Consider the following 57,671-nt stretch of genomic DNA (forward strand, 5'->3'; position numbering starts at 1 on the left):
CTTCAGGCACTTATTCAATATAGCGAACCCAACTCTTTGTGTCAACTCTTTTTCCAAAAATCTTTTGGAGCGCTTCTGAGTCTCTATGAAAGCCTTAGCGAGTAAGGGTTATAGGATATAGTATTCCTGGAAGTCACTAAGGAAGCACTAAAGTTGTGAGTAATTCTGCTGTTTTACCACCCTGGCTGGTTTTAGATCCACTGTTGCGTGGCTGGTTGTTGGAGGATATTGGCAGGGGCGATCGCACAACAAATACAATACTAGTAGAAGATGTGACGCTAGGCTCGGCTAAATGGGTAGCTAAAGCTCCAGGGATAATTGCTGGTTTACCAGTTGCTGCTAGGGTTTTCCAGATTCTGAACGAAAAAGTCAGCTTTGTGGCGGTTGTGGCTGAAGGTACATGGTGTGAACCGGGACAGGTAGTAGGCGAAATTCATGGTTCGCTGGATGCGCTGTTAATGGGGGAACGAGTTGCGCTCAATTTGGCTATGCGGTTGAGTGGGATTGCTACCCTGACTAATATATATGTAGATAAAATTGCTGATTTACCTGCTCAGTTGGTGGATACGCGTAAAACTACACCAGGGTTGAGACTTTTGGAAAAGTATGCAACTGCTTTGGGTGGAGCAATTAATCACCGTATGGGGTTGGATGATGCGGTGATGATTAAGGATAATCACATTGCGGCGGCTGGAGGAATTGGAGAAGCTGTTACCCGTGTTCGTTCTCAGATACCTTATCCCTTGACTATAGAGGTAGAAACGGAAAGTGTAGAGCAGGTGAAAGAAGCTTTGCAGCATAAGGCTGACATTATTATGTTGGACAATATGCCCTTGGATATGATGCGTGACGCAGTACAGTTGATTCGCCAGCAGGATAGCTGGGTGAAAATTGAAGCTTCTGGAAATGTGACTTTGGAAACTATTCGCGGTGTAGCAGAGACGGGTGTTGACTATATTTCTAGCAGTGCGCCGATTACTCAGTCGAAGTGGTTGGATTTGAGTATGAGGATTGTACTTTAAAATAAATAAGCTGAATAATCCAATTGCAAAATCGGTGTAATGTTGCATTTCAGCAAGATCAAAGTCTAAAAAAACGCAAGTAAAGCCGCTAGACTTTTTCTGTAGGTCTGATTCAATCTATTTAAATTGGAATTTCAATCCAGAATTCTGTGCCTTTTCCAGGTTCTGATAGACAAGTTAAATTTCCACCATGTTTTTCTACTACAATTTGGTAGCTAATTGATAGTCCTAGCCCTGTTCCTTTACCCACAGGTTTTGTTGTGAAAAAGGGATCAAATAAGCGTTTTCTAATGTCTTCCTCTATCCCTAATCCGTTGTCAGCAATTCGGATGACAACAAATTTACTGTCCAAAATTTCAGTCCGAATTATAATTTGCGGTTTATCATTTGTTTTTAACTTTATCATTGACTCTTCTAAAGCATCGATCGCATTATTCAAAATATTCATAAATACTTGATTAAGCTGTCCAGGATAGCAATCAACTAATGGCAAACTTCCATATTCCTTAACAATAGATATATCCAACCCAATTCCATTATCTTTCCAGCGATGATGCAAGATTAATAGTGTATTTTCAATTCCTTCATGAATGTCAACTAGTTTTTTATCTGCTTCATCATGACGAGAAAAATTTCGTAACCCTAGAACAATTTCACGAATACGATTAGTACCCATATTCATTGATGACAGGAGTTTAGAAAGGTCATCGGTAATAAATTCCAAATCAATTTTTTCAGTGAGATCGGAAATTTCTATCTGAGGATTGGGATAGTGTTGCTGATAAAGGTGCAATAGAGTTAACATCTCTTGAAAGTATTCATTTGCATAGGTTAAGTTACCGTGAATAAAGTTAACTGGATTGTTGATTTCATGGGCAACTCCAGCTACTAACTGTCCTAAGCTAGACATTTTTTCATTTTGGATCAGCTGAGATTGAGTTTGCTGCAATTTATGCAAAGTTTCAGTGAGTTTTTCGGCTTGAGTTTGAGCAGCTAAAGTAGCAGAGCGACTTTGGGTATAAAGTTGTGCATGATCGATGGCGATCGCTAGTTGATCACAAACTGCTTGTAGCAGGCTAATTTCACTGTTAGTCCAAATGCGATCGCCACTGCAATGACTACAAACAATTGCTCCAATCTCACCAGAATTACTTTTAACTGGTAGCATTAATTGAGATGTGATGCCAAATTCGGTTAAAAGTTCTTGCAAATCATCATCAAGATATGAATTACTCTTAATATCGTCTATGCAAATTAACTCTTGGGAGATAAGTATTTTTGTTAGCAAAGCGCTTTTTTGGAGTGAAATATTGCCTAATATGCTTGGTAAGTTAGGGTTTCGCGCTTCATAGGTAATAGTTAGGCTTGGTTGCGATGGGTGCGGTAAGTAACAAAGAAAGTAGCAACGATCAATTTGTAATAAGCTACGAATTTCATTGACCGCAGTTTGTAAAATCATATTTAGGTCAAGAGAACTGCGGATTTGACTAGCTAGACGCAGTAATAAAGCTTCCCTACGGCTGAGGAGTTCTTCTCGCGCCAAGATTCGATCAATAGCCACAGCAATACTATTAGCAATCCAATTTAATAGGTTATGAGTTGCTTCGGTAAATAATTGCTTACTAACTAAAGCCATTATACCGATTAATTGCTGCTCTACTATTAAGGGATAAGCAGAAAGTCTCAAAATTGAAAATGTAGAATCGAGAAATTTTTCGGAATTATTAATTGATAGTTCTTCGTTAAAAATAGATTGATGGTTTTGAGCCATTAAGCCAATAATGTTATCCGCTAAAACCATGTGATTTGGGAAATCTTGGCTAGCGTTCAAAGCACTACAAGTAACATCTGTGCAATGAACACCAGCCTGCAATTGTAGCTGGTTTGTTTGTCCTTCAAATGTCCAGATACAAGCAAAGTCGATATCAAGGTATTGCGAAATAGGATTTGTACAGTTTTGCAGAATTTCTGGAAGTGTACCACTTTGAGATAAAGCTAAACTGACTTCTGCACTCAAAAGTGACAAGCGCGATCGCTCCAATAAAGCTAACTCTGAAACCTTGCGCTGTGTAATATCTGTACGAATGGATACATATTGATAGGGGTTTCCATCTGAGTTTAACATTGGGGCGATCAAAGTATCCACCCAATAAAAACTACCATCCTTGGCTTTATTTTTAATTTCTCCCTTCCATATTTTTCCTTTAACAATAGTTTTCCATAAATTGGCAAAAAATGCCTTTGTATGATGTCCAGAATTAATAATACGATGATCTTGCCCTAAAAGTTCTTCTCTAGAATATTTAGAAATTTGACAAAATAGATCATTAACATAGGTTATTCTTCCGGTTTTATCAGTAATGGCTACAAGGGAATGGGCGTTTAAAGCATATTTAAAAGCTTCTAGTTCTCTGATAGAGTTTTGTAATTCTATTTCATTCTGTTTATTAAGGGTAATGTCACGAGCTACTGCATAAATCAAGTTTTCTTCACCAAAGCCAGTCGCATTCCATGACAGCCATTTGTAAGAACCATCCTGACAAAGATAGCGGTTTTCAAAGCTGATTGCATCTACAGATTGTATAATTTTTTGGGCTGCGGCAATAGTGGATTCACGGTCTTCAGGGTGAACGAATTCGATAAAGGGTTTGCTAATAAGTTCTTGTTCAGACCAACCTAGCGTTTTTTTCCATTTTGGGTTTAAATACTTAAAATAACCATCAAAATTAGCAATACATAATAAATCTATAGAAAGTGAGAAAAATCGAGAGTATTTTTCTTCAGATTGTTTGTATTCAGCTTTAACTAGTTTCATAAATTGTTTAGGTATAAATCTTTTTGTAAGTAAAATAAATGAATACGTTTTTCGTAAATTTGATAATGATCTTAATGAGATATTATTAAGTTAGACACTACTTAATATGAGTTCCCACAAAGACTATTTGATTTCCGAATAAATACGTAATAATCAGAGCAAACGCAATAGTTATCTCCTAGTTTTTACTGAGTAAACTCGCTATTTATTTGACTTAATTTTCTACTAAATAAAGGTTTCCCTAAAAAGCTGTAAAGTAAACATTTATATTTTGGATTAAAGATAAGAAGTGTTAAGTAAGGGCAGCACCTTTTGCTTAACAGCATGAATTCCTTAATCTGCTTAAGATTGTTTGCCAGGGTATTGTGCCTGTTTTATTATCTCTAGCTTGGCTGATGTGTCAGTTTTAATAACGGGAAGAAATGTAAACATCATAAATTCGGATGCCTGCGATCGCCAATTTCAAGACCCGTATATTCAAACGATTACTGGATGTTAAATAGATTATTTTAGAAGTTCCTAAGCAATACTGCCGCGCTTTCTGGCTTCTTTGTAGGAAGTTCCGACATTTTTCAAACCAGCTTTAATCATTTGTTGTTCGAGGAGGGCAAAGAAACGCGTTCTATCGCCACCTTTGACTACTGCTTGATTATGGGCTTCTGCGATCGCTACTGGGTAGCCATATCCTTTTTGGACTTGTGCTAGCATTAGCCCTAATGCTTGGTCTAGTATGGTTACATTCTCTGCTACCCATGCTGGAACTTCAATCCGGGCAATTTCGGTGCCAACGTGGACATAGCAAAAGTAAATGATTTGATCCCCGTAGAGTTCGATAATGGGGGAATTACTGCGCCACAGAGTACTGCGTTGTCCTGGTTTGAGTCGGGTTGCCCAAACAGAAGTATCTCGCAACTGTTCAAAAATTTTACAAGCTACTTTTTCTAGCTGATTTGGGCAATAAGTTTTACAGTCTGGCACTTGATGAGGACAAGCTAACAACCGTAAAAAGTTCATTGTTTCGATGCTGCGAGAGGCGCTAAGATAGCCCATCAACGGAATTTGAGCATCACGCATCTGCTGCCAAGCTTCCAGAATTGGGGGTAAAATGCGATCGCGGGCATCCATTGGTAATTGTTCTAAAAACCAGTAAATTAAGGAGCCATCTACCATCGCCAATGCTGGTGCTTCCCCTTTGGCTGCACATGCAAGTTCGGCTAATACCGTTGTTTCTGAAGCAGTACGGCGAAAACTCATCCATTCCTCGGTTCTAATTCCCCACTGCCGAGACATATATAAATCTTCAGGGCGGTAAAATACTTCTGGCAAACTATCAAGTATCGGATGGCGATTTTGTCCGTAGTGTAAAACTACTCTGCCGATATTCAGCAGATAACAATAAGCAATTTCGTGATGATTAGGGGCAATTTGCGAACCATCGGTAGCAATGACAGTATGTACCTTTGGGGGAACTGGGATATCGATGCAGGTTTCTAATGGCTCAATTGGGGTAGCATTAGCAAAGAGAATGCGATCACGCCATTTTTCCTGGCGATCAATTAAATCTTGTTGAGACTCGTAAGCATTTTTTAAATGTTGTTGCGCCAATTCTAAACGCTGACGACTGGCAACAGCTTCTAAAGTAAGATGCTGGCTTAAACCCTGCATTTGCCTTGCCAGTTTTGTAAGGTCAAGCATAAAAGTAAGTGCTAAGTGAGGAGTGAATAGTTATGAGTTATTATTTCACCTAAATCGAAAAACGTAAGCTTCTGGTTTATAATCTTTGCTATGTATCCCACTTCGTTACAATTTCGCGTTGGAATAAATTCCGAGACTAAATAAAAATGATTTCAGTTCACTTGAGTGAACTTGGGTTATAAGCCAGGAACTTAAGTTCCTGGCGGAATATCGGTAAACGCAGCAATTTGACTATTACATAAATCTGAACAATGACAAGCCCTTTTAGGGTAAAGGTATCAAGAGATTATTGCAACGTATTTCATATATTTAAAGCCAAGCAGAGAAATCTTTAGAAAAGTGGGACAGTGATAACAGATGAATTCGCGGATCATTTTGGGCAGCTTCACGTTCTGCTTGGGTATTATAACCCCAGTCTGCGAGGAAGAGTTTCACATCTTCAAGGTCTGTTTGCTGTTGGACTAACTGCAAAGTCTTGAGTCTATCTTCTACAAACCAGAGACTAACTGCCTTATTTTCTGCTTCCTGCTTTAAATTTTGCAGAATTTCATATTTAGGACGTTTGACTTCTTTGCCAATAATTGATTCTGCTGGTAAATTCACTCCTTCTCGTTGCAACAATTGCTGGACAAAACGCCCTTCTTTAGTTGTTACAATGTACACTTTAACTCCACTGTCAAGAGTTAATTTGATTTTTTCTATTACACCTGGATAAAATCTATGCAGACTTAGCCAACCATCTAAATCTGTGGTAATCCATTCATCTCTTTGCTGATCTAGTTTCGCGCCAATTTCTTTTGCTTGCAGCTTGTCGTCTAACAATAGTTTTGGAGCGATACTTGCCCATTCATGAAGAATTTTATCATCAAGAATTCCATCTATCAAGGCTTTGATTAAAACGGGCATTTCCCAACCTGTTTCAATTACAGGTCGTAGACGATAGAACCGTAAAGCTAAATCATCTGGTGGTGTGTCGTTAGCAAAAGACCAAATTTCACAGTAGGTACGCCATGCTACCTCAAAATATTCAATTAGTCCATCGCATATGACTCCATCAAAGTCTAGGGCTAAAATTGTGGGACTACTTGCTGTCATTGTTTTGAGGATGAAACTGCTGTTGCCAGCTTAACTGAACTAGCAATGATTTGTTGTATCACAACTGTAGGCAAGAAAAATAGTCTGGATGATTGTAGGCGATCGCTTTAGCACTTCCAAGCAAGTAACTCTTCATTTCCTTAAAACTGTGACTGCAAAGGGGACAGTAAATAGCATCCTCAGCGACGGGCTGAAATTCTACTATCCCCGGCATGGAAATCTTTTCATTCTTCTAGAATTTTCAGTTGCAGCTTACCGTTTTGGACACAGTACGGTGCAGGCTGCTTATGATTACAACCGTAATTTTACAAACAAACCGGAAACAACAAGGCTGATGGACGCAACGTTCAATTTACTTTTTGCTTTTACGGGAAGACGCGATCTAGGTGGCCTGCCAGTCCCGTATGAATCTAGGTGTAGAGACGTTGCAATGCAACGTCTCTACAAAAGTTTTGAAATCACGCAAAATCATTTTTATACCTGTATTCTCTACCCAGAGATAACAGCAGAGTTGCTCTCATGAAACTCGGATTTCTTAGTTTGCAAGTAATGATAAAGACGATTCAGGGCGTTGAGATGAGCGTAAGCTGCGGCTACCACGATATCAGTATCAGATGCTTGTCCAGAAAATATCTGCTCTTGATGCTTCAAGCGAACTGTGACGGTTCCCAGTGCATCAATTCCTCCAGTCACAGATTGGACGGAAAATTCAATTAGTTGATTGGGAATCTGTACCAATTGATTGATTGCTTGATACACCGCATCCACTGGGCCAGTACCTACACTCGCATCTGTAAGGATTTTGCCTTCAGGTGTGACAATTGTAATAGTTGCAGTTGGGCAAGTACAGTCACCGCAGATTACCTGAACATGTTCGATTTGGAAGCCACTTTCTACTTGAATCTGCATTTCATCTCGAACGATCGCTTCTAAATCCCAATCTGAGATTTCTTTTTTCTTATCGGCGATATCTTTGAATCGATTGAAGGCTTTATTTAAGTCTGTCTCGTTCAATTCAAACCCCAATTCCTTGAGCCTGGTACGGAACGCATTTCTTCCAGAGTGCTTGCCCAAAACAATGCGATTTTCTGGCAAACCGATGGCAGCAGCTTCCATAATTTCATAAGTCTGGCGATGTTTGATAATTCCATCTTGGTGAATACCAGACTCATGGGCAAAAGCGTTTGCTCCCACGATCGCTTTATTGGGCTGAATCAGCATCCCTGTTAATTGGGAAACCAAGGATGAGGTTTTATAAATCTCCTGAGTCTTAATATTAGTCAGGGGTGTATCGGCATCAACCGGACGACCAAAGTAAGGATTGAAAAATGATTTGCGAACTTGCAACGCCATCACAATTTCTTCCAATGCTGCATTTCCAGCTCGTTCCCCAATGCCATTGATGGTACACTCCACCTGACGCACACCGTATTCAATTGCTGCCAATGCGTTAGCTGTCGCCAAACCTAAATCATTTTGAGTGTGAATGGAAAGAATCACCCCATCGATATTAGAAACATGTTCTCGAATTCCTTGAATCAGATTTCCGATTTCTTTGGGTGTGCAGTAACCAACGGTATCAGGAATATTGATTGTAGTTGCACCTGCTGCGATCGCCATCTCCAAAACTTCATAAAGAAACTCCGGCTCGGTGCGGCTAGCATCCATTGGTGAAAATTCTACATCGTCTACAAACGACTTAGCATAGGCAATCATTTCTGATGCGATCGCTAATACTTGGCTACGAGACTTTTTCAACTGATATTTCAAATGAATATCAGAGGTAGAAATCATTGTGTGGATTCTAGGACGAGCCGCTCCCTTCAAGGCTTCGGCGGCTGCATGAATATCTTGGCGAATGGCTCTAGCTAAACTGCAAATAATTGGCCCACCGGGTATTCCAACTTGTTCAGCAATGCTTTTGACAGCTTGAAAATCTCCCGGACTCGCAACGGCAAAACCTGCTTCAATCACATCAACACCAAGGAGAGCTAGTTGATGAGCGATCGCCAGCTTTTCTTCTACATTGAGGGTTGCGCCCGGTGACTGTTCGCCATCCCGTAGCGTGGTGTCGAAGATGATAACTTGGTCTGGTTGAGATGCGATGCTCATAATTGTCTCCCGTGGTATTGAAGGGATGTTTCAAAAACTTACTTTGGATATTGTATACAATCTTTCGTATTTTGTATACAATATAAAATATGAACTTAAATGACTTGGCAGCGAATGTGCTGCAACAACAACGCAGTACCCCAGATTTAATTGCCGATGCTTTGCGGGAAGCGATTCTGCGCGGCATTTTTCAGGAAGGACAATCTTTGAGACAGGATGAAATTGCTACTCAGTTTGGTGTTAGTCGTATTCCCGTGCGTGAAGCGCTCAAGCAGTTAGAAGCAGAAGGATTGGTGACACTGCATTTAAATCGTGGTGCGATCGTATCGGTATTGACAGCACAAGAGGCGCAAGAAATTTGTGAAATTCGTAGCGCCTTGGAAGTGAAAGCGATGCAATTGGCAATACCCAAGTTCCGGGAAACAGATATAGAAAAAGCTGCTGTAATTTTAGAAGCGACAGATCAAGCAACTGATGCAGGTGTGTTGGCAAAACTCAACTGGGAATTTCACGCTACGCTGTATGCCACTGCTGAACGTCCCCGGTTGTTGGGGATGATTAAAACTTTACACATTAATTGCGATCGCTATGTCCGGGTACAATTAGCGCAGATGGATTACCAAGAGCGATCGCAAAAAGAACACTATCAACTCTTAGATGCTTGTCGCCAGCAAGATACAAAAGCTGCTGTCAGGTTACTGAAACGACATATTGACACCGCAGGAGAACAGCTAATTGCATACTTGCAGCAAATTGCTCAGAAGCGCTGATTATTAATAAACATCTGGTGAAATTAAATATGCCTTATCTATAACCCTTGTAGAGACTTAGCAATGTTACATCAAAACAATTCTTTTCACCAGCTAATGATCTACCAGAACAGACTAAACAGGAAAATTACACTATCCTGTTCAACAAACCTCTCCCTTCCTTAAACTAAAGTTTAACTCTATCCCTCTCCGAGGCGGAGAGGGACGGTTTTATGTAGTAAAACCAGGGAAAGGTCTTTTTAAGTTGTTCAGAAAAATAGGTAGGGATCGTCCATGAAAAAACTGATCCAGCGTATTAAAAGATTGCTGCAACGTATCTTCAAAAGATTTGTATCAAATTCTCAGCAGACATCGCCCTTAATAAATTCTCGCCCCTTAGAAACTTCTATTCCTAGTGTTTCTCCCCAATGGGAATCTGGTTTAGTACTTGTATGTTCACAATGTGCAAACGAGCGCTCAAATAGTTTTCATCCAACTAGCAAAAGCTCAACAGCTTCTGAAGACTTAGAAAATTGGTTAAAATCTCGTTTAAAATTTGAGGGATTATGGGGAGAATTTCGGGTTGTTAGCACCAGTTGTTTAGGGATTTGTCCAAAATCCGGTATTACTGTTGTTATTGTAAGTAATAGAAGTGGCGGAAATAGTCCATGCTTAATTGTAAATGCTCAAAGTGATGTCGACGACGGGCTACGCCTACGTGAACTTCTTTACTCATACATCAAACAGAATAAAAAGTAAAAAGTACTCTCTACTTTTTACTTTTTACTTATATGGTGTGAAAGATTAATGATTGAAACCAGACATTTTTGGTTTTACAAAGTTAGTTGAGGAATTACTGCTTCGGGCATTAGCATTTGAGGAATCAACCGTCGGTGAACTGAGATTCAAGAAATCGATGAGTTTAAGAGTCCGTTTACGAATTTTCCAGCGCCCATTTATATTGACAACTTGATCTTCATAAGTGCCATTTGCAACATCAATGCTAGTTTCTGAGCGTTTGTGAGTTGCATGGAGATAAGAAGTCATTACTGCTTGATTATTCTCAATTGAAATGTTTATTGTACCCATCAAGTGTTGGGTAGCTGTATAACCATTTCCTTGAAATACTGAATAGACAAAATCTGCCCAAGAATCTGTCCCATAATTTGTTTGAGTTGTCCCATCAGGAAAAATAGCAGTGAGGACTGCATCTTGAGTAAAACAATTTCGATAAATATTCTTTCCTTCTAAGAGATTTCCTCTACCAATAGCATCAGTTCCCAGCGAATAACAGGATGTTAATTTTTGAATTTCTAATTCCGCGTTAGGTTGAGTTGCACTTGCTATTTCAAATCTACCTCCAATAAACAGCACAAGAGTCACTGCAAGCACAATCAAAGTTATACGATTTAACACAAACGAGATAGCCTTTGAAACTATTCGCCCATTTTCTCTTCTTTTTTCCACAGTATAAGCACCTTAATGTTTACGATTTTCATATCTTGTAACTTGCTGCAAACTCAAGTTTACACTGAACTTTTTAGCTCATAAAAACTTGGCTAAATCCTTGCAGATTTAGTTAAAGCTTATTTTTCATTTATTAGTAAATGAGCCAGATAATACAAGATTTGATGTATATTATCATTTATAACAGGTACTATATAGATTTTAAAGTGTTAATTATAACTAAATTTGTGTTGATTTTATTAAGTAATTAACTTACTACTTACATACATTTATTAAGAGAAAAATAACCTTTATTTTTACAGATTTTAAAAATTAAGTATAATTACTAGAGTAATTATACTTAATTTTTTGTGATAAAGAAGCTATCCAACTTATTAAAAAAGTCGGTGAACTATGCCTCTAATAGTGCGTCAAGTTTAAATTAATAGATAAGCAAGTTCATAGTAAGGACTTTAGTCCTGATATCATAAGCTACTAAAGTGCTTACTAAAGACTCTCAAAACTAACCTAGAAATTGTACTACAGTGAGAGCTTATTCTCCAGATATAGGAATAGAAATTATAAATTCTGTTCCTTGTCCCAAGACTGATTCACAAATTAAACTTCCACCATGATTTTCTACTATAATTTGACGACTAATAGATAATCCTAATCCTGTACCTTTTCCTACAGATTTAGTAGTAAATAGATTTTCAAAAATACAGGCTTTAACTTCTTCTGTCATTCCTTTTGCATTATCTTGAATCTTAATTACCAGCTTATTATCTTCTTTAGCCTTAGTTAAGATAGTAATAACGTTAGGATAATTTTCTTGAATGTCCATGAAACTACGACCAATATTTGCTTCTTCTAAAGCATCAATTGCATTTGCCATAATATTCATAAACACCTGATTCAATTGTCCTAAATAGCATTTCACTAATGGAATATTTCCATACTGCTTGACGATTTGAATGGCTGGACGATTATGATCAGCTTTCAGACGATGCTGTAAAATTAACAAAGTACTATCAATACCTTCATGGATATTAGCTAATACTTTAGAAGAAGTATCAGCGCGTGAAAAAGTACGGAGAGAAGTACTAATGTTACGAATGCGCTGTGTCCCTACTGTCATACCATCAATCATTTTGGGTAAATCTTCTAGCAGGAAATCTATATCTATCTCTTCGGCTTTTTCTTCAATTTCAGCACCTGGATTAGGGAATTCTTTTCGGTACAGTTGCAGATATTCTATTAAATCACTTATACTATCTTTTGCTTGGGCGATACTACCTGTAATAAAACCGACTGGGTTATTTATTTCGTGTGCTACACCTGCAACTAAATTTCCCAGAGAAGACATTTTCTCACTTTGGATAAGTTGTAGCTGTGCCTCTTGTAAATTTTTTATTGAGTGTTGTAATTCTCTAGATTTATCTTGCTCTCTTGTATACAAGCGGGCATTTTCGATAGCAATAGCCATTTGAGAAACTAAAACTTTTAACACCTCTATCCTTTCTGGAAGGAAAGCTCCTAAAGATAATTTATTTTCTAAATAGATAATACCCGTAAGCTGTGATTGGTAAATAATAGGCAAGCAAAAGATTGATTTTGTTTGAGATTCCTGAATATAAATATCGAAGTTAAAAGGTTCTGTAATTATTGCATTATTTAATACAAGATATTGCTGAGTGCGAAACACGTAATTAATTACAGATAGGGGTAAATCCTGATAGTTTTCAACAGGAATAGAGCATAAAACTGTCACTACATCGTCAGCAGTATTTCCAGAAGCTTCGATATATAGTTGATTATCTTTAAGTAGGAGCAGTACTGCTTTATGAGCGGCAGCATTTTCTAGCAGAATTTTGATTAGCTTGCTTAATAAAGTTTCCAAAACAATTTCATTGGTAATCGCTTGGGAAAACTTTATGAATGCATTAAAGTCTAAAAAATCGCTTAAACTGCTATTAGTAGTGGTGGTAGTGGTAAGGTGAATTGTATCTATTTTTGAAGTAGTAGTTTCTATAGTAGTAGTTTGTCCTACTAAAAAAGTATACTTTGATTCTAAATGTTTAACTTTCGCGATCGCACCCCAACGAATATAGGCATAATAGGCTTTAGTTATATAAGTTTGATGGATTAACTCTTTACCTAGAGACTGATAAAATTTTCCTGCTAACTCATAAGCTAAAGCTTCTTCTTGGAGAAAACCATTTTCTTGAGATTTGGCAATAGAGTTCTCATAATAGTCCATTGCTTCAAGTTTTTGACCCAAAATTTGATACCGTTCTGCTTCCACTAAATAAAATCTATGTAAGTGATTCGTGGGAGCATGAGTAGCCCAGAGTTCCATTTTTTGCTGATTATCTTGAACTTTTTTTAGAATAGCTTGCTTCTCTGACTCTTTAGCAGTATGATATGTAGCCAAGTGGGCTAAAGAATCGTAGAAATAGAACAGTGGAACAACAAATAACCCTGTAACACCACCTAAAGAATTTTCTGCGATCGCAGCATTTTCTACAGCTTTAGAATACTCTCCAAATAAGTAAGAGAGCATTAGTTTATTAACAAATAAATGGTTAATTGTGTAAAGATCATTTACTTGCTGATGAATTGGGAGCATACTTTGTTCGTCGTAAGCTTCTCCAATTAAACAGTCCACATTTTCAAAACTTCCTTTCAAGTTCAAAACAGTTTGTAAATATACTAAATTCCAAGTTAAAGCTACTTGTTGCTTAATTTTTTTCAGCGAGTCACAATAAGCTATCAGTTCTTTTTCTAAAACCCAAAGTTCCTTACCCAACCAAAATGAATGATAAGGATAAATGTAACAACAATAGCCAGCATATTCTAAATCTCCAGTTTCTAAACCACTAGAATATCCTGCCATTGCTGATGTTAATGTTTCTTTAACATGCTCTTTCCAATGCATAACATGAGCGCTAACAACTGTTAAAATCTTAGCTTTGAGTTCTTGAGAATTAAATTGTGACACTAACCTTGAAGCCAATTTCCCAAATTCATAGCCAGAATCTATTTCTCCTTGAACTCCACAAAGCAGTAATCCATAAAGGCTATAACCATAGGCAGATACAGCCGTATTGCCATAGTTTAAGGACAAGTTGACCATTTTACAGACAATAATTGGCATCATTGCAGGAGCAGTTTGAAAAGCCGCAGGGAGAACTCCCATTAAGATTCTCATAGCTGCAATCTTGTTAGGATCAGTCATTAATGGTAAGTTAATTAAATCTGCATAGACATTTAGTGGCTTGTAATTAGACATCGCTTTCCCTTTCAAAGAAACAGCGATTTCATCTATCCCCTGCTGAATATCAATTGATGTCGGTTCATCTGGAAAACTTATTCCTAATAATTGCAGAGTTGATACTGCTATTTTGATAGCTTCTAGTTGTTTGCTTTGAATAATAGAAGCGATAATCTGTATTTCATAGACTTTCACTTTATCTAAAAGGTTTTTGGCTTTTTGCTGCACTACATCAGCCCATTGCTGCATCTGCTCAAAATTACCGCCCAGATAGGCTGCTTCTGCGGCTCCTTCATATAAACCTATAGTTAAGCCATATTCAGTTTCACAAGCATCTATATTTAAAAGTTCTATCCCATTTGTGAAGTATTTAAGAGCAGCTTCGTAAGCTGTAGAAGCTTTAGCTTTTCGTCCTGCAATTAAATTCAATCGTGCCAATTCAGTTTTCTCAAATTGCTCTATCAGGTTAACAATACCTACATTCAACTGATTGACAATATCAAAAATATTAGCTTCTATTTCCTCCTCTGGTATATTTTGTAGGAGCAATTGCCCAATCTTTAGATGAGTAGATTTTTTTATTTCTTCTGGAATCAAGGAATAAACTGCTTGTTGTACTCTATCATGCAAGAACTTATAACCTACCCGTGAAGAATCGAAATTTAAATTAGTTGCTTCTTCTTGATTAAAAACTAAAGGAATGCGATAAGCTTCACTTAAAGGTAGGATTAATCCCGCTTGCAAAGCCGAGTGTAAATCATTTGCTGTCAAAGAAGCTGATTTTTCATTGACTATCGATAAAATATCTAGACTAAATCTGTCACCCACACAAGCTGCTAGTTTTAAAACATCTTGAGTGAACTTCGGTAGGCTTTGAACTCGGCTTGCAACCAGTTCAACAACATTTTTATCAGTAATTCCAATTGATTGGATATTTTCTAGGCTCCATTGCCATTTAGCATTAATGAAATCAAATGTTAAAAGATGTTCTTGATGAAGTGCTTGAATTAGTTGTGTTATAAAAAATGGGTTGCCGCCTGTTTTATTAGAAATTAATTCAGCTAATTGGATAAGTTGATTATCAAATAGCCCCTTTTTGTTATTAGGATTGGTTTCTGTTTTTTGTAGAGTTTCTGTAAGCAACTGAGTTACATTCTCTGAATTCAAAGGTTGTAATACAACATTATTGACAATAGTGCCACTATTTTTAATTTCTTCTATTTTTTGGATTAAAGGATGTGCTGAACTAACTTCATTATCTCTATATGCCCCAATAAATAATAAATGCTTGCTGTCTATGTCAGTTATGACTAGTTGAATTAAATTTAATGTGGCTGAATCCGCCCATTGTAAATCATCTAAAAAGATGACCAATGGGTGTTCTTTTTGAGTAAAAACTTGGATAAATTCTTTAAAAACACGGTTAAAACGATTTTGTGACTCTGTTCCACCAATTTGGGCAATTTCAGGCTGTGTACCAATGATTAATTCTACTTCGGGAATTACGTCAGTAATGACTTTTCCATTTGCTCCTAAAGCTGATAATATTTTCTTACGCCATGTTTCTATTTTTTCATTATTTTCTGTCAGTAAGTATCGCATCAAATAAGCGAAAGCTTGAATTAAAGAAGCATAAGGTATATTTCGCTTTAACTGGTCAAACTTACCCGAAATAAAGTAACCTTGTCTGTGAGTAATAGGTTTATTAACTTCGTTAACTAAAACTGATTTGCCAATGCCAGAATAACCAGAAACTAGCATCATCTCACTAGTTCCAAGTGTAATACGCTCAAATGCAGCTAATAGTTCATTAACTTGTTCTTCACGTCCATATAATTTTTGAGGAATTAATAACTGGCTTAAGACATCTAAATGACCTGGGATAAAATCAGTAATTGTACCCTTAGTTTCTAACTGGTTGAGACATAAGTCTAAGTCTGCTAACAATCCTGTAGCACTTTGATATCGATCTTCCGCATTTTTTGCCATTAGCTTCATGACAATTTCTGAGAGTGCGGCAGGAATTTTTGGGTTTAATAACTGCGGGTTAATTGGTTCAACAGCAATGTGACTATAAACTATTTCTAGGGTATCTTGGCTAAAAAATGGCACTTTACTAGTGAGCATTTCATACAAAGTCACACCAAGAGAATAAAAGTCAGTACGATAATCAAGAGTGCGATTCATTCTCCCAGTTTGTTCAGGAGACATATAGGCAAGTGTGCCTTCAACACAGTTCGGGTTAGTAAACTGAGGATTTTCTTTATTGAGGCGGGAGGCTATACCAAAGTCAGTGAGTTTAACAATACCTGTTTGGGAGTTAATGATAATGTTACTAGGTTTGATATCTTTATGAATAATCTGGTTTTTATGTAAATAAACTAGAGCTTTTGTCAATTGAATAGCTATTTTTAAATAATTGATTAAATTAAGCTTTTCTGTCTGTAAATGTTGAGCTAAAGACTGTCCACCAAAGTCTTCTAACAAAAGTCCCACACGATTTCCAAAGGTTTCCAAACTGATAGCTTTAACTATGTTGGGATGGTCTAAACCTTGTTGAATCTGATACTCATTTTTAATACGAGTAAAGGCTTCAAGAGTAGGATATTCATTTTTCAGTAGCTTCAGAATAACTTGCTGTTGCGTCTTTGGCCTTTGTGTATGATAAATAATTGTTTGGATTCCTTCATGGATAGTCGAGTTGATTTTATATCCAGTACGATTTGGCATTTATTTTTAACTATCAATTTACAAAATTAGTATTACCCCTAGTACCGCAAGGCGAAAGTCAAAAGTCACGCATATTTTAACTTTGGGCTTTCTGGATGTAATAAAATGGTAGGTTTATTTCCGCCGACCTATACTAGGCTTGTTGTAAAAGGGGTTCTAGCTTAATTATTCCCAGTGGAATAAAATTATTAACATGAAATTCCATACCCAAGGGTTGTAAATTAAAAAGCTGATTTCCCTTGTAACGGAAACCCGTGGCTACAACCCGACTGTAACTTTTACGCTAACCGCAGATAAGGACACTTTTGCAAGAATGTAGTTGCCTTATTGTGGGCATCTAGGTTATGAGTATGTGCTGGTGTAGGTCGAATAATGCCATCAAACAGGTCATCTAACCCATAGGGAGTAAAAAATTGCCATTGCCCTTGTGCATCTAGTCGCACTCCTACAGCAGTAGCAGTATGCAGCCAATCTGTAATGCCATCCTCCGTACTGGTGTAGGGTCTGCGACCAAGCCGCCAACGAGCAAAACTAGCTTGATTTTTTACATCAAACTGTTCTTGAGGAAATTGTTCTGTGAGAGTTGCCTTTGCTGCTAGTTCTTGAGAACGGTTTCCCTCTATATCAAAGAATGCAATATCAAAATCTTTAATATTTAATTTACACTCATTGCCAAAAATTGAAGACCAAACGGTGTTTCGGACTGCACCCCCGGCTAACCACCAGTTAGGTAAATTTAGTTGAGCGATCGCTCTTAATACTGTATCAATAGGTGTATCATTTAAAATCATCTGTAGACGAGTGTTACTATTCATATCAAATTCCTGGGATGATCAACTAGAAGGTGAAAATATTATTATTCATATCTCATTAAGCTTACGGTCTTAATGGACATACTCTGATACTTGGCAGGTCAAGGTTTATTAGGGTAACTGCTGAAGTCATAGTATAGAGAATAGGATTTTACGGAAGGTTAAATTGTGAATTTATAACTTTTATTTATGGAAGATTTATTTGCGCGGCTAGAACGCACATTCAATCCTGAACTGCCTTCCCTAACAGAGTTACAACAACAACTTCTACAAGAACTCAACATTGATGAAAATCAACCTGGTACGATTCTGCATGACTTTCAAATCCTGATAGATTTCTTGCAACCAAATGGAGTGGAAGTTAGTAGTATTAATAACCTTTTACCACTGAAAGTATTATCAGAAGTTAACTCTCGGTTAAGTCACTCAATCGAAACTAAACTTAAACGTCCTGTCCAGAAATCATACCCCTACATTAATGGACTATATCTGTTATTACGCAGTTCTGGGATAGCTCAAATTAGATCCCAAGGTAAGAAACAAATTTTAGTATTAGACACAGCTACGTTGGAATCATGGTCAAATCTTAACCTAACAGAACGCTATTTCAACTTATTAGAAGCCTGGTTGATTTGGGGAAATAACGAAATTTTGGGTGAGCATCAAGACTCATTCGGGAATTTATTTAGATGTATTCAACTTTGGCCCCGTGTCCCAGATAAAGGGTTAAAATTTCCTAAATATGAAGATCAACAGAATATTAGTTATTACCCTGGTTTGCATAACGTTGCTCTGTTAGAATTATTTGGATTGTTATCTATCAAGCAAGGAAAACCGCAAGAAGGTAAGGGGTGGCGTATTACCAGTTTACAACGCTTACCCTTTGGCGATGCTCTGTTACAATTATTATTTCCATTAGGTATACGAGGAGAATTACAGGATGATGTAAATGTGAATTTTGGAAAATTGCAGTCACATTTACAACCATTTTTTCCAGAATGGGAGCATAACTTATTTGTTCCACAGCAAGGATTCACCGATGGAATTTATATTTTTAAAGTGTCTATTTCTCAGGCTTGGAGACGTATTGCTATACCAGCAAAAAAAACATTAAGCTGGCTAGCGGAAACAATTCTTGATGCTTTTGATTTTGATTACGACCATTTATATGAGTTTAGTTATAAAGATCGTTTTGGTCGTGCAATTAAAATAGGTCATCCCTACATTGAAACACCTCCGTTTGCTGACCAAATGCAGATTGGTGATTTATCTCTAGAACCAGGTGCTAAAATGACCTATCTTTATGATTTTGGTGATAACTGGAAATTTGATGTGCAGTTAGAAGCAATTAATCAGCCTGACAATAAAATCAAAAAGCCAAAGATTTTAGAAGTTCATGGAAATGCACCTCAACAATATTGGAGTGAGGATGATGAATCAGATCAATATGAAGATTGAGTGGGCTTTAGAGAGACGCGGAGAATGAAAATGTCACTTTGTAACTGTGTTTTTTGTTTGTATCTGTTACAACCAGCTTTAAGATTAAGATAGCTTTAGTTTCAATGAAGCTACACAAATTGTAAGGAGATAAAACCTGTGAGTCTTCCATATACTGGAGGTTGTCAATGTGGACAGATTCGTTATGAAATTCACGCCCAACCGTTAACTCTTTACCTATGTCACTGCAAGGAGTGTCAAAAACAATCGTCTAGTGCCTTTGGTATGTCTCTTACAGTACTACGAGATGCAGTTATGATTGTTCAGGGTAAACCGAAAGCTTGGACTCGGAAAAATGATAGTGGACGTGAAGTAAAGAACCTGTTCTGTGGCGACTGCGGAACGCGATTGTTCCATGAACGGACTTACAATACAAATACTATCAATGTCAAAGCTGGAACTTTAGATGATACAAGTTGGTTACGCCCGGTGGGCAATATTTGGACACGCAGCGCCCAGTCATGGGTGATAATTTCAGACCAATTGCTCAACTATGACGGGCAACCAGAGGACACACAGCCTTTATGGGAAAAATGGAAACAACAACATCCATAAATGCACAATTCTCGATTTTAGAAAATATACCCGACACTTAAACCAATGCCCTTAGTTAGTAGTCTAATTAATGACTTTACCAAAGGTGATAATGATAAATTTTACTGGTAAAGTACTTTAATGAACATATTAAATTTTTTTAAAACAGTAATAGTAAACTAAAATTATAAGTTCATCTTGTATATGATATGTATTCCTATACTCCTCTACGAATCATGTTAATAGATCTAACACACTATTAACATTTCACATGAAAACTTACTGGACATTTCCCATCAAGTGATTCAAGTAAAATTGGATAAGTCTAATTTATTACTCACCGGGCACAGGTGCGGCTACACAGTCAAAACCCACCTCCGTGGGTTAAAATCATTGATTTTCTCTTAGTTCACGAGAGTGGGCTTAGTTTGTGTAGTAGCGAATTCTATTCGCCTAAAACTTTTCAAACAACCTCTAAGACGATTTTGCTCTATTCTCGAAACTTTTAACAGTTATTTGCACATAAAATTGATGAAAAACGATACACCAGAAGAATTAAACCCAGACAAAGAGATTGGACGCTTGATTGATGAAGTCATGTCTTCGTCTCTGACTGATGAACAGTACCGCAAAAAGATGCAGCGACGCAAAGAAGTGCAGGATAAACGCATAGCACAAGCTGTACCTGAAAAAGGATTAATTATTGTAAATACTGGTAATGGTAAAGGTAAAACCACTGCGGCTTTAGGGATGGTGTTACGATCGCTAGGTCACGGGTATAAAGTAGCGATCATCCAATTTATTAAAGGTAGCTGGGAACCTTCAGAAAAAAGGGTTTTCAGTAATTGGGAAGATCAGTTAGAATTTCACGCAATGGGCGAAGGCTTTACCTGGGAAACTCAAGACCGCGATCGCGATCTCGATAAAGCTAGCGCCGCTTGGCAAAAATCATTAGAATATATTCGCAACCCAGACTTCCACATGGTGTTGTTAGATGAAATCAATATTGCGCTTAAAATGTCTTACTTAGAAGTAGACGATGTTTTAGCAGGTTTGGCGCAAAAACCAGCTGATAAACACGTTATTCTTACAGGTAGAGGCGCACCGGCTGCAATAATAGAGCGTGCTGACCTCGTAACTGAAATGACCCTAATTAAGCACCCTTTCCGCGATCAAGGTGTTAAGGCGCAACCAGGAATTGAGTATTAAATTGAAGATTACTTACACATTTGCAATGTGCGGCGATCGCTAGCAGTGATAGAACTTAAATGATAAAAGTCTTGCAGAGCCAGCGAGTAAGGATAACTGCTGAACTCATCTTCACTCACTTGAGGCAGTCGATTGCTTGAAGCTACCTGATTCGACTGAGTAGTACTGGCTTCATTTGACGAACTATTAACCGTCATCGCCAATTCTCCTGATGGGTTGAGTGTACCCTGAAAACAATTAAACTCTGAGTGGGGCATAAACAATGCACCCGTTACCTTATTCTGCTGCTTTTGAAATATGATGTAACCTTGACCAAGCTGGTTTGATTTTGGGGATTGACCATAGAGGTAAATCCCATCTTTTACAGGAAAATCCGCTTTTGGTAAAACTCCCGCGTCTTTTGTAGCTCCTTGAGAATTTGGAACCAACGCTGTGGTTGTAGGTAATGTTTTTCCGCTCTTATGGCCAAAAAACCCTCTATCTCCAGAAGCCGCATTGAGTTTACTTCTCTGCTCTTGAAATCTTCTTAGCTGAGACAAAAGAGAGTTTTCGCTGGTTTTCTGAATTTGAGCTGATGATAATGAAGAATTTGTAAATGGTACTACTTGAGTCTGCTTGGCTATAAAGCCCAAACCGAGAAGTAAGCCTAAGCCTGCGAGGGAAATTCCCCATTGACGGGGAGATAAGAACTGATGAAGGTTATTAAGCACCCTACTTCTCCTGTTAAAAAACGAACTAATTTTTTATAATTTACTTACATTATCACTAAGTCTTAATTATCAAAGACCTTGTTTACAACTTATATTACTATTGTCCAAAAAAGAAAACTGTCAAAAACTAAAGTTTTTAGTTAAAAAAGCTCAACAACCTTAGATTACCATCACTTAGAGTATTTATTCTTCATCCAATAGATTCATCCCATTGGGTGAGGTTAATCACAAATTAAAGGTTCTCAATTAACATTTAATTTTTTAACATCTTGCCTTTGAGATTTTTCAGGTAATAAAAATGCTGATTTCATCGGTCTTTCAGCAAGTTTAGCCCTTGCTGCTATGATATTTTCCCAAGTATAGCCAATTTCTGCGTAGGCGTAGCCCGCCGTAGGCATCGCTCCCTTGTCGCTTTCATAGAAAAGGATTGCCCCTTAGCTGAGTACTGACTTTTGATGATAACTTTTTTACTCGATTATAAGTAATAGTCCTACAGTCAAAGTAATTCTGGCACTTGCAGGTAGTTACGTAGATTGAGAAAGACTGCGCCTAGACGTAAAAGTGCGTCAGATTGAAAAAGGGTTGCAATGGTGTAAATATTGTGACCAAATTAAGTTGCAATTTTGATATGTTGTGGGGGTTTGGATAAAATTATCCCTCTATCCAGAAACGATCAGTTTGGATTTCCATCTGTGGGGAAATGGGTGATAATTAACTGTGGTGGAGGTTAATTATATTTACCCTATTCTATGACTGAAGATTTACTCAAGTCGTTTCAACAAGCTTATCGTAATTTGGAACTGTTACCCTTAATTGAAGAGAATGATTTACGAAGGTTTCGGGTAGAGTATGGCGAAGATACCATTGATGAATTGATACAGTTGATTGAAGATAGTCCTAATTCAGATGGTAAGGTTGTTTTCACGGGGCATCGGGGATGTGGTAAGTCTACTTTGTTAGCGGAATTTAGCCGGAGAATAGAAGATAAATATTTTGTTGTTTTATTTTCTATTGCTGACACTATAGAAATGTCTGACGTAAACCATATTAATGTCCTATTTTCTATTGCTGTTAATTTAATGCTGGAAGCAGAGGCGCGTCAAATTGATATTCCTGCTTCTACTAAAAATGCCATTGATAAATGGTTTGCTACCCGCGTCCGCACGGAAGAAACCAATATTGAAAGGGAAGCTTCTAAAGATTTTAATATCTTGAAAATATTTAGTGTAAAATTAAAAGTTGACTCAAAAATACGTTATGAACTAAAACAAGAATTTGAGCGTAAAATTTCTGAGTTAATCGCTCAATTAAATATTATCGCCGCAGCAATTCAAGCAGTTACCAAAAAACAAATATTAGTAATTCTTGATGATTTAGATAAACTTGATTTAGCAGTAGTCAATAATCTGTTTAAAGATAATATTAAAGCCCTTTGCTTACCTGGATTTCGGATTATTTATACTATCCCGATTGCGGCTTTGAGAGAAAAAGAACTCAAACCAACTATTGAAAACGAAACTAACGATCAAGTTGTGGCAATGCCTGTTTTAAAGTTATTTAAAAAAGGAGAGAGTCATTTAGCAAATGCTACACCATTTCCAAAAACTTTGAATATTCTTTGTGAAATATTGACTAAACGAATCTCAAATAATTTACTCGAATCATCAACAGCAGAAAAAATAGTTTTAAATAGTGGTGGCGTGTTGCGGGAATTAATTCGCATTTCTAATGAATGTTGTCGGATTTGTCTGCGGTTAATTCGCCGGAAGCCAGAAGATACAGTAATAATTAATGATGAAATTTTAGAGCAAGCAATTAATAATATCCGCAATGATTTTGCTATGCCTTTAGGTAGTGTAGATTACCGAATCTTGCAAACAACTTATAATAATTTCAAGCCAGAAGACCCGAAACAGCAAGAATTTCTCGATTTATTACATGGGCTTTATGTACTTGAATATCGCAATCGTCAAAATTGGTATGATGTTCATCCTATTATTGTTGAATTGTTGCGTGAGGAGGGGTTAATTGATGACAGTCAATAATCACAATAAAAATATTAACCCCGATCAAAAAAATCAAGATGCTTTTGATGATTTAATTGTCTCCATTGAAGCGGGAGAAGGTAAATTTAATTTACTTATTGGTGTTTGTGATAATGCTGATTTTCGGAATCAAATAATTGACCGCTATGAAACAGAATTAAAACCTCATTTTTGTACTTATACTGTTACAATAGACGAAAAAGAACCTAATTTAAAAGCCGCTATTCAACAACTCTTAGAAAAGGAAGAATGTCTACAACATTTTCAACCAGCAGTGATAACTGTTACGGGTGCAGAAAAGTTGCTTTTTCTTAGGCTGGGGGAAGAACAATCACCACAAGAAAAGTTCTTTGGTTATTTGCAGTGGACAAGGGAAGGTTTGGGGAAATTTCCCTTTGCGATCGTCCTGTGGGTAACGCATCAAGTGATGATTAATTTAATGAAAAAAGCGCCGGATTTTTGGAGTTGGCGTAATGGAGTATTTCGGTTTGTTTCCCATGCTAAAAATGTGATTTCTGCGAAAGAGGTTGAGGCGATACGTTTTGCGTTAACAAGTACGGAGTTAGAAAATTTTAATAGTGATAATGACTATTTTTTACCAATTGAAGATTTACAAAGATTAATTCAGCAAATAGAACAGCAAAGCGAAATTAAAGACGCGAAATTAGCAAGTTTGTATGTTACATTGACGAATATTTACAAACAAAGATTAAATAGAGGTGAAGCCCAGGACTATCAACAAGAATTAGATTTAGCAATTAAGTATATTTATAAAGCGCTGGAATTGCAAAAAGAATTAGGGTTAGAGGAAGATGTTGCCACTAGTTACAATAACCTGGCTTCCCTCTACGAATCCCAAGGCAGATACAACGAAGCCGAACCCCTTTTCATCCAAGCTTTGGCACTCAGACGTCAACTGCTTGGAGATGAACATCCAGATGTCGCCACTAGCCTCAACAACCTAGCGTTACTCTACGCCTCCCAAGGCAGATACAGCGAAGCCGAACCCCTTTACATCCAAGTTTTGGCACTTTTGCGTCAACTGCTCGGAGATGAACATCCAGATGTCGCCACTAGCCTCAACAACCTAGCTTCTCTCTATGATTCCCAAGGCAGATACAGCGAAGCCGAACTCCTTTACATCCAAGCTTTGGCACTCAGGCGTCAACTGCTCGGAGATGAACATCCATCTGTCGCTACTAGCCTCAACAACCTAGCGTTACTCTACGCCTCCCAAGGCAGAGACAGCGAAGCCGAACCCCTTTACATCCGAGCATTGGCACTTTTGCGTCAACTGCTCGGAGATGAACATCCATCTGTCGCCACTAGCCTCAACAACCTAGCTTCTCTCTATAATTCCCAAGGCAGATACAGCGAAGCCGAACTCCTTTACATCCAAGCTTTGGCACTTTTGCGTCAACTGCTCGGAGATGAACATCCAGATGTCGCCACTAGCCTCAACAACCTAGCGTATTTCTACGACTCCCAAGGCAGATACAGCGAAGCCGAACCCCTTTTCATCCAAGCTTTAGCACTCAGGCGTCAACTGCTCGGAGATGAACATCCAGATGTTGCCCAAAGCCTCAACAACCTAGCGGGACTCTACGACTCCCAAGGACGGTACTTGGAAGCAGAACCACTGTATCAAAAGGCTTTGCAAATTGCTGAACTGAGTTTAGGGGTAAATCATCCCAACACAATTACTATCCGTGAAAATTTGAAATTATTGCGCGATCGCGCTTAAAGGATATTTATAATTTTGAGTAGGTTTAGATTTTGCAGCGTGTTGTTACTCCTCATCAAAAAGTGCATCTAAATTTCGATAACCGCTAACTATCCGTAAAATTTCAATCCCGCCTGCGATCGCACGATAGAAAATTAGATAATCATCTACAGGAAAGCTACGTAACAAAGGTAAAAGTTCATTACGCTTGCGTCCCATATTAGGAAAATTTGCTAAATTACTGCACTTTTCGTTAATTTTCTTGAGCAAACGCTCCGCAGCATCAAAACTACTGTTGTCAGCAACATAATCAATAATGCTTTCAATATCCCGACTTGCAGGAGCAGTAAATCTACAAATATTGCTCATTCACCAGTCTGCTGACGACGCTGCTGTAGCTTCTGTTCTAGTTGATGAAAAACCGTTTCTCCGTCAATAACTTCCCCACGTTCCGAAGCTTCTACCCCAACCATGATTTCTCGTCGCAATTCATCAAATCTACCCTTATAAATAGATTCAGTTTCCTCCAGCAGTTTAATACCCGCAACAATCACTTCCTCTGTGGAGGCATACTTACCACTGGCAACTTGACTTTGGATAAATTGCTCTAATTCTGGAGTAAAGGAAATATTCATATATACTATTTACCATAGTATGTGCCTTTATGCTCCTATTTTAGAGTCTTGCCGGATTTTGGTAATTTAATGATGGGCTTACATCCGGTGACAATGCGATCGCATTCGACCTAGTGTAATTGGGTTATCAGCATAAAAAAATAGCCCCCTGAATTCAGGAGGCGCATCACCAAGGTGGTGGAAAGACGCGGCATTTCGCGTCTCTCATTTTAACTAGCAACGTATTCTTTAACATTGGCACGACGGCGACGCAGATGAGCCAAAGCTTGATGCTCTAACTGACGGACGCGTTCACGGCTGAGATTCAATCTCTCACCCACTTTCGCCAATGACATTTCGTTACCATCTTCTAAACCAAAGCGCAGGGCTAAAACTTGTCGCTGTTGCGGGGTTAGTTCTGCTAGCAGGTTGTTCAAGTCTTGGCGTAAGAATTCCTGGTTGGTGTAATACTCTGGTGATGGGCCATCATCTTCGAGCATTTCTTGCAACTCAGTATCCTGGTTATCGCCAACTTTAACATCCAAAGAGACTGGTTGACGCGCCATGTTCAGGTACTCGCGGATCTGAGCAGGTTCTATTTCCAGTTCTTTGGCAATTTCGGCTGGAGTAGGCGATCGCCCCAAAGTTTGAGCTAATTCGCGCTGCACTTTCTTGATTTTATTCAGTTTTTCGGTAATGTGGATTGGTAAGCGGATGGTACGACCTTGTTGAGCGATCGCACGGGTAATTGCTTGGCGAATCCACCAGTAAGCGTAAGTTGAGAACTTATAACCCCTCATTGGGTCAAATTTCTCTACACCTCTCTCTAATCCTAGTGTTCCTTCCTGGATTAAATCCAGAAACTCCATATTCCGCTTTTGGTACTTTTTAGCAATAGCAACAACCAAGCGCAAATTCGCTTCGATCATTTTTTGCTTCGCCCGCTTACCTTGCGCCACCGTTTGTTGGATCTCGGTTTCCGATTGTTGAACGTGGTCAGCCCATTCTGACATATCCGGTTCGCGGTGCAGTTTCTTCGCCAAAGCTTCTTTAGCGTCAATGAACTTCATCATTTGTTGCACCTGCTTCCCATATACAATCTCTTGTTCACGGGTTAGCAGTGGTACACGACCAATTTCTCGCAGATAGGTTCGCACCATATCAGCCGTAAATTTGGTATTGAGGTTTTCCGTTTGGGTGTTGACAGTAGGCATTGATGTGTTATCCTCTACTCCGTAAACACAATGTATTTTTTCTTACTAAAATCGATGGAGAAAGGTAGTACATCTATCACGAAATATCGGGAGCTATCAAAAGGAATTATCAATTGACCTAGCCGTTGTTGAGACGTAAACTCCCAATGATAGGTTTCCCTACCTTCCCTAAATTTTCAATCTCTTAAATTTTCAATTTCTATATAAGCACGTTGGTTGTTTTGGAGAATTCTTCTTTTAGGCAGTTGCTAATAGCAACTGGAAATCCGAAGTCGGTATGAGTTCCATTTACTTTATAGTACGATAAATCAGGCAAATAGTAAAGTATTTTAAGATAAAATCTTTAATTATAATTCAAAATTGCCGATTTGCCAAAAAAAAATAAACTTCCTTGAAATTACTGACTATATCTATAGTGACGCTAAAAACCTCTCTTCTGTTGCCCAAAACTAGCCGGATAACCGAACTTAATTTCTTGCGATAATGGAGGGATGTTACGAATTGGGCATGGGGCATTGGACATAGGGCATTGGGAAAATAACAAATGACCAATGACTATCTAGAATCCCAGGTCAGCCTTGGCTAGTTCAGCAGCAGCAAATACTTCTGCGTCAGGTTTTTCTTCCCAGGCTGGTTCACCAATTTCTTCGTAAAAAGTTGCGTCGTAAGGACGGGTACGTACTACTACTGGCATAGGAACAGCATGACCCAAAATTAAAGCTTGTTGCTTAGAGTCTAACTTTGCCAATACCGATCGCAGTCCGCCACCACCAGATACACCCGTAAAAATCGCGTCAATGTCTTTTTCATCATTAAGCAAAGCGGTAATCCGAGTCCCAATCTGGGACATGACTTCATTATCAATACCCGATGGACGTTGATCAACTACCAAAAGTGTGACGAAATACTTTCGCAGTTCCCTAGCGATAGTCCCAAAGATAGTACTTTGTACGATAGCCGGGTCAAGGAAACGGTGCGCCTCTTCAATAGTAATCATCAATGGCGTGGGGCGATCGTTCGGGTTCTTGCTTTGCAGGAATTTATCTGCCTTTTTGACGTAATGCTCGTGGATACGTCGGGTGATCATATTCGTCACCAACATATAAGAGAGCATATTAGACTGGGAACCAAATTCTATCACAACATTCTTCCCAGCTTCCAGACACTGAACAATTTTACTAATGTAATTTTGGGGGCAAACTGCTCGCATATACTTCAAGCTATCCATCCGCAAGAGTTTGCGCTGCAATGCCATAATCGAGCCTTTGTGTCCGCGCTTCTCCTCGCAGAACATCTCGATTTCTTCGTTAGTCATGTTCAGCAACTGGACAATCCAAGACTTGCCAAACTCGCTATACAGAATATTGGCATTATCCAAAGCTGCGTCAGAGAGTCCTAAATCTCGGCTACATAACTTAATATCTTCAACTTCAATTTGCTCATAACTCAAATAGAGTTCTTGAGCATCACGCACACCCCGGCGCTTTGTCGATTCTGGGTCGAGGGTGTAAACTTCTACCTTGCTAGGAAATAATTGTTTTAAACCTTTAACTGTATTTACGTTCTTCCCTTCTGCGACGGCTTCCCAGCCATACTCAGAGTGCATATCAAAAATCAAGTTTACTGCTGCACTTTTACGGATAACGCCAGCTAAAAGTAACCGTGTTAGGAAGGATTTACCAGTACCAGATTTTCCAAAAACCCCATTACTCCGTTCCACGAAGCGGTTTAAATCGATGCAAACGGGCACATCCATATCTAAAGGTTTACCGATGGAAAAATTACGCCTTTGGGGGTCATCTTCCCAACCAAACACCCGGCGAAAATCGTCAACACTTGCATCGTAAACTTGGCTAAAGTGGCTAGGAATAGTTTTAACAGGCAACAATTCCATTGTAGTGCTGGTTTGTGGCACAAATGAAGCCAAACCTGTCACCGATGGGAGAAAGGGATTTGTCGTGCCATTTGTTGGAGAGAAAGATTCTTCCGATTCGGGAGTGAACATCAACATCGGTGCGAGGTTGATAGTACCATAAGTACCACTTCCGGCTAAAACATCTCGTAAAAAGGTGTCTTCCCAATTAGGGGGATTAGCAATAATTCGGGCATTAGCAGCCCCCAATGCTACATCTGTCAGCATACAAAAAAAGCGCGATCGCATCCCTTGCACAACAAGAAATTTACCCACCCGCATATCTTCTACAGAAATGTCAGGATGCAATCGTACTTCTAAGCCTTCAGTTAGAGAACCTTGAATGACCGAACCTAATGGCTGTGCTGAATTCATCTGATTAGTCATTTGTCATTTGTCATTAGTCATTAGTTATTTTCCCCCATGCCCAATGCCCAATGACGGCAGTTGCTCCACTTGGGGAGACCCCAAGACCGCACTGCCTCCCCAATGCCCATTACCTAGTCAATCTGAATCGAAGTTGGCGCACTTCCCGTTGGTGGAGTGGTACTGATTAATGGTTTGCGGAATTGGGCGTAAAGGCGATCGCGCCAGGTAAAGAATGGTTCATAATCTATATTCTCGGAAAAGATTGGTAATCCTTTACCTCTAATAGAAGCTGGTAAATCCAGATAGGGGCCAGGGGGGAACTTGAGCAATATTGATAAACCAGCTACTGCCAAGTCAGCTAAAGTCGGCTCATCTCCTGTTAAATAAGGACTATCTGCCAATAATAACGTTAGCGCTTCCAAGTCTTGTTTTAAAGATGCGATCGCTGACTTTATCACATCTGGACTATAACCTACCCCAAAACCCAATACTGACAGGAAGTCAGTGGGTACTCCTTCAACCAGACTTTTAAATATATCTGGTGTTGAGGTAGGTAATAAAGACTTGCGGAAATTTTGGTCTTGACTTATGGCTGCAAATAGTGCTTTACGACCTTTGATGCCTATAGACTCATCCGCCCATTCTTCTATTAATAAAGTTAAACCCCGTTTTTTGGGATCTTGCGGTATTATTGGGCGATCGGGATACTCTAAGTCTAAATACTTAGCTATTTCCGTAGAATCCGCAATATATCTATTACGATCCTTTAATACCGGGACTTGTTTCTGACCAGTCAGCCGGAATAGTTCTACCTGTCCAATCCCAGGCGTAACCTCTATTTTGCGGTAATCTAGTCCTTTAAAATCTAGAATTAGGCGCACTTTCTCTGAGTATTGAGATAGTTCCCATTGGTATAATTCCAGCATGTTGTATACCTTATAACTGGTCAACTTCTTAACTTTACAATTGTATCTTTAGTTAAAGTAATTTTTCTTTACATTATTTACTTTTTGGCTATCTAATTGAGATTTTGGTTGAACTTATGCCTGATTTTTAGCAAAATCATCGAATTAAAAAGCATTATTTTCTGATTAAAATATTAAATAATTAAATTTAGCATACATAGATAAATTTAACCGCTCAGTTGTAGGTCTTCAGCAGTTACTTTAATTTTTGCCACTGTTTAGACTAAGTTAGATATCTAGGTAATTAATTTCTGTGCTTTTGTTGAATAATCAATGTTTAATTCAGAGATATCCCCTTATTACTTATGGGGTTCAGTACTTTTTAATCACCTATTTTCTTGCGTGTAATTGTATATAATTTTACTTTTAATTAAATAAAAACACTGGTGCTAACTTATTTTAACTCATACCTTGTAGATGTGAGATTTTCATACTTTCTGAAAGTTCACTCTACAGCTAGGAGGCTTTTTAACTCTTTTTGATATAAGGGAAAAAATATACTCATCATATAAAATATATGCTAAATATATTTCATAATTCTTAGCGCAAGCCGAGTTTGATATTTTACCTGATCGGCACAAACTCTTCTGAGACAAAATTTTTCTTCGCTCTTAGGTTAGATTTTGTGTATAGCAAAATGTTATAAATCTTTATGTAATGTGTGAACAAAAAAACAAACAAAATTTATGAAGATAAATTACAGCAAATTGCTGATCGCGTTGGCAGGTATAGCAGGATTTAGTAGTTTCAGCCTGGTTATTACTTTACCATCTGAAGCTAAAGAAGCACTAAATCCTAACCCCAGTATTTTTAATGAAGCTCCCTATAACAAGGGTCAACGTCTTCAAGTCAACACTCAATACACACCTGTTGAAGCTGCTTCCGAAATAGAAAAGGGCAATACCAAACGTAAGCAAGTAGCACAGAAAGGTAGTGTAACAAATCCTAAACCAAGTATTTTTAACGAGCCACCCTATAATCGTGGTGGTGGTAGTGTTACACCTGGTGAAGTTCCACCCCGCCCCCTACCTCCTACCCCAGGAACTCAACCCTCTCAAACACCTGCTCCAACTCCATCAGCACCAGGAGCAAGCGGCAATCAAGGTAAAAACTTGTTAGGTTTGGCAGAGTCAAACGCTTCCTTTACAACCTTAACTAAGGCTTTGAAAGCAGCAGGGTTGACTGGAACTTTGCAAGGCAAAGATAACTTTACCATTTTTGCGCCTACTGATGCAGCTTTTGCTAAGTTGCCACAAGATGCTTTGCAAGAATTGTTAAAACCAGCTAACAAAGAAGTATTGATCAAGATTTTAACTTACCATGTAGTACCTGGTAAGGTATTGTCCACCGATTTGAAATCTGGTGAAGTTAAAAGCCTTGAAGGTGGCGCAATCAACGTTAAAGTTGATCCTACCACCGGTGTAACTGTCAATGATGCTAAAGTGACACAGGCAGATATCACAGGCACTAATGGTGTAATCCACGCAATCGATCAGGTAATTTTGCCTCCTGACTTGTAGTTTTGAGATATCAGTACAACTAGAGCAGATTAGTGGTCTGTCCCATTAATTTTGCGGGATTGTAGAGACGCGAAATTTCGCGTCTCTACAGGGTTTTGGTAACAAATAAACTAATAATCAGAACTTATGGTACAGACCATTGGTAGTCTGTCAAGCGAGTTTTGAGGGTTTGTAGTAAGCACTTTAGTGCTTAAAAAACAAGGACTAAAATCTTTACTACAAACTTATTTACCCCTCAATTACAAAACTGACAGACTACGCACCTTTAGTTCGCAAGGCTAGACATTACATCCCGTGCAACTGCTAAAGTCTGCTCAATGTCTTCTTCAGTGTGAGCAAAAGATGTAAACCCAGCTTCAAATTGAGAAGGTGCTAAGTAAACACCACGCTCTAACATCCCCCGATGGAAACGTCCAAATTTGGCTGTATCAGAGTTTTTGGCATCTTCGTAGTTATGAACTGGGCCAGAGGTAAAGAATAAGCCAAACATGGCGCTGATTTGACCACCGCAAGCCGCATGACCAGTTTCTTTGGCAATTTGCAGTAAACCATCTGCTAACTTCTTAGTAATCCGCTCAAGATACTCGTAAGTACCTGGCTTTTGCAGCAATTCTAAAGTCTTAATACCAGCAGTCATCGCCAAAGGATTACCAGAAAGAGTGCCAGCTTGATATACGGGGCCGGCGGGGGCAACCATTGACATAATATCTCGGCGACCGCCATAAGCTCCTACTGGCAACCCACCACCAATTACTTTACCCAAAGTCGTTAAGTCGGGAGTAACACCAAATTTTTCCTGAGCGCCACCGTAAGCAATACGGAAGCCTGTCATCACTTCGTCAAATACCAATAATGCTCCATGTTCGTGAGTCAGTTCTCGTAATCCTTCTAGGAAGCCAGCGTCAGGTGCAATAAATCCAGCATTACCGACAACTGGCTCAAGAATTACACCAGCAATCTCGTCACGGTTTTCTTTAAACAAGGCTTTGACGGATTCTAAGTCATTAAAAGGCGCAGTGAGAGTGGTGCTAGTTGCCGATTTTGGAACTCCTGGGGAGTCTGGCAAGCCAAGTGTAGCAACACCAGAACCCGCCTTTACTAGAAACGTATCGGCATGTCCGTGATAGCAGCCTTCAAACTTGATGATTTTGTCTCTTTTTGTGAAAGCCCGCATAAGTCGCAAAACTCCCATGCAGGCTTCAGTTCCAGAGTTAACAAATCTAACCATTTCGATGCTAGGAACGGCATCGATAACCATTTCTGCCAAAACATTTTCTAGGACTGAGGGAGCGCCGAAACTCGTGCCTTTTTCTAAAGCTTCATGCAAAGCTGCAATTACTTCTGGATGAGCATGACCGCAAATCGCTGGCCCCCAAGTACCTACATAATCTATATATTGGTTGCCATCTACATCCCAAATATATGCGCCTTTAACACGATCAAAAACGATGGGTTGTCCGCCCACAGACTTAAAGGCACGAACCGGAGAACTGACTCCTCCGGGCATGAGGTTTTGAGCAGCAGCGAAGATTTCTTGTGATTTTGTTGTTTTAATTGTGGTATTTACCAAGGTTCTCTCCTAACAGTGGGCAATAAAAAGCTCTATCTTAGGATAGTTTCAAAAACTACTCAGAATTTCTATCCTATATACATAGCTGAACCAAAAAATAATAATATGTTATACAACTCGAATAAAGATTTACCTCTAGATATTCAAACTCGATTATCTGAAGCATACCAGGATCTTTACCGAGCAGCTTTTAATTCGGCGATCCATTGGTATGGTGAAGCCTCAAAAGCTCACAAAGTCGCTTTGAGTGCTGTAAAGATGCAGTCTGCTATGGAACGGAATGTTCTTGTTTAGAGCTAGATAAAATAGTTCAATTCAAAAAAACATGCCAGTTGCCCTATTGAGAATGGTATCGTGAATCCATGAATTATTCTCATTAGAGCAAACTAGCTGGTATGTCTTCTAACGATTCGCACTCTCTGCATAACGCTATCCCTGTTGAGGAAATTCGCTACGATGAACGGGGTCTAGTACCTGCAATTGTTCAAGATTATTTGGATGGTACTGTCCTGATGATGGCGTGGATGAATCAGGAGTCGTTACAAAAAACTTTAGAAACTGAAGAAACTTGGTTTTGGAGTCGTTCCCGGCAAGAATTGTGGCATAAGGGGGCGACTTCTGGGCATATTCAAAAAGTGCAAAGTATCCGTTATGACTGTGATAGTGATGCGCTGCTCATCGGGGTAGAGCAATTAGGAGATATTGCCTGCCACACTGGAGAACGCAGTTGCTTTCACCAAATAGAAGGAAAAATTGCCCCACCACCAGGAGATACATTGTCGCAATTGTTTCAAATAATATGCGATCGCCGCGATAATCCGACAGAAAGCTCTTACACCTGTAAACTATTCGCAGGTGGTGATAACAAAATATTGAAAAAGATTGGTGAGGAAACCGCCGAGGTGGTAATGGCTTTTAAGGATGATGAAGCAGATGCGATCGCAGGTGAAGTGGCTGATTTGCTGTATCATACTTTGGTCGCCTTAGCTCACCATCAAGTTGATTTAAAATCTGTATATCGCAAGTTGCAAGAACGTCGTCAATGAGAAGGAAAGGGGGCAGGGAGCAGGAGGAAAGAGGCTTTTTTGATTTTTGCAGAGATGCGGTAATCATAGATTAACCGGACTTGAGATGAAACCCTTTTTGCAGGAAAATTCCAGTATTCTTTCTCCTCTGCTCTCTGCTACCTGCTCCCCTGCCTAAATAAGCGCCTCTACTCAGACAAAATTCGATTGAGATACTGTAAAATTGCCACAGCGATCGCTACACTCAAGATGAAGCATAGCCAGTAACTCTTGGTAATAATTTCTGGTTGATCTAATGCCCATCCACCCAAGGGATGACCAATAAATGAGCCAACAGCCCAGCACAAAGCATTGATAGAAAAATAAACTCCGCGTTGATTTTCCGGGGCTAACTCAGTTACTAAAGAGGCAGCAGATGGGGTATAGGAGACAATCGCTACAGCAAATACTCCTAATGCCAGTATTGCCCAAACCAGATTGTCAGATGGGGCAATGCCGCTTACCCAAATCAGGCCAAAACCAATTGCCCAAAAAATGGCAGAAACAGTAAGCGCGAGTGTGTGTGAGCAGCGTTTTAAAATGCTAGTTACAGGTAACTGGCAGATAATGGCAAACACCAGATGCCAAGCAAATAAAACGCTAATCGTAGTTTGAGCAAATCCTTCGCTAGTACTTTTTATAACAAAGTTTTTGAAGAAAAGCGGCAAAGTACTGTGAATTTGAGAAATATAGATTGTGAAAAATATATTAACTGCTATATAAACTAGGAAACGGCCATCTTTTAATACTGCTATCCAAGAAGCAAAAAGTTCTGTCTTTTCAGATTCTTCTATCTGCTGTTGTTCAGTTTTACTAATTCCTACATAGATAACCCCAAAAAACACTAAAAAAGAGATGGCATCAATCACAAAAAGCCATCGATAACTCCCAATTACTGAGATCAAAAAACCCGCCAGCATAATTCCGATCGCTAACCCAAGATTATCAGCTAGGCGAGCGATCGCAAAAGTTTCCCGGCGATTGTCAATCTGGCTAGCGTCAGCAACAACAGATTCAGCAGCAGGCCAATAGAAACCTATCCCTAAACCACTAATCAAGCTACCAATTACCAAAATCGTAAAATTATCAGTAGCTGCTAAAACCAGAGAACCAATCGCAGAAATCGCCGTGGCTAGCAATAAAGTGCGGCGGCGTCCCCAGTGTTCGGAATCAGCCAATGAACCACCTACAATCCGCCCTACAACGCCGGAAATCGAAGCGCTACCTAAGGCTACCCCAACACTGGTTGCAGATAAACCAACTTGATTGACAAAAAAGATCGGGGCGTAAAACAGAGTACAGCCAGTACCAACTTCCGATAGAAATCTACCAATTGCAAAAATCCATACCTGGGGATGTATCGAAGGCAGCCACGATGATAGCTGCGATTGCGAAGCTAATTTCATAAGTTTAAATGTCATGGCTTCGTGACATTTTTGTAATTCTTATCATTGGCTGCTATTTTCCTCACTCATTCCACAGGGTTTCCACAGGGATTTTAACAGTTTTCCACAGGTTCTCTACGAGCTAATGGGCTTCTTACTCTCCTGTTGGGGATTGTTGATAAACAGTAGTAAGGAACTTAAAGGACTGAGTTCTTATAAAGTTACGTAACGAAAAATGGCTTCAAATACCTATTGTAGCGTTCGCATTTATTTTTTATACACTCGTTTTTAACATTTCGCAGCATTGACAAACCCACCCCCTCTTGGCGCACAATGATTCGGCTTGCTTTTGTAATCCGTTCAACCGTTGGCATCAAATGTGTAAAATATATTACCACCAGATGTAAGCGTAGATTGACGGGCTGGCGAAAGGGCGTGTGAAGTAGCTATAAGCCGCTTCAGCGCAAGCAACTTGTCCCTCTTGATTATCCTCATAGGAGGAAAATCTCATGAAAGCAACGGTTAGCATCTTTACAGAAATTCCTGAAACACTCCACGAATCCTTAAAAAACTACTTAGAAACCCATCCTGATTGGGATGAAAACAGAGTATTGACGGCGGCGCTATCATTGTTTTTACTCCAAAATGGAGATAGCGATCGCCGTGCTGCTCGAGTCTATCTGGAAACTTTATTCCACCACTCCACAGTACAAATGCCCTGTACCGACTCACCCGCAACAGCTAATTTACTAGACACCCCATAGGTACTGGTATGAAGCCTTAATAGGGGCACGGTTTGCCGTGTCCCATTAATGGGATTTTGATCCAAAGCGATCGCTTATATCGGGGTAATATTACAACAAAAAAGAACAGTAGATTTAAAGAGATTCCACTAGTTTCTCTTGTTGCCAAAACTAGTTGGTAATAGTGCAAAATTTAGAATTGAAACAAAACTTGAATATATTTAGCTGACCGTTAGTACTTGTTACATAACGGTTTTATTTTGAATACAAAGATGATCGTAGGGGCGCATTGCCGTGCATTGGTGTCTATCTCATACATTCCAAATTACCATCGGCATTTTGACTTCTTCTATAATTTCTTGATCGTGTTGAAAAGTGTATCTTCAGCAAGATATTGTCAACTTATCTTTGTGTTTTAATTAGCACATATCTATATGTATTTAAGTAATAGTTGAAAGACTTGGAGAATAGATGGCAGAAACTACGTCAAATTCAGAAATGCTATATCGAGTTCTCGGCAGTACAAGAGAAAAAGTTTCCGCCATTGGATTGGGTGGTTGGCATATCGCCTTAAAGCACGTTGATGAGGAACTGGGTATCCGAATTGTTAGAACAGCCATTGAGCGTGGCATTACCTTTATGGATAACAGTTGGGATTACAACGGTGGAGTCAGCGAGATTCGCATGGGAAAGGCGCTGCGTGATGGCTATCGAGATAAAGTGTTCTTGATGACAAAAATCGATGGTCGCTCTAAAAAAGCAGCCGCAAAACAGCTAGACGAATCACTCCAACGCCTGCAAGTTGATTGCATCGATCTCGTTCAGCACCACGAAATCCTTCGGCACGAAGACCCACATCGAGTTTTCGATGAAGAAGGTGCGAATGCTGCCTTGATTGAAGCACGAGAAGCTGGCAAACTCCGATATATTGGTTTTACTGGGCACAAAGACCCCTATGTTCATCTGCACATGCTGGAAGTTGCAGCTGCTAACGGGTTTAAATTTGATACGGCGCAGATGCCGCTCAATGTAATGGATGCCCACTACCGGAGCTTTGAAAAGCTGGTTGTGCCAGAACTGGTTAAACAAAACATTGGCGTTCTGGGAATGAAAAGCTTGGGAAACGGTATTATTTTAAGGTCAAATACTGTAACGCCAATTGAATGTTTACACTATGCTTTGAATCTGCCCACATCAGTTGTGATTACCGGAATTGACAACATGGAGATTCTAGAGCAAACTTTTGAAGCAGTGCGGACGTTCCAGCCAATGAATGACCAGCAGGTGCGATCGCTTTTAGCAAAAACAGCAGAAGCGGCATCATGCGGTAAGTTTGAGCCTTTCAAAACCTCATCAATTTTCGATAGCACTGCTCAAAATCCAGATTGGCTAGGAGAGGAACCACAGCGTCTTCAGCAATTGATGTCAGCCTAATGGTTTTTTATAGGTACAAGAGTGCTACACCTAATTAGTACAGCCAACAACAAACATATTTCTGCTCAATACCCAATACCTAATTTCTTGTATTTGCGATCGCAAACTGACTTAACCTACATATATGCCTTTGATAGAGGTAAATTCAAACGCTCTATTCCATAATTAATTAAAGAGCAAGTATCAGAGACAACTGAACTCAGTCTCAACTACATTTGCATTGCCTTGTAAATTGGATGGTTGCTAATTGTTACAACACATACAGGTTACAAGTTTGATTGCAAATCCTCTTAAATAAACTATCAAAAGTTTTCTGTCTCCGCTTAAATAAAACACCTTTGCCTCATTTCCAAAAGTAGAAATGAGGCAAATTTCTATCTAGCCATATACCCCACAGGTAATTTTTCGTTGGCTATATAGGCAAAGTGTTAGTGCTGTAAGTGCGATCGCTTTTAGGGAAAAGCTTGAATATAGTAATCAATTCAATTAGTTAAAAATACTGAGGTCGATTAAGTAGCAAATTTGATTCAATTAATCAAACAAACGGTTTTGTCATTGTTCCCGTTTGCTTATTAAGTAATGCTACTTACAGAGTGGAACCAAATTTTAGACAACATTTTGCCTGATGAGAGTAATGAGGCATACATCAGTGATGTCTTTGCAAGACCTTTAATAAACGCACTTGGATTTAATCAGCAAGAGCTTTTTCCACAATTTAAGACGGGGACTGGAGCAGTAGATTTTGCTGCGCGTAAGAATGCTGATACTGATATTTTTATATCGTCTAAAATGAATCCCTACTTACTGATTGAAGTCAAAGCACGAGCAACAGGAGCAGGAGCCAAGATTAATTTATCAGAAGGAACTCCTCAATATATACACACTAAAGAGCAAATAAAAAAATATCTACTTGATTCTAAGTGCAATACATCTCACTGGGGCATTATTACTAATTCAGTTCATATTCAATTATTACGGCGACATGGAAAAGTTGTATTTCCTGCCACTCCCAGTATTTTAATTAAAAAAGATAATATTAATGCTATTGTCTCCCATGTTAAATATTTAATTGACAATCCGCCCAAAGCTTTAACTGTTTGTGTTTACAACAACAAAGGAGGTGTGGGCAAAACTACAACAACTGTTAATTTAGCAGCCACTCTTGCACAACAAGGAAAGCGAGTTTTAGTAATTGATTTTGATCCACAACAAGGAGATTTAACTAAATCTCTTGGTTTACAGGTAGGAAAAATCAGTTTATATGATTGTCTATCCGACAGAGATTTAAACATTCACGATACAGTTCAACCATTTACAGTTAAATTTAAATCTAGTAAATCATTACAATTTGACGTTATTCCGGCAGATCCAAAGCTGGGAGGTTTTACAGAGCAAGATTTAGCTACAAGAATTGAAAAGGGGTCTGCTAGGTTAAAAGATGCTCTGAAAGCTTTTATATATGAATATGATTATATATTTATAGACTGTCCGACAAACTGGATGTTTTTTAGTCAAAGTAGTCTTTACGCCTGTGATGCTGTTTTGATACCTACAAAGCACAATAATTTAGCATCCCTAGATAATGCAGCTAAAGTAATTAAAGAGTTAGTACCAAAAGTTAAGGCAGCTAGACGAGATGGTGGGCCAATTGCTTTACCTATATTTTTTAATGGTGAAACTATCACTCTTCCTCAGCTTAAAATAGCCAATCAGGAGATTGAAGCTATTATTACCAAAGAGATCAAAGCATCGAAGTTTAATTTGCTTCCTTATTTTTACCCTAAATATGGAACAGCTGCCAAAGATACAACAATATTTAGTTTGCCAAGTTATGCAATTGTAGCAGGTGCAGCCTTCGCTCGAATTCCAGCAGCCTTTAAGGATTCTACAGCTGCAAAATATTATCTCGAACTAGCTAAGGAGTATTTTATTGTATGAGTGATTTTGATAATATTGGCAAACTAATGCATCTGAAGTTAACTGATCTTAAACCTGGAGAGAAGTTTTCCGAATCTGAATTTATCATCAAAGCAGCAGCAGAAACCGTTTTACAAGTTGATGGGCGAAATTGGATTCCTGTTATTGTTAAAGAAATTGGGGACTATCAATATCAAGTTGTTAGTAATCATTTTGTATATGCAGTTGCTCAAGAAGCTAAGTTAGAGCGAGTCTGGTGCATAGTTATCTCACCAGAATCTCAAAGTATTGAGCAGGCACAAATTTTAGCTAGAGAAGTTTTACCTAAAGTAAATTTGAATACAGCATCACAGGATACTATTTTAGCTGCACTCAAATACTTAATATCAGAACCAAGTAGTGCTTTAAGGGGTGTAGATCCTATTGTTACCACAAAACGAATTGCAGAGTCTAATCGCAAAACTTGGTCTAATTTTAACCCAATTCTTACCTTGAAGTGTGGAATTACTAAAGGCAAAAAGTTGGATGCTCTTGCAAAAGTATTTTTTCTCTCACCATTACAAGCTTTACCACAGTTATCCCCACCAGAAGTTGTGAGTATTAAATCTGCATCAAGAGATGAAGTGTTTATTCGTTTGAGTTATTTATCAAAATCTCAAATAGATGGCTTTGAAGCTATTGATATAGAAAAATCATCTGATATTATATTCAGTGCTAGTAAAGGCAAGTGGAAAAGCTTAAATCCTATCTCTAAACTTGAATGTGGCATTGATACCACAAAAATAAAGACTCTTAAGAAAGTGTTCAGTCTTTAATCTTACTCACCAATTATAGGGATTACCGACACGATTTTCTCAGCTTCACTTACCCTAATCTGCGCCAACCCAAATTGTTCAATTACGGCTGCATTCGTCGTCAAATGTCTACTTACCTCAGCCACCCGGTAATGACTTTCTTGTAAAGCTAAAGCAGCTGGCAATAATAACTGGTCTGCTAAGTGTTCATCCACTGCTGCGCCAGTATGATGAAACTCAAGCAGTTGCTGACAAGCAATTTCTGCAACTGTTTCCGCCGATAACCGTAATCGCCCAAATCCACCAAAGCCAGTCAAGCTGTTCTGATACTGGGCAGTTAAAAAAATACCTGCTCCAGGTGCTATACCTCTTTCTCGCAAAGCGTGTACAGCAACTTTCAAATGTGCTTCCCTTAACAAATTCTCGGCACGATTCGCCATCCGTTGGGGAATATGCGAAGGCAATTCTGTTACCACTGCTAGCCCTCGCACCTGTTGTAAATTTCCCCGTTCTAGCAAGTTAATCCCGTTGAGTTTACCACCGCCATCTATCTGCAACTGTACCTCTCCGCCACCTTTGGGAAACCACCCCCAAGCGCCTAACTTGACTTGGGCTTGTACACCCATGCGTTGCAATATCGGCAAATAAACTTGCTCAATGTACGTCACTGTCGGGCTAAAGTTTACATGAGTTCCACCCTTTAGTGTTACTTGAGAATTGCCAGATGCTAGTGCCAAAGGTAAAAGAATTGTCTGTAAAACTAGAGCGATCGCACCCGCAGAACCACCAACTTGTGCTTTACTAACATCAAAGGTATAAGTTCCAGCTTGCACAGCACTACCTGGGATGAATTCCAGCAGCATTGAACCCAAAGCATCACCTTGTAGTTGGGCATTACAAATTCTCGCCGCAGCCCGAACTGCTGTTAAGTGTTGTGCTGCTAATCCTGGTTTTTTGCGTCCAGCGCGAATGCCTGAAATTCGTATGGGTTCGCCAGTGATGGCCGCTAGACTTAAGGAAGTGCGAAGAACTTGTCCGCCTCCCTCTCCGTAGGAACCGTCAATTTCAATCATGGGCGATTTTGGAATGGTGGATTTTGGGTTATCCCCACGGCTCTTAAAATCAAACCACAAATTATAAACGTCTTACAACTAGTTTTTTGAATACAAGTTACACAAATATACAGAAAAAATTCTGATATGTGTTTTTTATAGATTGCTAATTTTGAATTTGCAATTGAATAACTTTGCTTTTACCAGGATTCATCAACCGATATGGATCAACTATTTCCTTAAATTTTAACTGCTCAGGATCAACAACTTTTCTGCCGCCGTCTTCAATAATATACGTGTGGGGATTGGCAATACTCACACCGTGTTCTTCGTGATAGCAGATAATCTCATTAAGACGTTCTTCGGTGGTGTAGCGCACAAGTTGCAATGCACCAGGAACTACCGCACCGTTCACGCGAAAAAATTCCAAATGCATCATTACCTCATCGCCGAAATGATGATACATCTGCTGTACTAGTTGCAAACTGCGGTCACGAGGAAACATACTTTGTAAATAGGTAACACCAGTATCTACACTCCGGGCATGTAAGGTAGTGTGGTTCCAGCTAAATTCTCCTAAATGTATACCTTTCCCCGCTTCCTCGGCTGGTTTTTCATAAGTAATTTTGCCGCCATATTGCTGCACCAAACCTGGTAAGAATTCCAAACTCGATTCGGCAATTATCAAAGATACTGAGTGAGTTTCTTCAGGAATGTACTCTTGTAGGGCATGAAAGTATTGGGAAATTGGGGATGCAAATACAGAAATCAACTTCTTAATCATGCCATCAGCATTGCCAACAGCTTGACCAAACTTTGCTGCTTTCATAAAGTCGTCAAAGGTGACAATCACTTCTGCCCAAGGATAAGCTGGCCCCAAGGGGATTTCGACTTCGGTGATAATGCCATTAATTCCCCAAGCATGATTCACCTTTTGCACATCGTCACCGCGTAATTCGATCGCACGGGGTTCATCTTCTACAGTTACCACTCGCAGTGCTAGGATATTACCGCGATCGCTTAATAATCCATATTGTATCGAACCAATGCCCCCACTCCCCCCAGCAATAAATCCGCCAATTGTTGCTGTGCGGTATGTGGAGGGGGCCATGCGGATTTCCCAGCCGATTTCTCTGGTTTTTTTATCTATAGCCGCCAACTTCACCCCGGCTTCTACCCGCGCTACGCCCGGCTTTACCCAAAGAATCTCTTGCATCCGCGTCATATCTAAAATTACGCCACCATGCAACGGTACGCATTGCCCATAATTCCCAGTTCCCGCACCCCGCACTGTTACGGGCACACGGTGTTTCGCGCAGGCGGCGGCAACTTTTAAAACCTCTGCTTCATTGACGGGACGCACTACAATATCCCCAACTTTTCCTTCTAGTTTCGGCACAAGTACTGGGCTAAAGCTGTGATAATCCTGGGATAATTTGGCGACTTGGGCGGAGTCGGTGATGGTTTCTATGCCTTCTAGAGCATTAATTAGGGCATTCAATGTCGTCATAGCTTATATCCTTTTTTTAACGCAGAGGGAAGCTCAAAGGTTCTCAGAGAATTAATTCCTCTGCGTTCCTCTGCGTAAACCTTTGCGTTCCTTTGCGTTTTAAAATCCTAGTTTTCTTGTTTGACTGCACTTTCATGCCACTTACTTAATATAAAGTCAGATAAGGTACTCAAGCTGACAAAAATTAATACACCCAACCCAGTTGTGAGAAATAATGCTGCAAACATCCGAGGAATTTGTAAGTTGTAGCTGGAAATTAAAATCCGGTAAGCAATGCCAGATTTTGCCCCACCAGTACCAGCAACAAATTCGGCAACCACTGCGCCAATTAATGCTAAACCACCGCTAATTTTTAAACCACCTAAGAAATAGGGCATGGCGCTAGGTAAACGGAGATACAGCAGAGTTTGCCAGCGAGAAGCTTTGTAAAGTTGAAATAGGTTGAGCAAGTTCCGGTCAACGCTGTTGAGTCCTAGTGTAGTGTTGGATACGATGGGGAAAAAGGCGACTATCCAGGCACAAACAACTAAGGCGGCGAAAGTGTTATTTTTTAACCAGAGGATTATTAGAGGTGCGATCGCAACTATCGGAGTTGTTTGTAAAATTACTGCATAGGGAAATAAACTGCGTTCAATCCATTTACTTTGGGTGAAAAAAATCGCCATTACTAAACCAGAAATAGTCGCAGCAATAAAAGCAACAACTGTGATTTGCAGTGTAATTAATAGTGATGGAAAAAGCTCGTTCCAATCAGTAATTAAAGTTTTAAATACTAATAAAGGGCTAGGGAGAATATAAGGAGGTAGATGTGTTATCCGCACAAATATATCCCATAAAAACAATGCTATAATGCCAACTCCTATCGGTGCCAAAACCTCAGCAGAAAGAAACTTGCTCGATGTTTTTTGTGATTGGCTACGACGGATGAATAACATATACTTAAAAATTTTAAATTGGCGCAAAGCTCATAGCTTTAGCTAGATGTTGAGAAATTTCACGGCAATATTGGTTGTACAGCAATGATGTGCGAAAGTCATCGTTACGGGGGTAAGGGACATCAATTTCTACATCAGCTACAATCCTTCCGGGACTTATCCCCATAACTAGCACGCGATTTGATAAGTACACTGCTTCGTAAATATTGTGAGTAACAAAAACCACCGTCCAGCGTTGTTGAAGCCACAAATTTAGTAAATCACCATTGAGTTTGCTACGAGTAATTTCATCTAATGCGCCAAATGGTTCATCCATTAATAAAACATTTGGCTGAGTAACTAATGCTCTAGCAATTGATACCCGCATTTTCATCCCACCTGATAACTGGCGGGGATAGTTTTCTTCAAAACCTTTTAATCCTACCAGTTCTAATGTCTCGTGTACCAATTTTTGGCTATCTTTTTTAGATATTCTCGCTAACTTTAGCGGTAGGCGTATATTCTCTCTAACGTTAGCCCAAGGCATGAGTGCGGCATCTTGAAAAACAAAAGCCAGTTTTCTTGCTTGCTGAGTTATACCCCAGTCAATACTACCAGAATTCGTGCGCCCCAATCCGGCAATCAGGCGCAAAACTGTACTTTTACCGCACCCGGAGGGGCCAACTAAACTGACAAATTGCGACTCTGGAATTGTTAAATTTAGGTCGTGCAGGGCAACAGTACCATTAGTGTAGACCTTACTAATTTGATTGAGTGTGATAACGGGATTGTTATTCATTCTGTAGATTCAAATTTGACTGTATGAAACAATATGGAAAATATTTTTAATGGTTAATATAATTATCAGTTAAAAGTCAAAGCCGTTGAAAGTATTAATAAGATTTCTTCGAGTCGATGTTAACTAAATATTACTTCAAAATACTGCTAATGTAAATTTAAATGGTATCTATTTGAGTTGAACTGAACAACTTAGTGTTAAAGTAAAGGGTTACAAAAAATAACAAAATTATGAGTAAACTGATAGCATTCGGTTGGTATGGAGGAAAATATAGTCATCTTGACTGGCTTCTACCGCTCTTGTCAAAAAATATTTATAACTACTGAAACTATAGATAAAGATGTAGAAGACTATGCTGCTAATCTCTATAAAAAGACAGGGGGTATAGAGATTGTAGTACTTGATTGTCTTGGTTTTTTACGGCATTTTTTGCACTTGTTTCATCGCTTACGAATGCAGTTTGTGGAGGAATATCAAAAGCTTGTGCTTGCAGAACCCGATAGTGCAGTTAGTCAACCCTTAAAGGAGGCTTTTTTAGCATTACGCCAAGCTGTTGAGAGTGTTGAAGTGGAAATCAACTCAGATGTTGAAACTGAATTGGATACTCCACTTTGAGAAATAGCTAAAAATCTGGAGAATAGCAAGCGGCTTACTTATTGTAATAGCCTACCCCTTTATTCACAAATTGCAAGGTGTATGCTTCTTTGTAGTTAACGTTGGATTTAGAAATTTTAGTATTAACCATGCTGTCAAAGAGTGATTTCCACTTTGCGTCACTCATCGCGCCAATCCCTTGTTTTTCTGCGGCATCAGAAAGGATAATCCCATATTGTTTTAGCTTTTGGATGCTATAGACAAGTTGCTCATCCGTCATTTCTGGATTATCTTTTTTAATTAACTGATTCCCTGGTTGGGGGTTTTCTAGGTAGCTATACCAACCTTTAATTGAGGCATCAACAAATCGCTGCACTAATTCAGGCTTTTTTTCTACTAGTTCTTTTTTGGTTTCAATAGTAGTTGCATAAGGTTGATAACCATAATCTGCTAATAAAAATACCACTGGCTGAAAACCGCCCTGCTTCTCAATAGCAAAGGGTTCAGACGTAATATAACCTTGCTGGGCTGAGTTTTTGTCAATCAAAAAAGGAGCCGGATTAAAGTTGTAAGGGCGTTTTTGATCTTCGGTAAAACCATACTTTGCTTCAAGTAAAGGCCAATAAGTAATATTAGCAGAAGCAGAGACATAAATTGGTTTGCCTTTGAGGTCTGCAAGAGTTTTAATTGCTGGGTTGGGATGTGCAATAAGACACCAGGGGTCTTTCTGGAAAATTGCTGCGACTGTGATTTTGGGAATACCTTGTGCTATGGCATTCACGGCATCTATGCCATAACCCATGAAGAAATCTACCGCATCCCCCATCAACAATTGAGTACCACTGGGAACCTGGGGGCCACCCATTTTGATGGTGACATCTAAACCATAGTCTTTATAAATACCAGTGGCGATCGCCTGGTAAAATCCTCCGTGTTCTGCTTGTGCTATCCAGTTTGTGCCAAATGTAACTTTATTCAACTGAGAATTGCTAGTTGATGGTTGGTTGCTGTTAGTACAACCAGCAATAAAACTACTACTAATCCAGATAGAACCGCATTGAATAAAATTGCGGCGACTAAGGCGATGAACTGCTGTTGATGAGGATGATGACGGATTCATAAAACAGGATGATATTCTCTTCTATTTGCCGTTGTAACTGAATCTAAATGTACATTCTAGAATCAACTTTTGATTCACCAGCGAATAGGGCTGAATTTCTAAAGCAGCTTTAAAAGCTTTGATAGCTTCACCATACTCTCCTAGTGCTGCATAACACAAACCCATACCGTGAAGTGCCCCAAAATGTATCGGATTTATCTGTATAACCATCTGACAATCTGCTAAAGATTTTTGATAATCTCCAATACTGTAATACAGAAAAGCTCTGCGATTCCAAGCTTCTGCAAAATCTGGCTGGTCTTTGATTAGTGCTGTCAGTGCTGTTTCGGCTTCAGTAATTTCACCTGCATCGAGTAACTTTTGACTGCGATCGATTATTTCCAGCCCATAAATTCCCTTTTGCTGAAACCAAATCCGCCAGATTTTTCTGGTTGCTTTTTCGCGGACTGTGGCATCGGGGTTTTTCAACTCTTCAAGTAAGGAATTGATAGGTAAAGAATCCATGAATTTGAAATCAGTGAATATACGTTTGTATTAACTTTCTCACAAAATATATCTATTAAATGATTTTTAAAGTCATCTTTAAAATTGCGCTAATTTATTGCTAATTATGAATTTTCTGTGTGATTTATTGTGTTCAGTATACGACTAATACCACACTCGACATCTAGAATCATCAAAATAAAAACTAACTAGTGGTCTATCGCATTAAATTTGATGAGTTTGTAGTAAGCACTTCAGTGCTTCAGAATCTAGCACTAAAATCTTGACTACGAACTTTTTTACCTCTCATAACTAATGGGATAGATTACTAGGGACAGTTGAAAATACCTAGTACACCAAGTAACCATTTAAAATTTCTAAATTGCAATGTGATTGGCACTCATTCTGGAAGAAACTGGTAGGATGTTTCCCAAATTGGTGACACGATCTGTTTTGTAGGTGTTTTTGCCACTAATTGGTGGTGTAACCGATGATTTGGCTGCGATCGCTAATCCCAATAAACTTTGAACAATCAACTTATGATTGGGTATGCTACACAATTTTTAGTAAACTAAATATCTATTAATATCTTCAAGCCTTCCTAACGCGGCGGAGGCATTGAGCAAAACAGACACAATTGATTGTATAAAAGTTATGGCGCTCATAGTTCAGAAATACGGTGGTACATCTGTCGGTTCAGTCGAACGTATTCAAGCTGTTGCACAACGCGTTTACAAAACTGTTAAAGCTGGAAACTCGCTTATCGTAGTGGTTTCGGCAATGGGCAAAACCACCGATGGACTCGTCAAACTAGCTAATGAAATTTCTTCAAATCCTAACCGCCGGGAAATGGATATGCTGCTTTCCACTGGAGAACAAGTTACCATCGCCTTACTTAGTATGGCTTTGCAGGAACTCGGACAACCAGCAATTTCCATGACTGGCGCTCAGGTAGGAATTGTTACTGAAGCCGAACACAGCCGCGCTCGGATTTTACATATTGAAACTACTCGCCTAACTCGCCACATAAATGCAGGTAAAGTAGTTGTAGTAGCAGGCTTTCAAGGCACATCCAACGCCGGAGAAATGGAAATTACAACTTTGGGGCGTGGTGGTTCTGACACATCGGCGGTGGCGATCGCAGCCGCATTACAAGCCAATTTTTGTGAAATTTATACAGACGTTCCTGGGATTTTAACTACAGACCCCCGCTTAGTTGCCGAAGCCCAGTTGATGGATGACATCACCTGCGATGAAATGTTGGAACTAGCTAGCTTAGGGGCAAAAGTGCTACATCCCCGCGCTGTGGAAATCGCTCGTAACTATGGCGTCCCCTTAGTAGTTAGGTCTAGCTGGACGGATGCTCCCGGTACTTGGGTAACATCAGCCAAACCCCAAGGGCGATCGCTAATCAATCTAGAAATTGCCCTGCCAGTGGATGCTGTAGAATTTGACACAAACCAAGCAAAGGTAGCTTTGTTGCGCGTACCTGATAAACCAGGCGTAGCAGCTAGGTTATTTGGCGAAATTTCTCGGCAAAAAGTAGATGTAGATTTAATTATTCAGTCAGTTCATGAAGGTAACAGTAATGACATTGCCTTTACTGTTACTACACCAATATTAAAACGGGCAGAAGCAGTAGCAGCAGCGATCGCCCCAGCACTGAGGAGTCAATCTAACCCCAAATCTGACGAAGCCGAGGTAATGGTAGAACATAACATTGCCAAAGTCAGTATCGCAGGCGCAGGAATGATTGGGCGCCCTGGTGTAGCTGCAAAGATGTTCGCCACCTTAGCTGAAGCAGGCGTGAACATCCAGATGATTTCCACCAGCGAAGTGAAAGTAAGCTGCGTAGTCAATGCAACCGAATGCGATCGCGCCGTCAACGCACTCCGCAGCGCCTTTGAGATAGAGGCAGGGGGGCAGGGAGCAGGGGGAGCAGGGGAAGCAGGGGAGGTAGAGGGAGCAGGGGAAGATAAATTAATTTTTTTATCCTCACCACTCCCCACTCCCCACTCCCCACTCCCCACTTCTCCCGTTCGTGGTGTAGCTCTCGATTTGAACCAAGCGCGTCTTGCTATTCGTCAATTACCAGATCGGCCGGGGATGGCGGCGAAGCTGTTTGGATTATTAGCGCAGCATAATATCAGCGTTGATATGATTATCCAATCTCAGCGTTGTCGAGTGATTGATGGTGTCCCCAGACGAGATATTGCTTTTACAGTCTCGCGGATAGACGGGGAAAGTGCAAAAAAAATGCTTACCCAAGTAGCAGCAGAATTAGGATGGGGTGAAGTTGTTTTAGATAGTGCGATCGCTAAAGTGAGTATTGTAGGTGCAGGTATGGTGGGACAACCAGGTATAGCCGCCAAAATGTTTGAAGCACTAGCCGAATACCAAATTAATATTCAAATGATTGCCACCTCAGAAATAAAAATTAGCTGTGTCGTGGCACAAGAGCAAGGTGTTAAAGCTTTGCAAGTCATTCATGCTGCTTTTGGATTAGCTGGTAGTGAGAAATTTGTCGTGCCAGCGTAGAACTAAATTTGGAATTTTTAACAAGAAAAAATTCAGGAGTTAGGAGCCAGAATTCAATATGAATTCTGTGCAATTGGCGGATACACAGCATCAAGTTACGTCTTTTTTCTGCCCAAATATGTTGATTTTCAATCTTCTATATGGGGTTATGAATAACTCAAACTTCTATTTTCCACTCCATTGAAGGATTAGGTGTCATGAGGCAATACACTTGGGTTAAGGATTTTTGGTATTGATTTCAGCATGTAGAGACGCGAAATTTCGCGTCTCTACTCAACGGTATTGTGTCATGAGGGGGATTGCTAAAAAATCAAGATTAAAATATCCCCCCTACCTACTCACTTCTTTTACCAAATGTCGTTTAATGTACAAATTTTACTCAAGTCTGGTAATATGTAACCGTATTAAGTTTTTAATATTTTATTAATTAAGAACCATATTAGTAGTAATATGCCACATTAGCTAATAATTAATACTTTTACCTGCCAGAATGGCATTATTTTTTTTAATAAATATTTCTTTAAATAAAATCACCAGTAAAAACACCTAAGGTATAATAAAACAATTTATTAAACTGTATTTATATTAATGAATAGTCATTTACTAAATGGAAATTATCGAATACTAAAAATTCTGAATGATAATGAAAAGGTAAAAACCTATTTAGTTGAAGATATTAATATTGCTGGCAGCCAATTTATAGTAAAGCAGTTACGTTCTGCTAGTAGCAGTCCTCAAACTTTAACAATTCTACGCCGCTTGTATGACAGCAAGGCAGCAACTTTAGAAAAATTAGGGCAAGAAAACGATAAAATTCAAAAGCTTATAACTTCTTTTGAAGAAAATGAAGAATTTTATGTAGTCCAAGAATTTATAGTCGGTAATCCTTTAACTGACGAAATTCTCCAGGGGCAACTTTTGAGTGAAGACCAAGTAATTAGTCTTTTATCAGATATATTAGAAATTTTGGTAATTGTACATAGCTATGGCGTGATTCATCGGGATATTAATCCAGCTAATATCATTCGTCGTGAATCAGATAAAAAGTTAATTTTGGTTGATTTTAGTACTGTTAATCAAGCCATCACTAATACCGTTAACAATCTCGAATATATACCGATAGAACAAATTAACGGCAATCTTAAATACAATAGCGATATATATGCTTTGGGTATGGTTGCGATCACAGCACTTCTAGGTTTATCTGAAAACGATATATCTAATTTGCGAACTCGCAAAAATCGACTGACGGGTGAAACAGTTTGGCAGAACAAAAATTTAAAAATTAACAGAAAATTAGCCAGAATTATTAATAAAATGGTGCGTTTTGACTATCGTAAACGTTACCAGTATGCAACTGAAGTTTTAGACGATCTGAAAAACCTCACAAATGTTGATCGCGATCGGGAAAAACAGCATCAGAAAAAACTACTATTAGTTCTAACGGGGGTAGTTAGCTGCATCATACTTGGCGTTGGAGCGTGGCAATTGAAGTTGCTAAAACCTCTAATAAATGCCCAACAAACATTATACCAAGAGGGAATCAATAAATATGATGAAGGAAACTATGAAGGAGCAATTGAAGATTTTAATCAGGCGATTGAATTAGATCCAAAAAACGCTCTGGCTTATAATAGGCGAGGCGATGCTTATTATCGATTAGGAGATTACGAGCAAGCACAAGCAGATTCTAGCCAAGCTATTTTGCTCAATCCTCAAGATGCTAATGCCTATTTTGATCGAGGATTTGCTTTGTCTGAATTAGGCAAGTACAAAGAAGCGATCGCAGACTATACCCAAGCGATTAAATTAAATTCTAAAGATGCTTATGCTTACTATGGCCGGGGGTTAGCCCGTACTCAACTGAAGGATAATAAAGGGGCAATTGGAGATTTTAACAAAGCGATCGCTCTCAAGCCTCAGTATACCGAAGCCTACTTGCAGCGAGGGATTATTCGCCGTCGCCTCAGACAAAGACTTGAAGCAATCCAAGATTTTGATACAGTAATTAAAATTAATCCTACCGATGCTAAAGCTTATTATCAAAGAGCTTTAACTCAATCTATTAATAAGCAAAAATATGCAGCTTTGAAAGATTATACAGACGCAATTAATATCAATCCTAAATACATCGAAGCTTATCTTAATCGTGGTGATGTTTACAGCGATCTGGGAGATAACCTAGAAGCTACTGAAGATTACAACGCTATTTTACAGATTGATCCTAAATTTACTGCTGCTTACATCCACAGAGGTATTCACCGCTTTTCTTTCGGAGATTATAAAGGCGCTATTGAAGATTACACTGAAGCGCTGAAACTAGATTCTAATAATTTAGCAGCTTATAATAACCGTGGTAATGCCTATCTCGAACTAGGAAATAAAAAAGCTGCAAATCAAGATTATTCACGAGCGATCGCAATTAATCCTAACAATGCCTTAGCCTATTATAACCGGGGCGTGATTCGCACTAAGCAGAAAAATAAACAGGGAGCGATCGCAGATTTCAGAAAAGCTGCAAAATTATTCCAACAGCAAGGTGAAAAAGATAGTTATCAAGATGCACAAAGAGAAATTGCAATTTTGCAAAATAATTCAGTACCAGCGAAAGCTAGCCGCCCTAAATCTGGAAAAAGAGAAAAAAATTGAGCTATGACTCAATACAGTAACACCATTTTAAGAGATATTTTAAAAGTCCTCTAGTCGGTAGCAAAACGTTTTAGATCCCCGTAAACTACCCTTAAAAAGGGGAATTTAGATTCAGTTCCCCCTTTTTTAAGGGGGGTTGGGGGGATCTTTTGGGGTAAAATATTACTAACACCAAGCGCATTGCAATATGTTTATTCACCCTAATAAACCTTAAGCTTTGACATTTTATGTGTCCTTGTAGACTAATAACTTATCGCTCAACATGAGTCATAGTGTTTTTCCACGACTCAATTAGGATGGCTATATGTTAACTCTTATCACTTTTCATCCAGACAAAGTGGAATTATTCAACAGTAATCATGTCGATGTGGTACTAAAACAAATTGATAGTTCTCGCAATATTTGGTTGCGCTGTATTCACTTCCGCGATCGCACTGGAACAGCCAAAATTATTAAGCACTTTGGTCTTAATCCATCGCGTGTTAATATGGTTTTCAACCATTCCCCTGTAGGAATTGATGAAGACGTAGAAGATTGTTTATTTGACAGTTATGAAATATTAACTCCTCAAATAAAAAATCACGAGTTTGAGGTTGCTCGTGGCAATATTGTGCTGGGGAATAATTTTATTATTACCTTTGAAATCACTGAATTAAAAGCTTTAAGTATTTTAGCTAATAATCTACAAAAACGAACTAAAGATATTGAAACGTTAGGAATTGACTATGTTTTTTATCTTATTTTTAAAGAGACTTTGAATAATTACCATACTGTATTTGACTATATTTCTAGAAAGCTTGATGATTTAGAAGATGAAGTTTTAGATAATTCTGGTGATGAATTAACATACCAAAAAATTGCCACGATGAGGCAATCGACTCGTTCAGGACGCCGTAATTTTCAAAGCATCAAGTCACTGATGGCTATTATGGATTACGAAGATTTCCAATGGATAACCCAACCAGTGAAGGAATTATTCAATCAAGAATTAGTTCATCACGTAGATAAACTTTGGCAAGAATATCAAGCATTGAGAGCCTGGATGTCAGAATTAATGGAAATTCAACGCGATAATATTGCTAGCAAAACCGGTGAACGAATTAATCGTCTAACTATTCTCTCAACCATATTTTTACCAATTACTTTTATATCTGGTTTCTATGGCATGAACTTCAAATATATGCCGGAATTAGAACAACCTTGGTTTTATCCTGCTGTGATATGCGTGATGGCATTAATTGTAATTGGTAGTATTGCTTATGCTAAAAAGCAACGTTGGTTGTAATGTCTTTTAGGTTACAGACATTGGTCAAATAGTAAAATTTAAATCTCGTTTAACATTGCTATATGCTTTCTGTAAGTAGACTGAATCAACCCTAAATTGGTAAATAAACGTGAATATTCCATTGATTATTCGTGCTGAAGAACACAACGAGAAAACAGCAATTGCTACAACAGATAGAGCATTTACCTATCGAGATTTGCTGCACACTTCTGGTCAAATAGCAACAGGTCTTCTTAATAATTCAGAAGATTTACAGGAGCAGCGAGTTGCCTTTCTCATCCCGCCTGGGTTTGAGTATGTAGCCACTCAATGGGGAATTTGGCGGGCTGGTGGTATAGCTGTACCTCTGTGTATTTCCCACCCGCGCCCAGAATTAGAGTATGTAATTACCAATTCTGGAGCATCGATTATTATTGCTCATCCTAATTTTGAAGATATACTGCGTAGTTTAGCGCCGCAGGCATCGCTTGCCGAAGAACACAATTTAAGATTTATCCTCACCTCAGAAACGCCCCCATATAATATTGGTCGTCTCCCAGAGATAGATATTACTAGACGCGCCTTAATTCTCTACACTAGCGGTACAACAGGTAAACCCAAAGGTGTAGTTACAACCCATCAAAATATTCAAGCGCAAGTCACTAGCTTAACTACCGCTTGGGAATGGAGATCAAGCGATCGCATTTTACATATCCTGCCATTACATCATATTCATGGGATTGTTAACGTCCTGACTTGTGCTTTATGGGCTGGCGCAGAGTGTCAGATGTTGAGCAAGTTTGATGCCGAAACTGTTTGGAACCGAATTTGTGACGGTAACTTAACCCTATTTATGGCAGTACCAACAATTTATGTAAAGCTCATTGCTGCTTGGGATGCCTTTAAGGAACGCCAAAAAAGTATGTCAGCAGGCTGTGCTAAGATGCGCTTGATGGTTTCTGGCTCGGCAGCTTTACCAGTTCAAGTTTTAGAAAAGTGGCAAACCATCAGCGGCCATTTTCTGCTTGAGCGATATGGCATGACTGAAATTGGTATGGCGCTATCAAATCCTTTACACGGTGAACGGTTGGCTGGATATGTCGGGAAGCCACTACCTGAAGTTGAAGTGAGATTAGTAGATGAAAATGGAGAGTTAGTTCCAGCCGGAACACCAGGAGAAATCCAAGTTAAAGGGCCTGGAGTGTTTATAGAATATTGGCAAAACCCCCAAGCAACCGCCAAAGCCTTCCAAGATGGCTGGTTTCGTACTGGAGATACCGCAGTAGTGGAGAATGGCAACTACCGCATTCTGGGCCGGATGAGTGTGGATATTATCAAAACGGGAGGGTATAAAGTTTCGGCTCTGGAAATTGAAGAAGTATTGCGATCGCATCCAGATATTCAGGAATGTGCAGTGGTTGGGGTTGCCGATCCAGAGTGGGGTGAACGGGTTTGTGCGGCGTTAGTATTGCAAGGGTCACAACCTTTAACATTAGAATCTTTAAGGAGTTGGGCAAAAGAGCGATTGGCAGTCTATAAAGTGCCAACCCAAATTTTGATAGTTGAAGAGTTACCACGCAACGCTATGGGGAAAGTTACTAAGCCGACAGTGGTTGAATTATTTCGAGGATAGCGATCATCAACGCCTAATTAGCCCTCTTTCATCAGTTTTGGAAAAATTAACGAATTTTCGACATTGTTAACTAATGAAAAATTAAGGTTTCACTCCAGAGTGCCCGAAGAGGGTTAGACCTGGAGTTTCAAACCTCGCCTCGTAATTCCTTAAACTTAAGTAAATCCTTAGTCACTAAGATTGTTTTGGAATATAACAACATTGCATAATGTCAAATAACTTATATTTAGATTGAAGATATAATACATTCTAATCATTTACTAAAAAAATATTTATGATATCTATTCAGCCTAACTTTTATCCCTACAGTTCTATAGCTAAAGGCGTTTATATTTTAGATCAACATCTTAGAAAAGATATATATGATTGTTGCATTGTAGATGAGCGTGATTATGTATCTACATTAATGAGTTATATAAGATTATTTTTACGCAATAGTCAGCTTGTAAAAGGATTGTTTAGTTTCCAGTCTCAGATTTTAAATAGTAATTTAGAAAAAACAATTGGATGTGATGCACTTATATTGTTCCGTGCTAAAAATACCGTAAAAGTTTGTATGTTTGAAGCAAAATATCCAAGATTATATAAAAAAAATAATTACTCTTGGGATTATGTAACATCTAGTAATAAGGCTCATTTTCACGATCAATTAGTAAGACAAAATAAATGGTCTTCTGAAGTAGCTATATGGGAGTTATTTATTAATGATCATGTTCCTGGTTTTCCATTAAAAGGTTTTGATAAATATGGTTCTACTTGCATCTGGCATCAAGATGCTTATCAGTATACTAAGGAAAAGGCTGAATCAATTTATTATCAAAAACCTAAATCTCTTGTTTGGAATAACAAAGATTTGCAAGAATGTATAGAACAATTACCTTATAATCCTTTAAATATAGAAGATGTTTTAATATCAATATTGATTGGCAAAATGGGAAAAGCAATTCCAGTTATAGGTAATAGTTTAGTAACAATAAAGTCTTTAGAAGAAGAAAGTATACATATACCTGTTGGCTCAAAAATAAATAGAGATGATTTTATGAGCCTCTGGGAAACAACTGGAATTAATAATTTCTTGTTAGTGGAACTTGAAAATATTTCATTTACTCTAGATAAAGATTTTTAAATTAAACCTAACGTTTATCATCAATATTTTTTACATAAATTTATAAAAATAATTGGGACTAGTTTTTCACCCTTTTGAATTAAGTCTCGGGATTTTAGGCGGACACCAAAAGAGGTTTTTGCTAGACACCCCAAGGGATTCTAGAATTCCTCGCATCACCTCTGTGCAGTACATCCAGTGTCCCAAATCGTCATACATGCGATCGGGATTAAACTCGACATTGTAGTGCAGCACATTGGGAAGGTTTAAAAACTTATCATCGCTTTGAGGAGAAAGAAGCAAGAGATGAAATGGTTTTCCCTGGCATTGTTTTTGTAGCTTGTTGACTAAATCTATCACACCAGAGCGATCGCTAATTCCTGTGCGAACAAAAAGCACTTTATCGCAGTGCCGCAGTGCGTACCAAAACCTTTCAGAGCGTGCCGTGTAGCGAACGCGCATCCGTTCATGGACGGGAGACATATCGCTCGTTGGGTCATCTGTCTCCTCGACTTCATGGGCAAAGGATAGACCTGACCATTTACTGTGGTAAATTCTGCCTGCATCGGGACTGTAGTGCAGAAAAGCAGGGTTCCACATATCATCAAAACCGTTTTCGATCGCATCCGCGACATCTCCAATATTGGTGGTGCGCGTTAGATCAAAGGGAAAGGCGGGGCCATCGTACTCCATCTTATATAGCATCATACGGACGGCACAGCGATCGCCAAGGGGAAGAATGGCAACACGGCTGATATCTGATAATTTGCATTTGTATTGGAAAAGCATCGCAGACTTCGGTGGTGCTTTCACCCGGCTTTCTAGCCCATCCTTGCCAATCATCATCGTGCGAAAGGGAGCGTCGGGATAAAGCGGATCTTCATAGACACCCGATGGCATCGCTTTAAGGGCGTTGCAAACTTCCGTCCACATTGGCTGGATATTGTACTCGTTGTCTGATTCGTTGATTACCCAGAGGTGGCGTTCGTCCGCTTGCAAAATCCCCAGATGCCCGTCATAGAATAAAACGTTGTTCGGCGA

The 57,671-nt window shown here is 39.0% G+C and carries 45 protein-coding genes and 1 pseudogene (1 of these 46 running past the window's edge); 22 read left to right on the top strand and 24 right to left on the bottom strand.

From position 1 onward, the window contains the following. The first annotated feature begins 155 nt into the window (after positions 1–155). The gene (nadC, locus tag RMZ43_RS34305) at positions 156–1,022 is read left to right on the top strand and encodes a carboxylating nicotinate-nucleotide diphosphorylase (RefSeq protein ID WP_322653066.1); all 867 of its coding nucleotides are present in this window, start codon (positions 156–158) and stop codon (positions 1,020–1,022) included. Positions 1,023–1,143: 121 nt separating this feature from the next. On the opposite strand, the gene RMZ43_RS34310 is transcribed toward nadC, so the two are convergent. The 3 genes from RMZ43_RS34310 to RMZ43_RS34320 form a co-directional block, all read right to left on the bottom strand. After that, on the bottom strand, positions 1,144–3,837 hold the full coding sequence (locus tag RMZ43_RS34310) for a PAS domain S-box protein (protein ID WP_322653067.1): 2,694 nt from the start codon (positions 3,835–3,837) through the stop codon (positions 1,144–1,146). 519 nt (positions 3,838–4,356) lie between these two features. Next, a complete protein-coding gene (locus RMZ43_RS34315; RefSeq protein WP_322653068.1) occupies positions 4,357–5,532 on the bottom strand; it encodes a DNA double-strand break repair nuclease NurA in 1,176 nt (391 codons plus the stop codon). Between the two features lie 309 nt (positions 5,533–5,841). Continuing rightward, entirely contained in the window at positions 5,842–6,627 is a 786-nt protein-coding gene (locus RMZ43_RS34320; protein ID WP_322651597.1) for an HAD family hydrolase, read from the bottom strand. A gap of 88 nt (positions 6,628–6,715) precedes the next feature. Between RMZ43_RS34320 and RMZ43_RS34325 the strand changes: the two genes are divergently transcribed. Next, positions 6,716–7,150, top strand: coding sequence for a hypothetical protein (locus tag RMZ43_RS34325; protein WP_322653069.1), 435 nt, complete (start codon positions 6,716–6,718; stop codon positions 7,148–7,150). On the opposite strand, the gene RMZ43_RS34330 is transcribed toward RMZ43_RS34325, so the two are convergent. Further along, a complete protein-coding gene (locus RMZ43_RS34330) occupies positions 7,117–8,739 on the bottom strand; it encodes a 2-isopropylmalate synthase (RefSeq protein WP_322653070.1) in 1,623 nt (540 codons plus the stop codon). The genes RMZ43_RS34325 and RMZ43_RS34330 overlap by 34 nt on opposite strands. An 89-nt stretch (positions 8,740–8,828) precedes the next feature. On the opposite strand from RMZ43_RS34330, the gene RMZ43_RS34335 reads away from it, so the two are divergent. Together RMZ43_RS34335 and RMZ43_RS34340 are read left to right on the top strand one after the other, a co-directional pair. Beyond that, positions 8,829–9,509 (top strand): GntR family transcriptional regulator, encoded by a 681-nt coding sequence (locus tag RMZ43_RS34335; protein ID WP_322653071.1) that lies wholly within the window; start codon positions 8,829–8,831, stop codon positions 9,507–9,509. 273 nt (positions 9,510–9,782) lie between these two features. Beyond that, positions 9,783–10,247: a (2Fe-2S) ferredoxin domain-containing protein gene (locus RMZ43_RS34340; protein WP_322653072.1), complete on the top strand. Its 465-nt coding sequence runs from the start codon at positions 9,783–9,785 to the stop codon at positions 10,245–10,247. Positions 10,248–10,292: 45 nt separating this feature from the next. On the opposite strand, the gene RMZ43_RS34345 is transcribed toward RMZ43_RS34340, so the two are convergent. The 3 genes from RMZ43_RS34345 to RMZ43_RS34355 form a co-directional block, all read right to left on the bottom strand. Further along, the gene (locus RMZ43_RS34345) at positions 10,293–10,904 is read right to left on the bottom strand and encodes a nuclear transport factor 2 family protein (protein ID WP_322651592.1); all 612 of its coding nucleotides are present in this window, start codon (positions 10,902–10,904) and stop codon (positions 10,293–10,295) included. A gap of 583 nt (positions 10,905–11,487) precedes the next feature. Continuing rightward, positions 11,488–16,938 (bottom strand): trifunctional serine/threonine-protein kinase/ATP-binding protein/sensor histidine kinase, encoded by a 5,451-nt coding sequence (locus RMZ43_RS34350; protein WP_322653073.1) that lies wholly within the window; start codon positions 16,936–16,938, stop codon positions 11,488–11,490. Positions 16,939–17,216: 278 nt separating this feature from the next. Next, positions 17,217–17,753, bottom strand: a complete 537-nt coding sequence (locus RMZ43_RS34355) for a nucleotidyltransferase family protein (protein WP_322653074.1) — start codon at positions 17,751–17,753, stop codon at positions 17,217–17,219. A gap of 186 nt (positions 17,754–17,939) precedes the next feature. Here RMZ43_RS34355 and RMZ43_RS34360 point away from each other — a divergent pair, with 186 nt between their 5' ends. The 3 genes from RMZ43_RS34360 (at position 17,940) to cobO (ending at position 20,990) form a co-directional block, all read left to right on the top strand. After that, positions 17,940–19,208 (top strand): plasmid pRiA4b ORF-3 family protein, encoded by a 1,269-nt coding sequence (locus RMZ43_RS34360; RefSeq protein WP_322653075.1) that lies wholly within the window; start codon positions 17,940–17,942, stop codon positions 19,206–19,208. Positions 19,209–19,346: 138 nt separating this feature from the next. Further along, positions 19,347–19,802 carry a GFA family protein gene (locus RMZ43_RS34365; protein ID WP_322653076.1) on the top strand — a complete coding sequence of 152 codons (456 nt, stop codon included), beginning with the start codon at positions 19,347–19,349 and terminating at the stop codon, positions 19,800–19,802. 510 nt (positions 19,803–20,312) lie between these two features. After that, on the top strand, positions 20,313–20,990 hold the full coding sequence (cobO, locus tag RMZ43_RS34370; protein ID WP_322651587.1) for a cob(I)yrinic acid a,c-diamide adenosyltransferase: 678 nt from the start codon (positions 20,313–20,315) through the stop codon (positions 20,988–20,990). Between the two features lie 8 nt (positions 20,991–20,998). Here the strand turns inward: cobO and RMZ43_RS34375 are convergent, their stop codons facing one another. Next, complete coding sequence (locus RMZ43_RS34375; RefSeq protein WP_322653077.1) at positions 20,999–21,700, bottom strand: hypothetical protein; 702 nt, start codon at positions 21,698–21,700, stop codon at positions 20,999–21,001. Between the two features lie 242 nt (positions 21,701–21,942). Continuing rightward, positions 21,943–22,098: a hypothetical protein gene (locus RMZ43_RS34380; RefSeq protein ID WP_322653078.1), complete on the bottom strand. Its 156-nt coding sequence runs from the start codon at positions 22,096–22,098 to the stop codon at positions 21,943–21,945. A gap of 351 nt (positions 22,099–22,449) precedes the next feature. Between RMZ43_RS34380 and RMZ43_RS34385 the strand changes: the two genes are divergently transcribed. Next, entirely contained in the window at positions 22,450–23,745 is a 1,296-nt protein-coding gene (locus RMZ43_RS34385) for an ATP-binding protein (RefSeq protein WP_322653079.1), read from the top strand. After that, positions 23,732–25,489: a tetratricopeptide repeat protein gene (locus tag RMZ43_RS34390; RefSeq protein ID WP_322653080.1), complete on the top strand. Its 1,758-nt coding sequence runs from the start codon at positions 23,732–23,734 to the stop codon at positions 25,487–25,489. Before RMZ43_RS34385 ends, RMZ43_RS34390 begins: the two co-directional genes overlap by 14 nt. 45 nt (positions 25,490–25,534) lie before the next feature. Here the strand turns inward: RMZ43_RS34390 and RMZ43_RS34395 are convergent, their stop codons facing one another. The 5 genes from RMZ43_RS34395 to RMZ43_RS34415 all read right to left on the bottom strand — a co-directional run bounded on the left by RMZ43_RS34395 (position 25,535) and on the right by RMZ43_RS34415 (position 30,503). Next, positions 25,535–25,837 carry a type II toxin-antitoxin system RelE/ParE family toxin gene (locus RMZ43_RS34395; RefSeq protein ID WP_322653081.1) on the bottom strand — a complete coding sequence of 101 codons (303 nt, stop codon included), beginning with the start codon at positions 25,835–25,837 and terminating at the stop codon, positions 25,535–25,537. After that, the gene (locus RMZ43_RS34400) at positions 25,834–26,103 is read right to left on the bottom strand and encodes a type II toxin-antitoxin system ParD family antitoxin (RefSeq protein WP_322651581.1); all 270 of its coding nucleotides are present in this window, start codon (positions 26,101–26,103) and stop codon (positions 25,834–25,836) included. Before RMZ43_RS34400 ends, RMZ43_RS34395 begins: the two co-directional genes overlap by 4 nt. Positions 26,104–26,312: 209 nt before the next feature. Then, positions 26,313–27,296 (bottom strand): RNA polymerase sigma factor, RpoD/SigA family, encoded by a 984-nt coding sequence (locus tag RMZ43_RS34405; RefSeq protein ID WP_190731209.1) that lies wholly within the window; start codon positions 27,294–27,296, stop codon positions 26,313–26,315. Positions 27,297–27,855: 559 nt separating this feature from the next. Continuing rightward, positions 27,856–29,583, bottom strand: a complete 1,728-nt coding sequence (locus RMZ43_RS34410; RefSeq protein ID WP_322653098.1) for an ATP-binding protein — start codon at positions 29,581–29,583, stop codon at positions 27,856–27,858. A gap of 125 nt (positions 29,584–29,708) precedes the next feature. Further along, on the bottom strand, positions 29,709–30,503 hold the full coding sequence (locus RMZ43_RS34415) for a glutathione S-transferase family protein (protein WP_322651580.1): 795 nt from the start codon (positions 30,501–30,503) through the stop codon (positions 29,709–29,711). 725 nt (positions 30,504–31,228) lie between these two features. On the opposite strand from RMZ43_RS34415, the gene RMZ43_RS34420 reads away from it, so the two are divergent. Beyond that, the gene (locus RMZ43_RS34420; RefSeq protein ID WP_322653082.1) at positions 31,229–32,062 is read left to right on the top strand and encodes a fasciclin domain-containing protein; all 834 of its coding nucleotides are present in this window, start codon (positions 31,229–31,231) and stop codon (positions 32,060–32,062) included. 265 nt (positions 32,063–32,327) lie between these two features. Here RMZ43_RS34420 and hemL read toward each other — a convergent pair whose 3' ends face one another. Further along, complete coding sequence (gene hemL, locus RMZ43_RS34425) at positions 32,328–33,632, bottom strand: glutamate-1-semialdehyde 2,1-aminomutase (protein WP_322651578.1); 1,305 nt, start codon at positions 33,630–33,632, stop codon at positions 32,328–32,330. Positions 33,633–33,737: 105 nt separating this feature from the next. Between hemL and RMZ43_RS34430 the strand changes: the two genes are divergently transcribed. Next, complete coding sequence (locus RMZ43_RS34430; RefSeq protein ID WP_100899632.1) at positions 33,738–33,926, top strand: ChaB family protein; 189 nt, start codon at positions 33,738–33,740, stop codon at positions 33,924–33,926. Between the two features lie 101 nt (positions 33,927–34,027). Then, the gene (gene hisIE / locus RMZ43_RS34435; protein WP_152588002.1) at positions 34,028–34,678 is read left to right on the top strand and encodes a bifunctional phosphoribosyl-AMP cyclohydrolase/phosphoribosyl-ATP diphosphatase HisIE; all 651 of its coding nucleotides are present in this window, start codon (positions 34,028–34,030) and stop codon (positions 34,676–34,678) included. A 167-nt stretch (positions 34,679–34,845) separates the two neighbouring features. Here hisIE and RMZ43_RS34440 read toward each other — a convergent pair whose 3' ends face one another. Beyond that, positions 34,846–36,102, bottom strand: a complete 1,257-nt coding sequence (locus RMZ43_RS34440; RefSeq protein ID WP_322653083.1) for an MDR family MFS transporter — start codon at positions 36,100–36,102, stop codon at positions 34,846–34,848. Positions 36,103–36,590: 488 nt separating this feature from the next. On the opposite strand from RMZ43_RS34440, the pseudogene RMZ43_RS34445 reads away from it, so the two are divergent. From RMZ43_RS34445 to RMZ43_RS34460, 4 genes and pseudogenes are all read left to right on the top strand, one after another. Beyond that, positions 36,591–36,782 (top strand): annotated as a pseudogene (locus RMZ43_RS34445) (DUF2811 domain-containing protein); the annotation flags it as partial. 513 nt (positions 36,783–37,295) lie between these two features. Then, the gene (locus RMZ43_RS34450; protein ID WP_322653084.1) at positions 37,296–38,258 is read left to right on the top strand and encodes an aldo/keto reductase; all 963 of its coding nucleotides are present in this window, start codon (positions 37,296–37,298) and stop codon (positions 38,256–38,258) included. A 579-nt stretch (positions 38,259–38,837) separates the two neighbouring features. After that, a complete protein-coding gene (locus RMZ43_RS34455) occupies positions 38,838–40,196 on the top strand; it encodes an AAA family ATPase (RefSeq protein ID WP_322653085.1) in 1,359 nt (452 codons plus the stop codon). Beyond that, positions 40,193–40,990 (top strand): Rho termination factor, encoded by a 798-nt coding sequence (locus RMZ43_RS34460; RefSeq protein ID WP_322653086.1) that lies wholly within the window; start codon positions 40,193–40,195, stop codon positions 40,988–40,990. Before RMZ43_RS34455 ends, RMZ43_RS34460 begins: the two co-directional genes overlap by 4 nt. 2 nt (positions 40,991–40,992) lie before the next feature. Here RMZ43_RS34460 and rtcA read toward each other — a convergent pair whose 3' ends face one another. The 4 genes from rtcA to RMZ43_RS34480 all read right to left on the bottom strand — a co-directional run bounded on the left by rtcA (position 40,993) and on the right by RMZ43_RS34480 (position 45,244). Next, on the bottom strand, positions 40,993–42,042 hold the full coding sequence (gene rtcA, locus RMZ43_RS34465; protein WP_322653087.1) for an RNA 3'-terminal phosphate cyclase: 1,050 nt from the start codon (positions 42,040–42,042) through the stop codon (positions 40,993–40,995). Positions 42,043–42,187: 145 nt separating this feature from the next. Beyond that, entirely contained in the window at positions 42,188–43,531 is a 1,344-nt protein-coding gene (locus RMZ43_RS34470; RefSeq protein ID WP_322653088.1) for an FAD-binding oxidoreductase, read from the bottom strand. A gap of 107 nt (positions 43,532–43,638) precedes the next feature. Beyond that, entirely contained in the window at positions 43,639–44,466 is an 828-nt protein-coding gene (locus tag RMZ43_RS34475; protein WP_322653089.1) for an ABC transporter permease, read from the bottom strand. Positions 44,467–44,479: 13 nt separating this feature from the next. Further along, a complete protein-coding gene (locus RMZ43_RS34480; RefSeq protein WP_322653090.1) occupies positions 44,480–45,244 on the bottom strand; it encodes an ABC transporter ATP-binding protein in 765 nt (254 codons plus the stop codon). A 258-nt stretch (positions 45,245–45,502) separates the two neighbouring features. Here RMZ43_RS34480 and RMZ43_RS34485 point away from each other — a divergent pair, with 258 nt between their 5' ends. Beyond that, positions 45,503–45,859, top strand: coding sequence for a hypothetical protein (locus tag RMZ43_RS34485; protein ID WP_322653091.1), 357 nt, complete (start codon positions 45,503–45,505; stop codon positions 45,857–45,859). 34 nt (positions 45,860–45,893) lie between these two features. Here the strand turns inward: RMZ43_RS34485 and RMZ43_RS34490 are convergent, their stop codons facing one another. The 3 genes from RMZ43_RS34490 to RMZ43_RS34500 all read right to left on the bottom strand — a co-directional run bounded on the left by RMZ43_RS34490 (position 45,894) and on the right by RMZ43_RS34500 (position 47,977). Beyond that, entirely contained in the window at positions 45,894–46,958 is a 1,065-nt protein-coding gene (locus RMZ43_RS34490) for an ABC transporter substrate-binding protein (protein WP_322653092.1), read from the bottom strand. A gap of 21 nt (positions 46,959–46,979) precedes the next feature. Next, positions 46,980–47,462: a tetratricopeptide repeat protein gene (locus tag RMZ43_RS34495; RefSeq protein WP_322651570.1), complete on the bottom strand. Its 483-nt coding sequence runs from the start codon at positions 47,460–47,462 to the stop codon at positions 46,980–46,982. Between the two features lie 356 nt (positions 47,463–47,818). Further along, a complete protein-coding gene (locus RMZ43_RS34500; RefSeq protein WP_322653093.1) occupies positions 47,819–47,977 on the bottom strand; it encodes a hypothetical protein in 159 nt (52 codons plus the stop codon). Positions 47,978–48,095: 118 nt separating this feature from the next. On the opposite strand from RMZ43_RS34500, the gene RMZ43_RS34505 reads away from it, so the two are divergent. The 5 genes from RMZ43_RS34505 (at position 48,096) to RMZ43_RS34525 (ending at position 56,651) form a co-directional block, all read left to right on the top strand. After that, a complete protein-coding gene (locus tag RMZ43_RS34505; RefSeq protein ID WP_322653094.1) occupies positions 48,096–49,979 on the top strand; it encodes an aspartate kinase in 1,884 nt (627 codons plus the stop codon). A 588-nt stretch (positions 49,980–50,567) separates the two neighbouring features. Beyond that, positions 50,568–52,628 carry a tetratricopeptide repeat protein gene (locus tag RMZ43_RS34510; protein ID WP_322653095.1) on the top strand — a complete coding sequence of 687 codons (2,061 nt, stop codon included), beginning with the start codon at positions 50,568–50,570 and terminating at the stop codon, positions 52,626–52,628. A 304-nt stretch (positions 52,629–52,932) separates the two neighbouring features. Beyond that, a complete protein-coding gene (locus tag RMZ43_RS34515) occupies positions 52,933–53,913 on the top strand; it encodes a magnesium transporter CorA family protein (protein ID WP_322651566.1) in 981 nt (326 codons plus the stop codon). Positions 53,914–54,022: 109 nt separating this feature from the next. Next, positions 54,023–55,525, top strand: coding sequence for an acyl-CoA synthetase (locus RMZ43_RS34520; protein ID WP_322653096.1), 1,503 nt, complete (start codon positions 54,023–54,025; stop codon positions 55,523–55,525). Positions 55,526–55,799: 274 nt separating this feature from the next. Further along, a complete protein-coding gene (locus tag RMZ43_RS34525; RefSeq protein ID WP_322651564.1) occupies positions 55,800–56,651 on the top strand; it encodes a hypothetical protein in 852 nt (283 codons plus the stop codon). A 66-nt stretch (positions 56,652–56,717) separates the two neighbouring features. On the opposite strand, the gene RMZ43_RS34530 is transcribed toward RMZ43_RS34525, so the two are convergent. Beyond that, positions 56,718–57,671: the 3' portion of a DUF1796 family putative cysteine peptidase gene (locus tag RMZ43_RS34530; RefSeq protein WP_322651563.1), read on the bottom strand. 1,299 nt of this gene lie beyond the right edge of the window; the window shows 954 of its 2,253 coding nt (coding positions 1,300–2,253); its start codon lies off the right edge, out of view — the gene reads right to left on this strand; it ends in the stop codon at positions 56,718–56,720.

The sequence above is a fragment of the Nostoc sp. CmiVER01 genome (genome assembly GCF_034531135.2).
GTDB lineage: Bacteria > Cyanobacteriota > Cyanobacteriia > Cyanobacteriales > Nostocaceae > Nostoc.

Coding starts and splice junctions, on each gene's coding strand:
- RMZ43_RS34320 (WP_322651597.1), bottom strand. CDS start 6,627: ATGACAGCAAGTAGTCCCACAATTTTAGCCCTAGACTTTGATGGAGTC.
- RMZ43_RS34475 (WP_322653089.1), bottom strand. CDS start 44,466: ATGTTATTCATCCGTCGTAGCCAATCACAAAAAACATCGAGCAAGTTT.
- RMZ43_RS34460 (WP_322653086.1), top strand. CDS start 40,193: ATGAGTGATTTTGATAATATTGGCAAACTAATGCATCTGAAGTTAACT.
- RMZ43_RS34440 (WP_322653083.1), bottom strand. CDS start 36,102: ATGAAATTAGCTTCGCAATCGCAGCTATCATCGTGGCTGCCTTCGATA.
- RMZ43_RS34430 (WP_100899632.1), top strand. CDS start 33,738: ATGTTATACAACTCGAATAAAGATTTACCTCTAGATATTCAAACTCGA.
- RMZ43_RS34495 (WP_322651570.1), bottom strand. CDS start 47,462: ATGGATTCTTTACCTATCAATTCCTTACTTGAAGAGTTGAAAAACCCC.
- RMZ43_RS34415 (WP_322651580.1), bottom strand. CDS start 30,503: ATGCTGGAATTATACCAATGGGAACTATCTCAATACTCAGAGAAAGTG.
- RMZ43_RS34380 (WP_322653078.1), bottom strand. CDS start 22,098: ATGCCTACGGCGGGCTACGCCTACGCAGAAATTGGCTATACTTGGGAA.
- RMZ43_RS34510 (WP_322653095.1), top strand. CDS start 50,568: ATGAATAGTCATTTACTAAATGGAAATTATCGAATACTAAAAATTCTG.
- RMZ43_RS34335 (WP_322653071.1), top strand. CDS start 8,829: ATGAACTTAAATGACTTGGCAGCGAATGTGCTGCAACAACAACGCAGT.
- RMZ43_RS34490 (WP_322653092.1), bottom strand. CDS start 46,958: ATGAATCCGTCATCATCCTCATCAACAGCAGTTCATCGCCTTAGTCGC.
- RMZ43_RS34405 (WP_190731209.1), bottom strand. CDS start 27,296: ATGCCTACTGTCAACACCCAAACGGAAAACCTCAATACCAAATTTACG.
- cobO (WP_322651587.1), top strand. CDS start 20,313: ATGAAAAACGATACACCAGAAGAATTAAACCCAGACAAAGAGATTGGA.
- RMZ43_RS34450 (WP_322653084.1), top strand. CDS start 37,296: ATGGCAGAAACTACGTCAAATTCAGAAATGCTATATCGAGTTCTCGGC.
- RMZ43_RS34340 (WP_322653072.1), top strand. CDS start 9,783: ATGAAAAAACTGATCCAGCGTATTAAAAGATTGCTGCAACGTATCTTC.
- RMZ43_RS34390 (WP_322653080.1), top strand. CDS start 23,732: ATGACAGTCAATAATCACAATAAAAATATTAACCCCGATCAAAAAAAT.
- hisIE (WP_152588002.1), top strand. CDS start 34,028: ATGTCTTCTAACGATTCGCACTCTCTGCATAACGCTATCCCTGTTGAG.
- RMZ43_RS34400 (WP_322651581.1), bottom strand. CDS start 26,103: ATGAATATTTCCTTTACTCCAGAATTAGAGCAATTTATCCAAAGTCAA.
- RMZ43_RS34330 (WP_322653070.1), bottom strand. CDS start 8,739: ATGAGCATCGCATCTCAACCAGACCAAGTTATCATCTTCGACACCACG.
- RMZ43_RS34310 (WP_322653067.1), bottom strand. CDS start 3,837: ATGAAACTAGTTAAAGCTGAATACAAACAATCTGAAGAAAAATACTCT.
- RMZ43_RS34350 (WP_322653073.1), bottom strand. CDS start 16,938: ATGCCAAATCGTACTGGATATAAAATCAACTCGACTATCCATGAAGGA.
- RMZ43_RS34385 (WP_322653079.1), top strand. CDS start 22,450: ATGACTGAAGATTTACTCAAGTCGTTTCAACAAGCTTATCGTAATTTG.
- RMZ43_RS34420 (WP_322653082.1), top strand. CDS start 31,229: ATGAAGATAAATTACAGCAAATTGCTGATCGCGTTGGCAGGTATAGCA.
- rtcA (WP_322653087.1), bottom strand. CDS start 42,042: ATGATTGAAATTGACGGTTCCTACGGAGAGGGAGGCGGACAAGTTCTT.
- RMZ43_RS34325 (WP_322653069.1), top strand. CDS start 6,716: ATGATTGTAGGCGATCGCTTTAGCACTTCCAAGCAAGTAACTCTTCAT.
- RMZ43_RS34410 (WP_322653098.1), bottom strand. CDS start 29,583: ATGAATTCAGCACAGCCATTAGGTTCGGTCATTCAAGGTTCTCTAACT.
- RMZ43_RS34525 (WP_322651564.1), top strand. CDS start 55,800: ATGATATCTATTCAGCCTAACTTTTATCCCTACAGTTCTATAGCTAAA.
- RMZ43_RS34470 (WP_322653088.1), bottom strand. CDS start 43,531: ATGACGACATTGAATGCCCTAATTAATGCTCTAGAAGGCATAGAAACC.
- RMZ43_RS34395 (WP_322653081.1), bottom strand. CDS start 25,837: ATGAGCAATATTTGTAGATTTACTGCTCCTGCAAGTCGGGATATTGAA.
- RMZ43_RS34360 (WP_322653075.1), top strand. CDS start 17,940: ATGGAAGATTTATTTGCGCGGCTAGAACGCACATTCAATCCTGAACTG.
- RMZ43_RS34355 (WP_322653074.1), bottom strand. CDS start 17,753: ATGAATAGTAACACTCGTCTACAGATGATTTTAAATGATACACCTATT.
- RMZ43_RS34515 (WP_322651566.1), top strand. CDS start 52,933: ATGTTAACTCTTATCACTTTTCATCCAGACAAAGTGGAATTATTCAAC.
- RMZ43_RS34315 (WP_322653068.1), bottom strand. CDS start 5,532: ATGCTTGACCTTACAAAACTGGCAAGGCAAATGCAGGGTTTAAGCCAG.
- RMZ43_RS34480 (WP_322653090.1), bottom strand. CDS start 45,244: ATGAATAACAATCCCGTTATCACACTCAATCAAATTAGTAAGGTCTAC.
- RMZ43_RS34505 (WP_322653094.1), top strand. CDS start 48,096: ATGGCGCTCATAGTTCAGAAATACGGTGGTACATCTGTCGGTTCAGTC.
- RMZ43_RS34485 (WP_322653091.1), top strand. CDS start 45,503: ATGGAGGAAAATATAGTCATCTTGACTGGCTTCTACCGCTCTTGTCAA.
- RMZ43_RS34455 (WP_322653085.1), top strand. CDS start 38,838: ATGCTACTTACAGAGTGGAACCAAATTTTAGACAACATTTTGCCTGAT.